We start from the raw sequence: 57671 nt of genomic DNA on the forward strand, positions 1-57671 counted from the left end.
AGCAGGAGAAAAGTGAATTGAATCTACTTGCGAATCAGTATGGCGCGGAACGGCAGACGGACTTTGTTATTTATACAACAAATAATGTTGAGAATCAGGATGTTATGCTCTTAACAGAAGATTTTTATGATGAGCAGGGGTTAGGTTACGATAAGAAATTTGGTAATGCTGTCATATTGACGATGGATATGAACAATCGTGAAGTATATTTGGCTGGGTTTTATAAGGCAAAAGAATATCTGAGCGATCAGCGGCTTGATGCTATCCGTACCCGAATTACCTCTGAATTGTCCAGTGGGGATTATAAACTCGCATTTGAGAAATATATTGAGCTCTCTTACAAATATATGGGGTATGAACCCGGTGTGAATCCGAACAATATTTTGTTTAACGGCTGGTTTCAGTTGGGAGTGTCTGTGGTTCTTGGCGGTATTGTTGTTGGTATTATGACCTATTGTTCCGGGGGACGTGTCACGGTCAATCGTGCAACTTATGAGGATTCAAGCAATTCCAGTGTAATTGATCGTCAGGATCGTTATATCCGCACAACCGTAACCAAGCGCAAGATCGAGAAGAACAATAACAATGGTGGCGGAGGAGGAGGGGGCGGAACCTCCCGAGGCGGTCACTCACACAGTGGAAGTAGAGGTTCGTTCTAGTCACTACTGAGTATACGGATTTTATAATTAGAAGGGATGGGAACGAGTATGGGATTTTTCAGAAATCAGTTTTCGAATGTGGTGGAATGGGAAGAGTTCAGAGATGACATGATATTTTGGAAATGGAGTAACCGGGAGATCAAGAAGGGGAGTAAACTTATCATCCGTTCGGGTCAGGACGCTATTTTCCTGAATAACGGTAAAGTGGAAGGCATTTTCGAGGACGAGGGCTCATTTAATATCGATTCGGAGATCATTCCGTTTCTTTCTACATTAAAAGGATTCAAATTCGGATTCAACAGTGGCATGCGGGTCGAGGTATTGTTTGTAAATACAAAAGAGTTCACCGTGCGCTGGGGCACGCAAAGTCCTGTGTTGATTCCAACACCACAACTCCCGGGCGGGATGCCGATTCGGGCCAACGGTACATTTAATTTTAAAGTAAGTGACTACGTGACCCTGATTGATAAGATTGCAGGGATCAAGCAGAGTTATCTGGTGGAGGATGTCAAAATCCGAATCACTTCCGTGCTGGATCAGCTTCTAATGAAGTGGATTAGCCGCGAAGGGAAGGATATGTTCAACCTGCAGGCCAATGCATCGGATATTGCCAAGGGGATTCAGGAAGATCTGGATATGCAGATGATGGACATCGGGATTGGGATTACCGGTTTTCAGGTGATGAGCTTCAATTATCCAAAAGAGATTCAGGATATGATTACAAAGACCGCTTCGCATGAGATGATTGGTAATCTGCAAAAGTATCAGCAGGTCAGCATGACAGACGGCATCGCATCCGGTAAAGTACAAGGCGGCGGCGCAGCTTCGGATATGGCGGGCATGATGATGGGCATGAACATGGCCAATGAAATGATGAAAAACATGAACCAGAACCAAGGCCAGAATCAGAACAACAATGCCAATTCGTCTTCGAATCAGAATGCCGACGAGAAGCCAGCGGGAAATAGCAACGGTGATTCAAATACATCTTCATCTACAGAAGGCAACAAGAAACCAAACTTCTGCCCGAACTGTGGAGCCAAAAATGAAGGAGCCAACTTCTGTCCGAATTGTGGTCAAAAGCTGGGCTAATCAAATAAATACACGTAGGGCTAGGTTCGTAGTAAGTGAAATTACTGCGAACCTAGCCCTTTTTTGTTTGGAGTCATACTTAAAGCAACATGGAGTAGAGCAGAGGAACGGGTGCAGTAATTTAATTTTTATAAAAAAGTTGACAACCGATCATAAATCATTTATCTTTAACTTAAGATATTTAATTTAAATATAAAAACAGCCAAAACGAATATCTTTAATCCATTACACAAGGAGAGATCAAGATGATGATCCCAACATTGACCAGAATAAATGAACTTTCAAGAAAAGCCAAAGAGGGCGGATTGACGGAGATGGAGAAAGAGGAACAGGTTCGTCTTCGCCAGGAATATCTGCAAACTTTTCGCGGTTCGGTCAACGACATTCTGCTGAATGCAACCATCTATGATCCAAACGGCGATGACGTGACTCCTGATAAATTGAAACAAGAACAGGCCAATCAAAATAAAAACTAGAATATAATTCGCTAGATCATATATCTTAATTTAAAGATAATACAAACCTACTATAAATCAATTAACTAACTCAAATAGCTCTAACAACTACTCAATTCAAAACATGCTTACCAAACCAAGGAGGAATTAATCATGACTATTCAAACAGCAGGAATTCACCATATTACAGCTTTCGCAGGAGATCCACAGGCCAACGTTGATTTTTATGCCGGAGTTCTGGGACTTCGTCTGGTGAAAAAAACAATCAACTTCGATGCACCTGATGTATATCATCTGTATTTTGGCGATGAACACGGAAGCCCAGGTACCATCATTACCTTCTTCCCATCCGCTGGATCACCACGGGGCAAAATTGGCGGAGGTCAGGTCGGCATCACTTCCTATGTCATTCCTCCTGGGTCGATTGGCTTCTGGCAGAATCGGCTGGAACAGTATAACATTGAGGTAACCAAAACAAGTCGCTTCAATGAAGACCTGCTTCAATTCGAAGATGGCGAAGGCCTGCGGCTTGAGCTTGTTGAACGGGAAGAGGGAGCAACCAGCACTTGGGCGCACGAAGGCATTCCAACAGATAAAGCAATCAAAGGTTTCGGTGGTGCTGTCCTGTTCAGTGTTAACCCGCAAAGAACGATGGATGCTCTTGAGAAAATTTTGGGATTTGTCAGAGTGAGTGAAAATGAAGAGTATGCTCGTTTCCGGTCCAGCGGGGATATCGGTAATGTCGTAGATGTTCCAGTGACCCGTATGGCTCTGGGTATGGGCGGCGCAGGAACCGTACACCATATTGCATGGCGCGCCAAAGACGATGAGGAGCATGCACAGTGGAGCGAAGCTGTACGTGATTATGGGTACCAACCGACTCCAGTTCGGGATCGTCAGTACTTTAACGCAATCTACTTCAGAGAAGCTGGCGGCATTCTGTTCGAAATTGCTACCGATCCTCCGGGTTTTGCCAAAGATGAACCTGCTGATTCGCTTGGACAAAAATTGATGCTGCCAGAGTGGTTTGAGAAATACCGCCCTCAAATTGAGGACAATCTGCAACCGATTGAAGTCAGAACGCTCGTACCTGCTACAGCTGCGAATTAAGAGAAAAACTGAAAAAGCGAAGCGTTCGCCTAAAAGCTTTCTGAAAGAAAGCTACATCGGAAGCATATGCTATCCCCGGATTTTCCCTTGGGAAAAGGGAACTAAAAAATCTGGGGATAACAGCGATTGGAGGGTTATTCTGTCATCGAAGTGTATGTGTGAATCATCTTTAGTTCAACTTATATAGCTGACGTTAGATTATGAGAAAAACCTAAAGGAGCAACGAAGGATGATGGAGAAAAAGGTTACCTGGCTGGAGCTGTTTTACGATCTGCTCTTTGTAGCAGCGGTCGCCAAAGCGGGTCATGTCTTATTGCATGCCGAACATGGAGTAATTACGTTTGAATATTTAATGAAGTTTGTGCTTATTTTTATCCCTGTTTGGTGGGCATGGGTTGGTCAGACCTTGTTTATTAACCGCTATGGTCAAGATATCCTGATCCATCGAATATTCCTCATCCTTCAGCTTCTGTCCGTTATGGTCATGACGGCGAGCCTTTCTACCCATTTTGACCAATACTACTTGTCCTTCTTCATAGGATATATCGGCTCGCGGGCATTTACGGCGATTCAGTATCTGACGGCCCACAAGTCAAAAGGCGAGCATCAGCAGCAAGCGGCTCGTTACTTGGGTATCTGTTTCCTTATTGGCATATTGATCTCATCAGGTTCATTGTTCTTCGATTCCTGGCTGCGCTACGTGATTTTGTATGCGGGGATTGCCGTTGACATCGTACTTCCGTTGATCGGACGCAAAAATCTGGTGAAAGTACCGGTTCAGACCCATCATTTGTTGGAACGTTTCGCGCTCTTTACACTTATCCTGCTGGGTGAATCGGTGGTAAGCATTATCGCTGTGCTGCAAGCCGATCATTGGGATATGAAATCCATCTTGTTTGCTGCCTTTACGTCCATCTTTGTCATTGCGATATGGTGGCAGTACTTCGATAACGTGGAGAAAAAGGTCAGCAAAGAGATTCAGACTGCCGGGCAAGCGATCATATACGGCCATCTGTTCATCTACATCTCCATGAGTATGATCGCTGCTTCAATTCAGCTGTTATATCAGAATCAGTTAAACTATGTGTTCATGCTAGGGTTTGTGTTTGGATCAACGCTGCTATATTTCTTGTCGACCTCACTTGTGTTCCACCGTTACAGACACGCACATCTACGACTCCGGCCACGCCATCTGGCAGTCATGGTGGGGTTACTGTTGGCATTTGTCCTTATTGATCTGGTCTACCGGGTTCCGAGTTATGTCATCATGGGCGAAGAGATGTTATTCTTCCTGGTATATGCGAAACTTACAACTTGATATAGTGATCTAAAATGAAGAAAAGTCACGGACAACAGGCGTCCGTGGCTTTTTATTATGCCGCTAATCGTGGACAAGTTTTAATAATATAAATAAAGCACAAATCTAATTTAATTTCTTCTATAGAATCTGTTAATATGAGACTAGGTACAAGTGAATCTACCAGATCATAGAATATCTTTTATATAAAATGAGTGTACGTTTTGTTATATAAATTGAACTAAACATTTATACGAAACGGAGAGGACAGAAAAAACCTGAAGAAGCGAAAGCGTTCGCCTTTATCCCCGGATTTTCCCCATATAAGGGGGATTCATAAAATCTGGGGATAACAGCGATCGGAAGGTTATTCTGTCATCGGAGTGTCCAGTGTAAATATTCTTTAGTTCAATTTATATAGTTCATTTTATATATAGCGATTCGTAGATATGGGGATGACAATCAGGAGGGAAATCATTGAGCACACATCAAATCGGAGTTCCATTGGAAGGGTTTGCAGAGTTTAGTCGTACGGTTGCCGCTGAAGGAGCCGTTTTACTCAGAAATGAAGGCCAAGTGCTTCCACTTCGTGAAAACGAAAACGTTTCAGTTTTTGGACGGATTCAAGTGAATTATTATCGTAGCGGTACAGGTTCAGGCGGTAGTGTACATGTGGCCTACACAACGAATCTATTAGATGGTCTTCGCAGCAAAAAGAATATTGCTGTTAATGAAGAGCTGGCAACTGTCTATGAGAAGTGGATTGAGGAAAATCCATTTGATGATGGTGGAAAAGTATGGGCAGCCGAGCCATGGAATCAGAAAGAAATGCCTTTGACGGATGAACTTGTTGCACAGGCTAGAAGCAAATCCAGCAAAGCCATCATCGTGATTGGACGTACAGCAGGAGAAGACCAGGATAATGCCGATGCGCCAGGAAGTTACCAACTGACAGAAGATGAGAAAGCGATGTTGAAGCAAGTCACTTCGCAGTTCGAACACACAATTGTTGTGTTGAATGTCTCAAATATCATCGACATGAGCTGGTTAAACGAAACGTATCTACATCCGATCCAAGGCGTAATTTACTCCTGGCATGGCGGTATGGAGGGTGGCAACGCGATTGCTGATGTGCTGGCGGGCGACGTTACACCAAGCGGTAAACTGACAGATACGATTGCATATTCCATCGAAGATTATCCTTCGACAAGCAACTACGGCAATGAGTTTAAGAACCTGTATCAGGAAGATATCTATGTAGGTTATCGTTATTTCGAAACGTTTCGACCTGAACGCGTTCAGTTTGAATTCGGTTACGGCCTGTCTTATACGACGTTTTTGGCCCAACACGAAGAAGCAAAATCAGTGTCCAAAGACGGCGAAACCTACATTGAAGTTCGTGTAAATGTGACCAACTCAGGTACAACATATGCAGGCAAAGAGGTTGTGCAAGTTTATTATGAAGCACCACAAGGCAAACTGGGACAACCGGTGAAGGCTTTGGTGGCTTTTGGAAAAACAGGATTGTTGCAGCCGGGCGAGTCAGAACTTCTGACGATCAGCTTCCCGATCCATGCCATGGCATCTTACGATGATGCAGGCGTTACAGGTCATGCTTCCGCATACGTTCTGGAAGAAGGCACATACCGACTGCACGTAGGAACCAGTGTGAAACAAGTGCAGCATATCAGCATCGATGGCCAGGATGGATATGTTATTGAATCCCTTCAATTGGTGGAGCAACTGCAAGAAGCGATGGCCCCAACCGAAGATTTTACACGGATGAAACCAGGTTCGCGCAAGGAAGATGGATCTTATGAACTGACTTATGCAGAAGTACCGAAACGTAAGATATCCATGGCGAACCGGATTGAGCAGAATCTCCCGCAAACGCTGGAGCAGACGGGTAATCAGGGCCACAAGCTGAGTGACGTTAAGGCTGGCAAAGTGAGTCTGGAAACCTTCATCGCTCAACTGAGTGATCAGGATCTGGCAGCGATTGTCCGTGGTGAAGGCATGAGCAGTCCGCTCGTTACTTCGGGGACGGCATCTGCATTTGGTGGTGTCAGCGACAGCTTGTTTAACTACGGTATTCCGGTAGCATGTACGGCAGATGGCCCGTCCGGTATTCGTATGGATAGTGGCGAAAAGGCAACACAGGTATCTATTGGTACGTTGCTTGCGGCGACATGGAACAAGGATCTTGTCGAAGAGTTATATGTGATGGAAGGACAGGAGTTGCTGAGAAATCAGGTGGATACCCTGCTCGGACCTGGACTGAATATCCGCCGGAGCCCGCTCAATGGCCGGAACTTTGAGTATTTCTCTGAAGATCCACTGATCTCAGGTGTATTTGCTGCAGCTTGTACGAAAGGTATTATGAAGGGTGGTTCCAATGCCACACTGAAACACTTTGCCTGCAACAACCAGGAGAAACACCGCAGTAAAGTAGATGCTGTTGTCTCCGAACGTGCACTGCGTGAAATTTATCTGAAAGGGTTCGAAATCGCTGTAAAAGAAGGCGGAGCGAACTCCATCATGACTTCCTACAACCCGATTAACGGACACTGGGCGGCATCTAACTATGACCTGAACACCACAATTCTGCGCGGCGAATGGAATTTCGAGGGAATCGTAATGACCGACTGGTGGGCGATTATGAACGATGTGACTGAAGGTGGAGAGGCTGATCGCAAATACACCAACTGGATGATTCGTGCGCAGAATGATCTCTACATGGTTGTACCGAACTACGGCGCAGAGATTAATGGCTGGGACGATAACACGATTGAATCCTTGGAAAATGGAACATTGACTCGCGGAGAGCTGCAACGCTCGGCGATTAATATCTGCAAGTTCATCATGAATGCACCGGTTTCATCCCGCAAACATGAGATTGTAGAGAATATCGCTTCTTTCCAAGCGAATGCATCCCTATCTTCTGCACAAGCTCAGGATCTGGTTGAGAACGCACAGGTGAAACCTGCGGTAGCTGAACCTGTCTACATGAAAGTGGACGAGGCCGGCCATTACCGGATTATCGTACAGATCATGTCCCCTGAGCCGGAACTGGCTCAAAGTGCATGTAACCTGCTCCTGAATGATCAGTTGGTGACCACTATCCAAACAAATGGTACGGAAGGCAAATGGATCAGACAGAAACTTGTCAAGGTAGACCTTGAAGCAGGACTATATGAATTGAAACTGGACTTCACAAAACCAGGCCTCCAGATTGACTGGATCGAATTCAAACAGGTGTAGAAGATAATCGGAAATATCAGGTGACAAGAGCGATCGAAAGGTTGTTCTGTCATTCAAAATAGAATACGTTGGCATATGACAAAGGACACTGTACTCGGGTGTCCTTTGTTGTAACACAGAATAGCTACTGTTATGATAGTGTTATGAGATTCGTAGTTCTGAACAATGGGGTCAGGGGTGTTGCGAGGAATGAGAAATTATAATTTTTTGAGTCCAATCCTGCTGGTTGTGGTGGCGCTGATTGTGAGAGGCCTGGTGACTAACCTGGGAGTTCTTTTCGGATTATCACAAGAAGTGGCGAGTAATATTGCCATGATAGCTATGATCATTGTTGCACTGATTATGTTTAATCGCATGACGAAGGCTCGGCGTAAAAAATAGAAAAGCTCGGATGACCAGAAGGTTATCCAAGACACGAAGACACCCTCCGGGTGTTTTTTTTGTATTGACGTTCTGATCCTAACGTTTTAGACTATTGCTAATAAATAATAACGTTATAAATAACAAAAATAACAAAAATCAATCAGGCAAGGTACTGATGTCCGTTGCACTCTCTATTTGCCAGCCCCATTCCGGTCACACAAAGGAGAATCCATTCATGAAGATCATTGCCGACAAACCATATATCTTTCAGGAAGGTCAGCCTTTGCAGATTTCGATCTGGAAGCTGACCGTCGCCCATAATAATGAAGAAGGACCGCAGGAGCACTGATGATGCGCTTTGTCGGTCCTTTATGTCATGGAGCAGTGTAGTGTACAAGTACGATGATGTTTATGAATGCTGGAAGGATCGGATGAGAAAGCAGGTTAAGCGTTTCTGATGTGAGCGCGTCTTAGTGATTAATATGGATGAAGGGAGCGATCCTTATGAAAAGACAGCCTATATTGGAAGTCATCGCTGTGGATGCGGCAGATGCCATAGCAGCTGAACAGGGAGGGGCAGATCGGATTGAACTTGTGTCTGCGATGTCTGAAGGAGGGCTTACTCCCAGTTATGGCATCATGGAGCATGTGGTGTCCCAAGTATCCATTCCGGTGTACGTCATGATTCGTCCTCATAGCCGCTCGTTCCGCTATAGCACAGATGACATCCACGTCATGACTCGGGATATACGCGTGGCGAGGGAACTTGGAGCTGCTGGCATCGTGATCGGCGCCCTCACCGGAAATGGTGAAGTCGACCTCATATCCTTGCAATCATGTATGGCCGAAGCTCAGGGTTTGGGCGTTACGTTTCATCGTGCAATTGATGTGAGCACAAGCCTGCCTGGGGCGCTCAAGACCCTTAACACATTGGGCAATGTGGAGCGTGTGCTTACATCGGGAGGAAAACGGACAGCGCCTGAAGCGATGCTAGAACTGAAACAACTTCAGCAATTGGGGCAAGCCTTGAACATCGCTGTCATGGCAGGGTCGGGGGTCACCATAGAGGGAATTCAAACGCTAGTGAGGCAGACGGGTATCACGGAAATCCATATGGGATCAGGCGTGAGGTACAAAGGCAGCTTTAATTATCCCATTGATCCACATTTGGTTGAAGAAGCCAAGCAGCAGTTATTGCTTGCATCACAGCCGTTCATGGACAGTAGTGCACTGAGTAGCGGTCCAAGCAAGGGTGGTCCAATGATATAGGGATGCGCTAAATAAAAGGAGTGATACGCCATGAATTATGAACTGCAACCAGCCGAATGGATTAAGTCCGCAGCACAGGTCAGCCCATCCGAACGCCAGCTGAGATGGCAGGAGATGGAGTTCTACGCGTTTATTCATTTTACGGTAAATACATTTACGGATCAGGAATGGGGCACTGGGGAGGAAGACCCGGCGATTTTCAATCCTTCTGAATTGAGCGCAGCGCAATGGGTGCAGGCGTGCAAGGCTGCGGGGATGAATGGGCTGATTTTGACGTGCAAGCATCATGATGGATTTTGTTTGTGGCCAAGTCAGTTTACAGAGCACACGGTTGCAGCCAGTCCGTGGAGGAACGGTGCGGGGGATTTGGTTCGGGAAGTCGCCGATGCCTGCCGTGAGGGTGGATTGAGGTTTGGCGTGTACCTGTCTCCTTGGGATCGTCATGAAGCCTCCTACGGAGATTCGGAGAGGTATAACGAGTTTTTCCTCCAACAGTTGCGCGAGCTGCTTACGAATTATGGCGACATCTTCTGTGTATGGTTTGATGGTGCATGTGGTGAGGGTCCAAATGGCAAAAGGCAGGTCTATGACTGGGACGCCTATTATGCGCTTATTCGTGAGCTCCAGCCCGAAGCTGTCATCTCGGTATGTGGTCCGGATGTTCGCTGGTGTGGCAATGAGGCGGGACACACACGGGAATCGGAATGGAGTGTTGTGCCAGAGCATATGCAGGATAACGAGAAGATTCAGGAGCAATCGCAACAGGTGGATGACGGCGAGTTTGCCAGAAGGATCAATACGCAGGACAGTGATTTGGGAAGCCGAAAGGTCATTCGTTCCCAAGGTGACCCACTGATCTGGTACCCTGCCGAGGTAAATACCTCAATTCGCCCAGGATGGTTCTATCATGCCAGTGAAGATGATCAGGTCAAAACACTGGAAGAACTGCTCGCCGTCTATTACGGTGCAGTAGGAGGCAACGCCACCTTTTTACTCAATCTGCCACCGGATACGCGTGGTCTCATTCACGAAACGGATGTCAAGCGACTACAGGAATTGGGAGATTCGCTGCGCACCATTTTTCAGGAAAATTTCGCCTTGCAGGCGCTGGTAAAAGCATCGGAGACGATGGATGAACAACATGCCATATCGGAAGTGCTGACGGAACACAGGGATACGTATTGGTGTCCTCACGAAGGAACGGAGCAGGCTTGGATCGAGCTTGATTTGCAGGAAGAACGATCGTTTGACCGGGTGGTGCTGATGGAACATATCCAGACAGGCCAACGGATTGAGCGATTTACACTGGAGTCACTGAGGGCAGATGGTGGTTGGGAAGAGTTCTACAAGGGGACGGTGGTGGGATATAAACGAATTTGCTGTTTCCCACTGGTCACATCGAGAAAGATGCGTTTAAGCACTCATGAATCCAGATGGTGCCCTACGTTGTCCGGGTTAGGTATATATCTGAGCGAGCGGGGAGGGTTATAACATGGCTGTGCTGACGTATAAAGGTTCACAGTTCATGTATGATGGCGAGCCCATTCGGATTTTGTCGGGTGCCATTCATTATTTCAGAGTGGTCCCCGACTATTGGGAGGATCGATTACTCAAGCTGAAAGCCTGCGGTTTCAATACGGTGGAGACGTATGTGGCGTGGAATGTTCATGAGCCGCAGCCGGGGCAGTATTGTTTTGAAGGCGTGGCTGATCTGGAACGTTTTATTCGCATTGCGGGAGATGTGGGTCTGCATGTGATTGTTCGTCCAAGTCCTTATATATGTGCCGAGTGGGAGTTTGGCGGATTACCTGCCTGGCTGCTTGCTGATGATGATATCCGTCTTCGGTGCAATGATGCAACATTTCTGGCGAATGTGGATCGTTATTATGATGTGCTTTTGCCCAAATTGAAACCTCTTCTTAGCACCCATGGCGGGCCGATCATCGCGATGCAGATTGAAAATGAGTACGGCAGTTTCGGGAACGACGCGAGTTATCTACGATATTTACGTGATGGCATGGTAGAGCGGGGTATGGATGTGTTGTTATTTACCTCGGATGGACCGACAGATCACATGCTACAGGCAGGATCTGTACCAGGGCATCTGGCTACGGTCAATTTTGGATCAGGGACGCAAGGAGCGTTCGCCAAGCTGCGTGAATATCAGGCGGACGAACCTTTGATGTGCATGGAGTATTGGAACGGTTGGTTCGATCACTGGGGAGAGTCACATCATACCCGAGAAGCCGCTGATGTGGCGGGTGTGTTTGAGGAGATGCTTCGAGCAGGAGCTTCGGTTAACTTCTATATGTTCCACGGCGGAACGAACTTTGGATTTTACAACGGGGCGAACTGTCAGCAGAAGGATCAATACGAACCCACAATTACAAGTTACGACTACGATTCACTGCTCAGTGAATCCGGGGAGCCGACAGCGAAATTTCATGCCGTACGTGATCTTATTGCTCGGTATCACAACGAAGATCTGAGTGAGCTTGTGCTGCCAGAATCGAAGGGGACCATCGCTTATGGGCGAGTGGAGTTGAACCAGCAGGCGTCATTACTGGCGCAGTTGGACCGGATATCAGACCCGGTGCAACGTACGAATCCGGAACCTATGGAGAAGCTGGGTCAGGATTATGGCTTTATTTGTTATCAAACCCGGATATCCGGGCCCAGTGAGCGACAGGAACTTGTGGTTCAGGAGGTGCGTGACCGTGCACTTGTGTTTGTTGGTGGGCAATTTCAAGGTGTGCTCGAACGGGGCAATACGGAATTATCGATTTCCTTTGAAGTGCCGCCAGAGGGCGCAGATCTATTGATCCTTGTTGAAAATATGGGGCGAATCAACTATGGCCCGTACCTGAGAGATCCGAAGGGGATTACGGAGGGGGTACGCCATGGCTTTCAATTTTTATATGATTGGACGATTCATTGTCTGTCATTAACCGATCTGTCGGGTTTACAATTCAGCGATGTGATTAGCGAAGCACAGGGGCCAGCTTTTTATCGAGGAAATTTTCAGATCATGGATGTGAGAGATACTTTTCTGAGATTGGATAGCTGGACCAAGGGAGTTGTATTTGTAAACGGATTCAATCTGGGGCGCTACTGGAATAAAGGACCGCAAAAAACGTTGTATGTACCTGCCCCCCTTCTTCGTGAAGGTGAGAATGAAATCATCGTATTCGAGCTTCATCAGACGTCTGAACTGGCCGTAACGTTCGTGGATACACCGGATTTGGGCTAGAAAAGGAAAATAGGTGAGCCAAACGATTATTGAGAATTGTCGTGTCCGCCAGAAAAAGGTATACGTTGGGTATGGACATTGACTACATGAGAGGATGAGGAAAAGTGAAAGTTGGACTCAGCACCTACAGTCTGCAACAAGCGCTGGATCGCAAAGAATTAACCGTACCAGATGCCATTCGTTGGATCGCCGATCAGGGCGGAGAACATGTGGAGATTGTTCCGATGGGATTCAGTCTGATCGATAATCCGGAGTTGATTGATGAGATCAAAGCTGTGGCAAAAGAGGTAGGAATCGATATTTCCAATTATGCTATCGGCGCTAACTTTGCTGTGCAGGAGGACGCCGAAGCGTTGGAGCAAGAGATCCAAAATGTGATGCGACATGTGGATGTGGCAGCAGCGCTGGGTTTAAAGCTGATGCGTCATGACGTGGCATTCCGCCCTGCACCAGAAGGAACCGTAGCACATTTCGAGATCGACCTGCCGGTACTGGTGAAGGCTTGTCAGCGGATAGCCGATTATGCTGCGGATTTTGGAATTACAACAAGTGTGGAGAACCATGGTTACTATGTGCAGTCGAGTGAGCGAATTCAACGTTTGTTACACGAGACGGCGCGGAGTAACTTCAAGACCACGCTGGATGTCGGCAATTTCCTCTGTGTGGATGAAGATCCGGTGAGTGCCGTAAAAAATAACATTCCGTACGCGTCGATCGTGCACGCCAAAGACTTCTACTGGAGACCTTCGTACCGGAACCCCGGTGAAGGCTGGTTTCAAACCTCGCACGGTAATTACCTGCGCGGTGCCATTGTGGGCCATGGCGATATTAACATGCCTGAAGTTATGCGTGTGTTAAAACAATCCGGGTATGACGGATATATCTCGGTTGAATTTGAAGGCATGGAGGATTGCAAAACCGCCTCACGCATTGCCATGGATAACGTCCGCCGCCTATGGGAAGAGGCATAGGGCTGAATACTTGTTTTAAATGAAATATGAATAGTTACGTACGGCTCAAACGGAAAGTTAGTTCAGTCAGAAAAAGTAGTGGAGGGGGCGAAATCGATTCTGAAGAAACGAAGCTAAAAGCTTTCTGCAAGAAAGCTACTTCGTAAGCATTAACTCGCCTTTATCACTGGATTTCCCCTTTGCAATAAGGGGATTAAAGAAATCTGGGGATAAGAGCGATCGGAAGAACGATTCGCAACCGTAACGTCTACCCCGCAGAACTTTAAATTTTATTTATGGAGGAATCAGCACTATGTCCAAATTGAAAGTCGCCGTCATCGGTGCCGGATCCATATCCGATTGCCATTTGCAAGCCTATGTCAGTAACCCGGACGTTGAAATATACGCCATCTGCGACCTGAATGCAGAACGTGCCACAGAAGTGGCGAAGCAATATAATGCACCTCATGTGTTTACTGATTACAAAGAATTGCTCGCATTGCCCGAGATCCATTCCGTCAGCATCTGTACATGGAACGACTCCCATGCGGAGATTAGCATTGCTGCTCTGGACGCAGGCAAAAACGTGTTATGTGAGAAACCACTCTGCCAAACGGTGGAGGATGCGCTCGAAGTAGAGAAGGCGGTTCATCGCAGCGGAAAGTTGCTGCAAGTTGGTTTTGTTCGCCGCTATAGCGACAATGCACAGATTCTGAAGAAGTTTATCGACGAGGGTGAGCTGGGCGAGATCTATTATGCCAAAGCCTCCAGTCTGCGTCGCCTGGGCAATCCGGGTGGCTGGTTCTCGGATATCAACCGCTCCGGCGGCGGCCCACTAATCGATATCGGGGTGCATGTGATCGACATTTGCTGGTATCTGATGGGCAGACCGAAGGTAAAGTCTGTCTCCGCTAACGTGTCCAACCGACTAGGTAACCGCTCGAACATTAACAATCTGTCGTTCTACAAAGCAGCGGACTATGATGCGAAGCAGAACACCGTTGAGGACATGGCGAACGCTCTGATTCGTTTCGAGAACGGTGCGAGCCTGCTCGTAGACGTCAGCTTCACGCTACATGCCAAAGCGGATGAGACCTCGGTCAAACTATATGGCGACAAAGGCGGTGCCGAGCTGGAGCCGGAAATTTCGATCATTGGCGAGAAATTCAATACCATTTTGAACATGACGCCACAAGTGGATTTCAAATCATTCGACTTTATGGGCTCATTCCGCAATGAAATCAACCATTTTATCGACAGCACACAAGGCCGCAAAGAAACACTTAGTCCCGTCGAGGATGGAGTCGAGGTCATGAAAATGCTCTGCGCCATATACGAATCAGCACGCCAAGGCCGCGAAATCACGCTATAAAAGGAGCATTGCAATACGGGCACGCTACTGTACTCGAAGTTATGAGCAGAGCATGGAGCAAGTGCTAACGAATCTGAGGCATCTTATTTAAGGATTTGAAGCCTCTTCAGAAATCTAAGGAACCTGAGACATGCTATATCAGAATAGACAGCCTTTTGCAGTGCTTTTGGTAAGGAATTTGGGAAATAACGTGTCTACTGTTCCTTACAATTTAAAAAGTGGACCTGAAGACCAAATAAGACGCCCTATGTTCCTTAGAAATCCATCTACCTATTCGCCAGGATCAGCCAGCTTGGATTTCAAAACGTTATAAACGCGCTGACATCCATCATCATATATCTTCCCTGAACTGAAGTTGAAGACATATCCTATAGAGACTTACCGTATCCGGTAAAACGCCCTATAGAAACAAGGGAAACCTGGGTCCATAGTGATTGAAGATGGCACCGCACTCGAAATAACAAAGTTACTCGCCCCTTAATAGTTAAACTAAGCGTTTACGCCAAAACGGAGAGTGCAGAACCAATCTGAAGAAGCAAAGCGCTCGCCTTTATCACCGGATTTCCAACAATTATAAAGTGAAATAAAAGAAATCCGGGGATAACAGCGATCGAAAGATGGTACTGCACTCGGAGTGACCAGGCGTAACATGTATGGTTTATCTTTTATCTAATCCTAAGGAGATGAAACAGGATGAGCGAAACCAAAGAAACCGTACTGGAGCAGGAAGAGCAGATTGTCGAAGCCGGCGTGCACAATTTTAGCAAAGAGGATGAATGGATCAAACCGGAAGATCCGCTGCTGAATGAGCGGTTGGAGTGGTTCAAGGACCAGAAGCTGGGGCTGATGATGCACTGGGGGCCGTATTCCCAGCTTGGTCTCGTGGAGTCTTGGGCGCTGAGCGACGAGGATGGCGATTGGTCGCGCGATGACATCGACTGGACGGATGACATGGAAGATTTCAAACGGGAATATTTCGAGCTGAACAAAACTTTCAATCCGATACGTTTCCAGCCCGAGGAATGGGCACAGATGGCGGCAGATAACGGGTTTAAATATTTCCTGTTCACCACCAAGCACCATGACGGTTTCTGCATGTGGGATACCAAGACGACGGATTACCGGATTACGGGCAAGGACACGCCTTTTCATACCCATAAGTATGCGGACATCTGTCGAGCATTATTTGACGCTTTCCGGGCCGAAGGACTGGGTATCTCAGCGTATTTCTCCAAAGCGGACTGGCATACCCCGTATTACTGGGCACCGGGCATGGAGCGTGGACGTCATATGTGGCGCGGCCCTTCGTATGATCCCCATAAGTATCCGTGGATGTGGGAGAAATTCGTGGAGTTCACACATGAGCAGATCATGGAGCTGCTGACGAATTACGGACGGATCGAATGTCTGTGGCTGGATGCCGGCTGGGTGCGCGAAGGTCGCCACGGTCAGGATATCAGGCTTGGAGAAGTCGTGGAACGGGCGCGTCAGACCACACAACCTTGGCTTCTGTCCGCAGATCGCACCGTCGGTGGACCGTATGAGAATATCGTTACCCCCGAGCAGACCATACCGGAACATCCGATGAACATTCCATGGGAGAGCTGTATTACGGTGGGGAACTCCTTTGCTTTTGGATTCGATGATCAGTATAAAACGGGAAGACAACTGGCACACATTCTACTCGAAGTTGTGTCCAAGGGTGGTAACCTGGCGCTGAATGTAGGTCCACAACCCGATGGGCGTCTGCCAAAAGGGGCAATTCGAGGCATCAAGGGCCTCGGTGAATGGTTGGGTACTCATGGAGAAGGCGTCTATGGAACCCGGATCTGCGGGCCATATTTTACGAAAGATTGGGCTTTCACCCAGAAAGAAGAGATCAACACCGTATATGCCTTCCGTATATACCGAAACGAGAATGAGACTGTACAACCACAGTTAATCATTCCTTATCTGGAAAAGGTAGAGCGGATCGAACTCATCGGTAGCGATGACGTACTTTCGTATCAGCAGACAGAAGACGGACTTCTTGTGGATCTGCCCCAATCTGCTGCAACGAGTGAAGCGCCGATCACACATACGTTCAGATTGATCACAAGCGCATAGAGGTTGTTCAAAAAGTCCCCAATTGATCACGAAGTAGTCCACGAAGTGAACTCGACATCGAATCTTGCGTTCACCTTCGGAGTCTGGTGCTCATGTAGGTTTGCCTACACTCCGCTCCTCCTCCTTCAGGTTCTCGCAACCTTCTCGGTGCTGAATCGTTAACTTTTTGAACTTGCATGTAAAGAATGCCATGTCAATTCCGGGGGAGATATAACCACCTCCGGGATTTTTTTATTCATACATAAGGGACACAATTCCCAATAGAAACGGCTCGCAATCGCTTGTCACACAAGGGTTTGTGGAATAAAGAGAAGTCGGAGAAAATTGCAAATTGATAAAAGTTTATCGGGCGATGTACTATCAAATTAAGAAAGCGCTACCTGATATGAATGTTTACATCATGTTTGTTAAACAAGGAACTAAGAGCAGAAAAAAGGATGTTTAAGGGATGTAAATGTAATATATTATTACACTTGAGGTGTAGAAGGAGTGACGCAAATGAGTCGAGCTACGGAAAGCATACCCGCCAAGATGGAACTCCAACAGAGGAAACATGTGGAGCCCAAGCGGCAGCATCCATTCATCAAAAGCCTCAAGAAACACTGGGAGCTCTACCTGCTCGTGCTGCCCCCGGTGTTGTATCTGTTGATCTTCAAGTACATCCCTATGGTGGGTGTCCAAATCGCCTTCAAGGACTTCAGTGTGGTCAAAGGAATCTGGGGAAGCCCGTGGGTCGGATTCAAACACTTTGAAGCCTTCTTCCAATCTCCAAACTTTTGGCTACTGATCAAGAATACGATAGGAATCAGCTTCTATTCCTTAATTGCGGGTTTCCCCATTCCGATCCTGCTGGCGCTGGCGCTGAATGAGATTCGAACGGGTTACTTCAAGAAGACCGTACAGATGGTTACCTACGCTCCACATTTTATCTCCACTGTTGTCATGGTATCCATTATCATTCTGATGCTCTCCCCGCATGTGGGCGTGGTAGACAAGCTGTTCACACTGCTCGGCTTCCCGATGACCAACTTCATGGGTATTCCCGAATACTTCAAATCAATATATGTCTGGTCAGGTGTGTGGCAGGGCATGGGATATTCATCAATCATATACATTGCCGCCCTTGCTGGTGTTGATCCATCTCTCTATGAAGCAGCAAAGATGGACGGCGCATCAAGACTTCGGAAAATCTGGCACATCGACCTTCCAACACTCGTTCCAGTCACCGTCATCATGCTAATTCTGAGTCTGGGAAGCATTATGGGCGTTGGCTTCGAGAAAATATACCTGATGCAGAATCCGCTCAACACAAGCGCTTCGGAGGTCATCTCCACGTATGTGTACAAGGTCGGTCTCATCGGGGCAAATTTCAGCTTCTCCTCGGCAGTAGGGTTCTTCAACTCCATTATCAACCTGATCCTGCTGGTTATCGTCAACGGCATATCCCGCAAAGTATCTCAGAACAGCTTGTGGTAAAGGAGGAGCTTATCCATGTTCAACCTCATTAATCGTAACCGGATCAAGGACCCGCTCGGTGATCGTATTTTCATGACATTCAACTATATCTTTCTGTTCGCCATACTGCTAACGGTGTTTTACCCGCTCTTGTATATCATCAGTTCTTCGTTTAGCTCTTCACGAGCCGTGACATCCGGTCAGGTGTGGCTGTTCCCGGTCGATTTTAATATCAAGGCGTACATCTCCATTTTCAAAAGCCAACAGCTTATGCTCGGTTTCTATAACACGATCATCTACACCGTAGTAGGCACGTTCATTAACGTGGCACTGACCGTCATGCTGGCGTATCCCCTATCGCGCAAATCGTTCTACGGACGAGGGGCCATTATCATTTTCATGATGATCACGATGTTCTTTGATGGCGGTCTGATTCCCACCTACCTGTTGATGAAGGACTTGCACCTGCTCGATACACGCTGGGCGATGTGGCTGCCCGGGGCGCTCGCGGTGTTCCAGGTCATCGTGGCGAGAACATTCTTCCAGTCTTCCATCCCGGAAGAGCTTGGAGAGGCCGCAGAAATGGACGGTTGCCGGGATATCCGGTATCTGGTCAGCGTGGTTCTTCCCTTATCAAAGCCTATTCTGGCAGTCATGACACTCATGTATGCCGTAGGTCACTGGAATGCGTACTTTGATGCACTGATCTACCTGCGTTCCGAGAAGTTGTTCCCTTTGCAATACGTGCTTCGCAATCTGCTCATCCTGAACGCGGCTGACCCGGCGATGCTCGCCAATACCAGCCAGCAGATGCGGGATCAGGGGTTTGAGCAGGTGTTGAAATATGCACTGATTGTCGTCGCGAGCATTCCCATTCTGATCATGTATCCATTTGTACAGAAGCATTTTGTTAAAGGGGTCATGGTTGGTTCCCTCAAAGGTTAATCCTTGTGAATTAAGCCCGGTTGCCTCTTGAAAGGAGGTGGGAGGAACACGCCGGCTTCCGGGGTCGATTTTATATGCTTGCACTACAACCCAATAATTTGCCGTTATGAAAAAAAGGAGGAGTCAGATTGAGAAAATCTTGGATTTCGATGTTGTTTCTGGTCTTTGCTTCGATGGCTTTGTTGTCCGCATGCAGTTCATCCGAGGAATCGGGTGGTAGCGACGGTAGCGGTGAGAGCGGCGGTCCTGTCACAATGACCTTCTTTGCTCCGCAAGGCAAAGCGTCCATGGAAGAGAATGAATTCACCCAATTTATCGAAGACAAGTTCGACGTTACCCTAAAATGGGATCTGGCCCCAACGGACGCCTTGCAGGATCGCAGACAATTGCTGCTGGCTAGTGGTGATTATCCCGAAGTGTTTCTTCACGGCAAGTTCACCACCTCAGACCTTCAAACCTATGGAAAACAGGGCGTGTTCCTTCCGCTACAAGATCTGATTCAGAAGTATGGTCCGAATCTGACCAAGATTATGGAAGAGAAGCCATACTTCAAAGAAGCCATCACGGCACCGGACGGCAACATCTATGCGCTGCCGATCTTCAATGAATGTTACCACTGTACGTATGCACAGAAATACTGGATCAACACGGAATGGCTCGATAATCTGGGTCTGAAAATGCCAACCACAACTGATGAACTGTATACCGTTCTGAAGGCGTTTAAGACACAAGATCCAAACGGTAACGGGAAAGCGGACGAGATTCCACTTACAGGTGCACCGAACAAGTATGTATGGAATGGCAACATTGATGCCTATCTGATGAATAGCTTTATATACAATGACAACGACAAATATCTGATCGTGAACGATGGCAAGGTAAGTTTTGCCGCCAATCAGGAAGGTTGGAAGAAAGGGCTGGAGTACATGAACAAGCTGTATGCAGATGGCCTGATTGATCCGGCTTCCTTTACACAGAACGATCAGGCGATAGGACAGCTGGGGAACAAGGAAGGCGACGAAGTGGTCGGCTCCATTACAACAGCGCTGGTCAGTTATCTCGTGAATACTTATGACAAAGACATCACCCGTCACCAACACTGGGAGATCGTTCCTCCATTGAAAGGACCAGATGGAGTGCAGACGACAGGCGCTACACAGAGCGTAGGTGAGTTTGAGTTTGCCATTACCAACAAAGCGACAGAAGCACAGCAGATTGCCGCCATCAAAATCGTAGACTACATGTTCAGTGAAGAAGGTGCGCTGTACGCGGAGTATGGACCAACTGAAGGCAAGGGCTGGAAGAAGGCAGATGCCGATGAGAAAAACATCAATGGCGAGCCGGCCAAATACAGCTACTACAACCTGCCTGAGCGTGATCCAAACGTTGTTGTGAACGAGAGCTGGTCACAGATCGGAGCCCATGACTTGTCCAACACGTTCCGTAATCTGTTTGCCGAAGGACAGAATCCTTTAGAAGCAGAGGGTTATGGTACACGTCTGGCTCAAGCTACCAATGTGTATGAACCTTATGCACCCAAAGAAGTATACCCTGCGAACGTATTTATTCGTCCAGAGGATACTGAATCAGCAGCACAACTGACTACAGCCATTAAGGATTATGTGCAGACGAATATGGCACAGTTCATTATTGGCAGCAAGAGCATTGATAAGGAATGGGATTCGTATGTCAAAGGCTTCGATGGTCTCGGACTGAGTAATTACCTTGAGATCTACCAGCGTGCCATTGAGAAAAATCAATAATTGAAGGATTCAATATAGAGGCTGTCCCGTCTGTCACCCGTGACCGGGACGGTCTTCTCCTATGACAACCCCACGTCATCCGATATAATGTACTGAATATTTATGGGAAATTAGCAATCAGCACAGGTGTTTGTCGTCATATAGCATGAACAGTAACGGTGGGGGGATCTCGGAGATGAACAACAATTGGTTTAGGCGTTTGCTGTTATCGTATCTGCCTGTTTTCTTTATTGTGACGACCATTCTCTTTTTTATTTTCTTCCAGGTATTCAATGAACAGAACCGGAGGGAAGCGCTCAAGGCCAATGAATTCCTGGCATCACAGGTAACGCAATATCTGGACAACTCCCTGCGTTCCATCGATTTCAAGGTACTGCGTGAGATTTTGACCAACCCTAACTTGAAGAATTATTTCTCGGTATCTGGCAGCGAAGATGTGTATGCCGGCATTCAGGCGGTCCAGGTGGTTGATGAATTGAAAATAGAGTATCCGCTGATTGATTCGATTTATCTCGTTCGATACGGGGATGGCACGGTCTTCAGTAACGGGAAGGCTGTTCCGATTGAAGAGTTCCCGGATGCAGACTTTATTGCAGATAGCCGGTCAAGGGATGAACAGAAGTGGGCAGGAGCACGAGCGTTCCGGGCTTTTCCATCGCAAGCGACGGAGCAGGTAATTACTATTGTGCGAAGTGTAGGAAACGGCAAAGGACTTGTGGTGACAAATGTGGACCTGAGTACCCTGAGAAAATCCATTATGCAGATGTATGATCCGGAATTTACGTTTGTGAACATCTTCAACCGTTCGGGCGGCAATCTGTGGGATAGCAGCATGCCAGGAGGGATTGCAGCTTCTACTAAAACCACGTCGGGAGAAGTCTTCTCCGAATTTACGTCGAGTTATAGTGGTTGGAAGGTGCAGACAGGTCTCAACAATGGAAAAATCGTCAAATGGACTCTGCAATTTTATAATATTTGGTTTGCCTTTGCTGTAGTGGTTGTGTTGATCGGTGTGGTATGGGTGATCTACGTGACCCGTAGAAATTACAAGCCGATTCAGCAGATTGTCACGTTGATTCAGACCGTCTCTTCGCAGAAACAATCGGGGCTCAACTATGGCAAGGAGAATGAGTTCCGATTTATCCATACAACGCTGGAACGCATGATTGATCAGACGAGGCAATATCAGGAGGAGCATGAAGAGAATCTGATTTTGCAGAAAAAAATGTTCTTTCAGGAGTTGCTGGAGGGCACACGAGACTTTACGAGCACGGAGCTGACAGCGGAGATGAGGAAGTTCAAACTGCCTGAGCTGCAGCATCGTTGGGCCGTCATGGTAGTCGAGATGGATCGGTATGATGCATTTGTGACGGAGTATCATCACCAGGACCAATCCCTCCTGAAATTCGTGTTATCCAGTATTCTGCAGGAGAGTGCACGTCATGAAGGAACGGAAGTGTGGGCTGAATGGATCTCCGATCAGCGTCTGTACGCCATTCTCTGGATTCCAGAAATGGAACAGGCCGAGGAGACCGAGCATCGGTTGCTCACTGGTTATTTGGACAGAATTGATCAGTATCTGAACTTTACTGTGACCATCGGTGTTGGTCGGGTTGCCGTCGATATTCGGGGACTGAGAGCTTCATTGAAAGAAGCTGTGCACGCGCTGGAATACAAGGCTGTACTGGGGATGAATCGTATCATTCCGTGTAGTGACGTGCCGAATTCAACCAATGATGTGTATGAGTTCCTGAAGACCATCTCACTGCTGGTTCAGGCGATGCGCTTATCGGACGATGTCTGGGAAAAGCATTTTGAAAGGCTATTTGAACAGATTAGTGAGTCTGTCCTGTCCCGTCAGGAGATTATGAATACGATCCAATTGTTATTTCAACATTACAATCGGGAATTCGCTGAACTTCCACGAGAGTATCAGGAGTCGTGGGCAGCGATATTCACTCCACTTCTTCCAAGGCTTGAGGGCTGGGAAACGTTAGACGATCTGCGTGAGCTGTGCTGGGAAGGATTCCGGGAACTGGCGCTGCAGATGCAGACGCTGCATTGTTCCCGAAAACACAGATCACATATTCTGGAGATTCGCAAATACATCGAAGAGCATTACAACAATCCTGATCTGTCACTGAACTACCTTAGTGATCTATTCGATATTAATCCGAAGTATCTGAGCAAGCTTTTCAAGGATGAGATTGGGGAGAAGTTTGTGGATCTGCTCATTAGTCATCGTATCGAAAAAGCCAAGCTGCTCATGCAGGAGACGGATAAGGCCATTCAGGAGATCAGTGAGGAAGTGGGATACACGAACTATAATTCCTTCAACCGGGCCTTCAAGAACGTGGTGGGTGTGGCACCAAGTGACTACCGCAAAGCCATGTGAGTGCACGCGCCTAACTAATTCCGAACGCATAAGGAGAATGTGCATATGGACTATAAAGATGCTTCGCTTCCCATTCAGGAACGGGTTCAGGATCTGATCGGACGGATGACAACGGCAGAGAAGATTGGACAACTCATTCAGCCGATGGGATGGAAGACGTATGATAAAGCAGCTGATGGTACAGTACAGGTGACGGAAGAGTTCAAAGCAGACATGGAACAGGGCGGTGTCGGTTCTCTGTATGGTGTGCTTCGGGCCGATCCATGGACTGAAGTGACACTTGAAACGGGGCTTACTCCACGGCAGGGAGCCGTTGCCACAAATGTCATTCAGCAGTATGCCATGGAGCATTCCCGGCTGGGCATTCCCATTTTGTTCGGAGAAGAATGTTCCCACGGGCATATGGCGATCGGGGCAACAGTTTTTCCGGTACCGTTAACGGTGGGCAGCACATGGAATATGGAGTTATACCGCAAGATGTGTGAAGCCATCGCTGTGGAGACCCGGAGCCAGGGGGGAGCGGCAACGTATTCCCCGGTGCTGGATGTCGTACGTGACCCGAGATGGGGGCGGACGGAGGAATGTTTTGCCGAAGATCCATACTTGATTGGTGAATTTGCAGTAGAAGCCATGAAGGGACTACAGGGTAACCGCCTTGATTCCAACCAGACGATTGTGGCGACACTTAAGCATTTTGCAGCTTATGGCAGTTCGGAGGGTGGGCGTAATGCAGCACCTGTGCATATGGGATTACGTGAATTGCATGAAATAGATCTGTTGCCATTCAAAAAGGCAGTGGAAGCCGGGGCTTGCTCCGTGATGACCGCATATAACGAAATTGATGGGGTACCTTGCACGTCCAGTACGTATCTGCTGAATGACCTTCTGCGTGAGCAGTGGGGTTTTGATGGGTTTGTGATTACTGATTTTGGCGCCATTCAGATGCTGGTCCATGGACATAACACCGCTGAGAACGGGGAGCAGGCCGTGGCACAGTCTCTTCAAGCAGGAGTGGATATGGAGATGTCCGGGTACATGTACCGCAAACATCTCGGTCAGGCGTTGGAGCAGGGGCTGATCGAAGAGAAGGATCTGGACTTGGCTGTGCGGCGGGTGTTGGAGACGAAATTCAGACTCGGGTTATTTGAAAAGCCTTTCGTTGATCCAGAGTTTGCAGAGCGGATTATCGGATGTGAAGACCATACTCAGCTGGCGAGGGAAGTGGCACAAGAGGGGATTGTTTTACTGAAAAATGAGGGGAATACCCTTCCGCTTGCCAAAACAGGTACGAAGATAGCTGTCATTGGTCCGAACGCGAACCATATCTATAACCAACTTGGGGACTATACCTCGCCACAACCGAGAGAGCAGATTGTCACCGTACTGGATGGCATTACGCGCAAACTTGGCGCGGATTCGGGTCAGGTACTGTACGCACCTGGTTGCCGGATTAAAGGCGATTCCAGAGAGGGATTTGCACAAGCGCTCGCCTGTGCGGAACAGGCCGATGTCATTGTGATGGTGATGGGTGGTTCCAGCGCCCGCGATTTTGGTGAAGGCACGATAGACTTGCGGACAGGTGCTTCAGTGGTAACCGATGATCCATGGAACGACATGGAGTGCGGTGAGGGCATTGACCGGGCATCCCTGAATCTCATGGGTATTCAATTGGAGCTGGTGCAGGAGGTACATAAGCTCGGGAAACCCGTTATCGTGGTGTATATTAACGGCCGCCCCATTGCTGAACCTTGGATTGATGAGCATGTCCATGCCATTGTGGAAGCGTGGTACCCCGGACAGGAAGGTGGTAACGCGATTGCGGATATTCTGTTTGGCGATGTGAATCCATCGGGGCGCCTTACGGTTTCCATTCCCAAGCATGTTGGGCAACTTCCGATCTACTATCATGCCAAACGCACTCGTGGCAAGCGGTATCTGGAGATGGATCTGGCGCCGCAGTATCCGTTTGGATATGGACTGAGCTACACCGATTTCAGTTACGAGAATGTAAGGGTTGTACCCGACGTAATTGGTCCAGAAGATGAGGCACAGGTGATGGTTGAAGTCACCAATACTGGAGCGGTATCGGGAAGCGAGGTTGTGCAGTTGTACATCACGGATGTATCGGCTTCGGTCACCCGAGCTGAAATGTCACTGAGGGGTTTTCGTAAAATCCATCTGGAGCCAGGACAGACCCAGACCGTTACATTCCCTGTGCAAAAAGAACATCTCGCACTGATCGACTCTCGTCTCCAGTCTGTCGTAGAACCGGGTGAATTCAGGCTCATGGTTGGCCGCAATTCGGCTGACTGGACCGCTTGTAGTCTGCATATCCAGAAGGTGGGGGCGAAGGTATGATTCGAATTCAGCGATTCATCGAAGATCTGAAACAGCGGCAATGGCTGAATACGATCGAGCTTCCGGCGTGGGAGATGCAGAGGGCCAGATACATTCGGCCAGGGGAATACGAGTACGAACAGGCAGAAGTAAATGAAGATGAGCAGGCAGACAAGGCCATGCAAAGCTTGAATCCGCTGAACAGCGTACATGGAACGACGTATTTTCTGAGCAAATGTGTGGAGATTCCGGACAGTTGGGGGGATCGAGCTGTTGGGCTGGTCTTCGAGGCTGGAGGAGAAGGGCTGCTGAAGGTGAATGGCATACCTTATCACGGGGTGGATCAAAATCACGGATTCGTACCCCTTCCGCGAAGTCGGGTAGGCAATACGCCGCAGTTGGAGATTGAACTCTACGATCCGATTCCAGAGCCGCATGATCCACTCAACCGACAAGCTGTTATTCAGCCGCCTATTCAGGGCATTCGGGCAGCATTGGTTCATGTGAATCAGCCATTGCAGAGCCTGATGTACAGCGTTACGGTACTCGCCGAGTCACTCCGGGCATATAACGAGAAGGAGCCCAAGCGCATGGCCCTTATTCAGGTCATTCATCAGGTGATGGATAACATGTACAATGACCCGGAACGCTGGAGTGATGCAGCCTGGATACAGAACTTCGAACATGGGTTAGTACAGTCGGTACAGCAGGAAGACCCGGAGGAATATCGGAGTGGCTTCATGCATCTGGTCGGACAATCCCACATTGATATTGCCTGGCTGTGGCCTGTACGTGAGACGGTGCGCAAGTCCAGTCGTACGTTCTCGACCATGTGTACCTTGATGGATACGTACCCGGACTTTGTATATTCCCAGAGCCAGCCGCAGTTGTATGCCTTTGTGAAGGATCATTACCCGGAGCTGTACGAGCGAGTTAAAGCCCGTATTGCCGAAGGCCGCTGGGAGCTGGTCGGTGGCATGTGGGTCGAGCCGGATCTGAATATTCCGAGTGGCGAGTCGTTAGTTCGGCAGATTCTGTATGGACAGAACTTCTATCAGGCGGAGTTTGGCAAACGCTCCAACATCGAGTGGCTACCGGATACCTTTGGTTACTGTGCTTCCTTGCCGCAGATGCTGAAGCTTGCGGATATTCCTTATTTTATGACGACCAAGCTGAATTGGAATGATACTAATGCGTTTCCGTATGACCTCTTCGACTGGGTAGGCATTGATGGTACTTCCGTACTCGCTTATCTGAATCATGGGGTGAATGAGCATACGCGGCCCAAAGATGTGGATGAACATTGGCAATCATTTAAACAAAAGGATGTGCACCCTGAGCAAATGTTGCTTTATGGACATGGCGATGGTGGTGGCGGCGTGACGAATGAGATGGTGGAGTTTGCGGAGCGATCCCATTTGATGGTGGGGCAGCCGATCAGCAAATTCAGCACAGCAGGCGCTTTTTTTGAAGACATATCAATAAATAAACCGACGTTGCCAAAGTGGCACGGGGACTTGTACCTGGAGCTGCATCGCGGAACCTATACGACCCATGCAAGGAACAAACGTAGCAACCGTAAGGCAGAGGTATTATATCGGGAAGCGGAGATCTGGGGGCAATTTGCCGGGGCTTACGCCACACACACGAAGAATGATCTGGATGAAGGCTGGAAGTTGATTATGCTCAACCAATTCCATGACATTATTCCGGGAACGTCGATTCCTGAAGTATACGTAACGTCCACCGAGGAGTACACGAAGGTATTTACACTCGGTACATCCGCACTGCGGGAAACGCTGGATACCCTTGCGGACAGGGTTACGACAGATGGAGTGGATGGTCTCCCCTACGTTATATTCAACAGCCTCGGCTGGGAACGTGGAGAGAATATCACCATTACAGGAGATGCCCGCCTCGCTGGATTGACTGCATTTGATCGCCAGGGGAACCGTCTAGCCTGTGATCTCGAACAAAAGGAAGACAAGTATACGCTACTTGTCCATGTTCCGTCGATTCCTGCTTTTGGGTATACAACGATATGGCTGCGTGAGGCAGCGGATGTTATCCTTCCAGTAAGGGAAGAAGAATCCTTCCCTTCCACATGGGACACCGAGTTCTATACCCTTGAGTTCAATGACTTGGGAGAGATCACCAGATGGTATGACAAAACGGTAGGACGCGACTGGCTGAAGCCCGGTGATCGGGCGAATGAGTGGCAGTTTTTCCACGACAAACCGACGTACTGGGATGCTTGGGATATCGATCCACGATTTGAATCCCAGCGGGCAGGTGCGGTGCAGCTGATCTCCAAAGAGGTTGTACAGCGCGGGGCTACGCGAGATGTACTGCGTTTTGTCTGGAAGCTGAATCAATCGGAGATCAGCCAGGATATTATTTTTCATCGTTACCAGCGGCGTGTTGATTTCCATACAAAAGTGAAGTGGAATGAGAGCCATAAACTGCTCAAGGTGGCCTTTCCGGTGGATCTGGTGGCAGCCAAAGCAGCCTATGAGATTCCGTTTGGAGCGCTGGAGCGTCCAACTCATAACAACACCAGTTGGGAGCAGGCGCAGTTCGAGGTCTGCGGGCATCGCTGGGCGGATATCTCGGAGGGCAATAGTGGTGTCAGTTTGCTGAATGATTGCAAGTACGGCTATGACATCAAGGATCGGACGATACGCCTGTCCCTGCTTCGTGCTCCAAAATGGCCGGATGAATATGCCGATCAAGGCAATCATGAATTCACATATTCATTTCTGCCCCACCAGGGCGATTGGCGACAAGCTGCCGTCGTTCGCCGGGCGATGGAGCTGAATCATCCGGTGGAAGTTGTAACAGCGAGTCATTCTTCGGGTCAATTGCCAGCCGAACACACTTGGGTTCAATTCCACAGTGAGCATGTCATTCTGGATGCAATTAAGCCTGCAGAAGACGGCTCGGGAACGGTGTTGCGTTTCTACGAATCAACAGGAAGTAGAGAAAAGGTGCATGTTCAGTGGGCTGAAAAGGAAATCAAAGCGTCCATCATTAATCTGTTGGAGGATGAGATCCATCCGTTGGCTAGTGTGAATGGAGCATTCGAACTGACCTTTAAACCGTATGAGATCAAGTCGGTGAAACTTGTTGATATCAGTAATGAGTCGAACCTTACATTTACATGAGAACGTAGAGTTACTCATTCAATCACGGGAGGTATGACATGAAATTAACGAACAAGATCGGTGTCATCGTGGATAGCTTTGGTGTAGGCGTACGGGAAGGGTTGAACAAAGCCAAAGATGTAGGTGCAGAAGGTGTGCAGATCTATGCCGTCAAGGGAGAGATGGACCCTGAAAATTTGTCGCCTGCGGCGCGCAAGGAGCTGAAGAGTTACATCGATTCTCTAGGTCTCGACATTTCAGCATTGGTCGGCGATCTGGGTGGACATGGGTTTCAGGTCAAGGAAGATAATCCGTGGAAAGTGGAGAAGTCGAAGCGGATCGTGGATCTCGCTTTGGATCTGGGCACCAACATCGTCACAACACATATCGGTATTGTTCCACATGATCCTTCATCGGAAGTTTATGCTACGCTGCATGCTGCTTGTGAGGAACTGGGCCAATACGCCAAGAGTGTTGGTGCGTACTTTGCCATTGAGACAGGACCGGAAACGGCTGCTGATTTGAAAGGATTCCTGGATACGTTGTCGACTAACGGAGTATCGGTGAATTTTGACCCGGCAAATATGGTGATGGTGACCGGAGATGATCCGGCGCGGGGCGTTCATCTGCTCAAGGATTACATCGTACATACCCATGTGAAGGATGGTGTGCGGCTGAAGGAAGTGGATCCACGAGATGTATACGGTGCAGTCGGTTATGCGCCTATGGATCACGATAAGATTGCCGAGATGGTCTCTTCCGGGACTTTCTTCCGTGAGGTGCCACTGGGCGAGGGTAGCGTTGATTTTGACGGATACTTTGCAGCTCTTCAGGAGATTGGGTACACCGGTTATCTGACGATTGAGCGTGAGGTAGGCGATCAGCCGGAGCGGGACATTCGCAAAGCGGTTCAATTTATCCAACAATATCGATAGGGAGCTGAGCAGATGAAAGTGGGCCTGAGCACGTATAGTTTGTTGAACGATTTGAATTCGGGTGAGATGACGGTGCTGGATGTGATCGACTGGATTGCGGCGAACGGCGGCGAGCATATGGAGATGGTTCCTTACGGTTATACCGTGGAGGATAATCACGATCTGGCGGATGCGATTCGGGAACGGGCGGCGTCTGCGGGTATTGAACTGTCCAACTACTCGATGCCAGCGAATTTCGTGCAGGAGACGGAAGAGGCGTTTGCAGAAGAGATGGCTCGGGTCAAAAGACATGTGGATGTCGTACACCGGATGGGTGTAAAACATATGCGTCATGACGTCACGGCGTTTACCCTGCCGAAAGAGAAGATGACCATTGCCTGGTTCGAGGAACATCTGCCGCTGATGGTGAAAGGAAGCCAGATCATTGCGGACTATGCTGCGCAGTTTGACATCACGACAACCATTGAGAATCACGGCTTCAGCGTGCAGGCGAGTGATCGGGTGCAGCGTGTTCTGGATGCTGTAGATCGTCCGAACTTCAAAACAACACTCGATATTGGCAACTTCATGTGCGTGGATGAGAACCCGATCATCGGTGTCATGAAAAATCTGCCGTACGCTTCTCTGGTCCACTTCAAAGATTTTTACTTCCGTCCTTATGATGAGCATCCGGGTGAGGGTGAATGGTTTACGACAGCATACGGCAACTTCCTTCGTGGTGCTATCGTTGGACAAGGGGATATTCCAATCCGTAAAATTGTAAAGCTCATCAAAGATTCCGGTTACGATGGCAACATTACAGTGGAGTTCGAAGGCATGGAGGAATGCAAATCCGCATCCAAAATCGCCATGGACAACCTGCGCCGCTTCTGGGAAGAGGCGTAACGAAGCATAACGAGAGAATGGATTCAAGGGCCACTTTTCGAAGTGGCTCTTATTGTTGATCATCAGGATTCTGGACTGCCCATCGATCCAGGATCATTTCGATGTAACGCATGGTATCCGTTGTCATACCATATACACGAGCTGAATGATCATCCGCCGGGGCGATATAATCCCAATATTTTTCTGCCAATTCTGCATTCCCTTGAAAAGCCCTTTCAGCATAATCAGAGATTCGGATGGCCAGTAATCGTGAGGCTTCGGAATCCGCTGGTTCCATCTTGCATGCATGAATATCTTTAAGAATATCAGCCCATTCCATTGATAATGAATTGTTCTGATTATTCAGAGGTAACGATTCCATTTCTTCAGGTGTAAAAACATCTTGACGGAACTTGCCCGGAGGCTGATCCAGTTCACGGATGAAACCCAACATTTCATCCAGACTGATTGTACCAGATGCTCTGATGGCATATATGGTTGAAAAAAGAAGATGCTCGACCTTGCTTAATCTCTCCTGCTGTTCCTTAACGACGGTCAGTTGTTGTTCCAACGTATTATTCCATAAAGTAAGGGTACTTTCTGGTTCAGAGCGAGCAGCATCCTGATCGAGGAATTCTCCAATCTCATTCAATTTAAAATGCATTTTCTTCAGAATGGTAATCTGCTGAAGCCGTAAAATATCCTTTTCACCGTATAAGCGATACTGATTGTTCTCATTACGGGCCGGTCGCAGTAAACCCAGCTTTTCATAATAATGCAGTGTTCGGATGGATACTCCGGTATGTTTGGATAGTTGTCCAACGGTATACAACAGGCAGAACCCTCCCTCATGATTTATGTATTTTCCACCAGTGCCATGCATTGAGCACCGCCAGAATGATCCCACCGACGAAGATTATCATCATATACAAAATAAATATTTCGGCTAACCCGTTATCTTGCGCGGTATAGTTTAACAATGGCGGTCTATCACCTGGCATAACAACGAATCTGGCTACCTCCAGGTAAGCGATATGAAATCCGATGGAGGCCCATAAAGATCCGGTCAAACTGCGCAGAAGCTGTAACGTAATACCATAGGTCAAGAGCAGGATCATATAATCCAAGGTTATCCGGTTTCCGGCATCCATACCGACGAGCTCTTGCAATAGGCTGACACTCATCGGAACCAGCAGAAAGAGTATGATTTGAGTTACATAAGCGAAAAACACAGGAAGTCGCAGTCTGAAGCGTAATCCATCATAGACCATGCCTCGCATGGATAGTTCCTCTGGCAAAGCTTCGTACAAGAAAGCAATACAACTATTAAGTGCAACAGCAAGCAAGAACTCGGCTGAGAAGTGCCACTCCGTAATCGTAATCCAGTTGTTCATACTAGCTATCGCTAACCCGATGAAGGCCAGAGAAGTGGCAAATAATGCGCCAAAGAGCAAGTGAATTATGCTTTTTCCTGTCAGAGGAAGAAGAACAGACTTCATATGGAAGTGTCTTCGAATGACGAATAGTACGGGCAAGACGATACTAATAATGACAACAGCTTGGGTGAGATGAACCATCCATTCAGCAGCACCAATAGTGCTGACAAACTCCCCTGCGAGTGTAGCAAAAAACAGACCCAATGTCATTGTCAACCAACTCATTCCAATAATGGCTATTCCACTGCTGCGTCGTTTCTTGGTTACATGTTCAGTTGACATACTCATGCTAATCCCCTCCTGAAGCCAGTATAAACCCTCGAGTTAACGTCAGGGTCAAGCAGGAAATATGCCTATCAGAATATGGTTCTGCGCAAGGATTAAGTTACGAGCAGCACAAGTGTGGTATAATGGATATATTCAGCCTGATAATAACTGGCTATGGATAGGAGATGTCACTGATCTATGCAGGTATTCGAGGACTGGAATCAGAAAGTAAAGAGGACGTTTAATGCTACGAACCCCGAGGTAGTATTGACGGTATCGGAAGCTGGAAGTTTGCTTGGTTTGACCAAAGACCAGATGAAACTGTACGTGGACAAGAACAAACTAACGAAGGTCCCGATCATGAGAAGTGTTCACCGATACCTCTTATTGAAAAGTGAAATAGATAACATCGTTCAAGCTCGATAACTTCATAGGATTGAACACAACCATTTTACCGACAGGATTCGGGAGAGTGGTCTTTTTTTTTATCGGAAAGGGGACGGAACGTGCTGAATAAAGTGTCAAATTGGTTCTATCAGCGGGTGAATTGGAAATGGGTTGTTGCTGCGGTTGTTGTATTTGCTTGTTTTATTGCATTCATTCTGCCCTGGCAGGCGGCAAAGTCGGAGGAAGCCACAGGTGGTGGGCAGTCCCCGGATTCATCGTTTCTGTACACTGCAAATGATCTTTATCAGATGGCTGAGCAGTTTGGTGAAACAGGGCGGAGCGCCTATATTCAGGCACGATTCACATTTGACCTCATATGGCCCTTGGTCTATCTGTTTCTGTTGGTTGTTCTGTTATCGATACTCTATCGCGAACTTCCGGTAAAGAGTCGTTGGCGCTGGGTGAATCTGATTCCGGTCTTAGGTTGGGTTATGGACATGCTTGAAAATATAGGTGCGTCCCTGATCATGTATCGTTATCCTGAACGTACACCTGTGCTTGCTGAACTCACTCCGATATTTACCCTGTTGAAATGGTGTCTGATCTATGCCAGTTTTGCAGCACTGGTTCCGGGTGTTCTGATCACGGTTCTCTACTACATACGCAGGCGCAAGAAGTAGTGGGAGAGGGAAGGATTAAGAATATGTTGGTAACCCTAATCGTGTAAAGGTCCGCAGTGATGAGTGCAGAAATATACGCTTGTCAAAGGACAACCTGTTCATATATACTCATGTCGCAAGTGGCGTGAATCGTATAATTACATGAGCCCAAGGAGATGAAGAACGCATGTCGATCAGCTTGAATGTGTATCTGGTAACAGACGGTAATGGACGTGAAGCGGTAGATTTTTATCAAAAGGCATTTGGAGCCGAAGTGCTCGCGCTTCAAACATTTGGCGACGGTCCGTCTGACCCGAATCACCCCATCCCGCCAGAAGCGAAAGACCGTATTATGCATGCTTCTTTGCAGATTGGCAGCTCGGTATTAATGTTGTCTGATACGTTTCCAGGCATGCCGCACACTGTAGGTAATCATATTACCGTTACAGTGAACACGGATACAGCGGAAGAAGCCAAAGCGATTTTCAACCAGTTGCAAGACGGCGGCGAAGTGAAAATGCCGATACAAGAGACGTTCTGGAGTCCAGCCTACGGCTCGGTTGTCGACAAGTTTGGCGTACAGTTTCAGATCAGTGCTACGCCGGGACAAGCTTAAGAGCGAACTCTTCACTAATATAAGCTTCAAATGGCAAAAACCTCCGCAATCTGCTTTAAGCAGTTGTGGAGGTTTTTTTGCTTTTTTTTGTAATAATGACTCGTGATTATCTTCCTTGATTAACCTTCCTTCTGAATCTTGGAAGGGTTGTTGATTTTATAAGGAACCGGATTACGTGTCAGCTTCTTCTTGATGATTTTGGCTTCAAACGTGATAACGTCTCCCACTTCCAGTTCTTTTTTCTTAACCGTAGCACTGTGGCTCGACCAGGCTTCCCCAACGTCAATGACGTCTGGCTCCGTGATGGTAACTGCTTCATAGATGATGACTTCATCGTCATTGTCAGAGAAGTGATTCGGTACGGTGGTGAATTCTTTGACAACGGCACTCATCTTCACTTTACCTTCGGGCAGATCAATCTTGACGGTCTTGGCTTTGCTCGCTGTTTTGGCTTTGGGTTTGGCTTCACTGGCTGCCCCAGACTGAGGTCCAACATACTCTTCCACCAGCCCATCCGGATCACCCTTCAGCCCAGAGGAGAATTCATCTGTGTCCGTATCGTCCGAATCATCCAGATCCACCGGCATTTCATTCGGGTTTACCAGGGCATCTGGAGTTGGCGTAACATCAGCAGAGACTGGTGCGACTTTATCCGAAGTTGAGGATTCTGTGCTTCGATCTGACCCGGCATTACTTATGCTTCTGGCGCTGTAACTGGACGCTTGCATTTCCTTCAGATACGACGGGTGAATGCAATGTTTTTGTCCATTATCCAGTTGAATTACGGCTGCCATGTGATCGACATATCCAATGATGGTGCACGGCATGTTTAATCCGTTTCCTTTATAATAGAACGTTTTGAGTTTGGTTGCTTTACCCGAAAGCAAGCCCCACTCCTGACATTTCTCAATCAGCTCATCTTCGTTATCCAGCGCAATAAAATCCTGTGGTTCAATCATAAACGCGTATGTCATATGGAATTTCCGCCCTTCCAATCCATTCTTCATGTTCATCGTTTCCAAATTACAACCAGTGTATCACAAATGAGCATTTTGCATAAATCGAAACGCTGAAATCTGTACCCAGAGATGAAGATTATCAACGCCTGCTCACAGAGGCCTATGCTATAATTTGATCAGAATATAAGGGTAGAAGTTATATAACCTTGATATATATATTTCAGGAAGGGAAGATCTGTATGGATAAAAAAGTAAATCATCAAGCCGTATGGCTGGCTATAGGTGTTGCCATGGGAGTGAGTATTGGTACAGCTACACAGCAGCTTGGACTCGGGATTGCTTTTGGCATGGCGCTTGGCATTGTGATTGGTTCGGTAGTTAGCAAACGTGCGGGGGCAGACTCGGAACATATGCTCAGCGAACATGTCCGTGAATTGCATAAACCAGATGACTGGGAAGACGTGCTTCATCGCTCGCAGGATCATCCGGTGCTTATCCTGAAACACAGCACAACTTGTCCGACCAGTGCGAGAGCGTACAGAGAGTTTATGGCGTTTGTAGGCACCAATGCATCGGATCCCAAACAACCTATGGACTACCGCATCGTCAAAGTGATTGAAAATCGCTCGTTGTCCCGCTACATTGCGGAAGAGACAGAGGTTCATCATGAGTCACCACAGGTACTTCTGCTCGATCAGGGAAAAGTCGTCCATCATACCTCCCATGGAAAAATCACAAAAAAGAGATTATTGCAGTGGGCACAGAATCCATTTGGATGAAGGCCATTGAAATTTTGGAAGGAGAACAGCGGGGGTGATTCCCTGTGTCGTTCAGTAAGGAGGGAGCAGCATGTTCGTTGGTGAAAATTTGACCAATTTGCGGATCATGCATGGGTATTCGAGAAAACAGCTCTCCGAACAATTAGGTGTGACATAACAAGCAGTCTGGCAATATGAAAATGCGTATACCTCTCCGAAGGTGCCAATTGTGAATGAGTTGAAACGCATTTTCAGTGTGAAAAGTAAGTATTTTTATACGAAAGATATGCTTACACAGCGTAATAACGCAGCCAACATTGATGTTATGAACATTGCCTATCGTTCGAAAGTGATGAATGTGATATCCAAGAGACAGACAGAAGCAAAGCATGTAGAATATCTGGACACGTTCATTAATTATATTACCGCTCAGATCAGCCTTCCCACACTGAATATTATCCAATTGCGGGAAGAGGCAATTGAGTATATGAACCATACAGATGATGATCGTACGACTCAGATCCATTATGTTGCCCATCTTGCGAGACAACGGCTGAATATGGAGCCATCCACGAATGAGAACCTGATGTTCCGGATCGAAAAAAGTGGTGTATATGTTTTTGAAAAAGCGATTGGTGAAGAAATTGATGCGTAACAGCCTTTGGACACGAAATGATCGTCCGTTTATCATACTGGGCAACATCAAACGTTCTGCGGTTCGTAGGAATTTCGATGTTGCACATGAGCTTGGTCATTTGTTGCTTCATTATCGTCTTGAGTTTGTCAATCTGGATCGGAAAGAACACAAATTGATCGAGAATGAAGCCAATCTGTTTGCGGGTGCCTTTTTATTACCTGAGGAAGAGTTCGCATTGGACATGAATGATATTACTCACAAGACGAATCCCGATCAGTACCTTGACTTGAAAAAGAAATGGAAGACTTCCCTACAAGTGTTGGGATACAGAGCAGCACATCTAGGAATGATGGAAGCTAAGGATCATCGTAATTTCTATGCGGCGATGCACCGAAGAGGATATCTGGAAAAGGAGCCTTTCGACAGGGAGATTCCACTTCAAAAGCCGATGCGAATTAAAACCATTATTGACCTGCTTTCCAATAAAGGTCTTGTGGATATCCGTTATATGATTGAGGAGGATTGGAAAGTGGAAACTTCCTTCTTTCATCATATGACAGGAATAAACACCGACTTTTTTAACAAGTACATGACGAACAAGCCACAAACTAGTATTCAAAATGTTAGGGAAATGCCTACACGTAGCTCTTGAAATGACTGGTAGGTAATAAACTGGTACGTAATGGATTGCTCCGTATAAAAATGATCATAGACCTGTTCTTTTCAGCCCCTAGCTGAGGAGAGCGGGTCTTTTTTACGTTTTTTTTACACCTGTGGAGGTATTTCTTTACCCCTTTTTTACAGCGTTTCGTATTACGATTTTACATGTAGCAAGGTACAGAGAACGGTAGAAAGAGGGAGGTAGGAAGGGCGCATGGTGAATGATGCCACGATGATTGGATTGGTTGTTCTGCTGTTTGCGGTGTTTTGGGGATTTGTGAAATTCTGCGAGAAGGCTTGAGGGTAGAGAGGGGGAAGCCAGATGATCGTCATCGGCATGATTGTGCTCGCACTGGTGATATATCTCGGTTATGTGCTGGTGAAGCCGGAGAAATTCTGATGCTGACGATGTACGTAATGCGGAACAAGGGAACGTCGAATAGGGAGGAAATGCGGATATGGGTATCGGTGTAGTGCAAGTAGCGGTGACGCTACTGATCATCCTGCTGTTGGTGAAACCGGTGGGAAAATATGTAGTGAACGTGTTCGATGGACAGCGAACGGGGCTGGATCGGGTTTTTGGTGGGCCGGAGCGACTGCTCTATCGAGTGATGGGGGTACGGGAGAATGAATCCATGGGGTGGAAAAAGTACCTCACGGCCGTTCTCCTCTCCAACGTTGTAATGTTGGTATTGATGTTTCTGGTGCTGCGACTGCAAAAGTATTTGCCACTTAACCCGGATAGAATCGGCAATATGCCAGCGGCGCAGGCATTTAATACAGCCGTTTCGTTCATGACCAACACGAACTGGCAGTCGTATACGGGCGAGAATGCCTTGTCGTATCTGTCACAGATGCTGGCCGTGACGTTCCCGATGTTTACGTCCGCAGCGACGGGATTTGCAGTAGCCATTGCATTCATTCGCGGACTGGTAGGCCGCCGGGATGAATTGGGGAACTTTTATGTCGACCTTGTACGGTCGATTACGAGAATTTTTTTACCACTGAGTTTCATCGTGGCCTTGTTCCTCGTGTTCCAGGGGGTGCCTCAGACACTCGCGGGAGCAGTGAATGCAACCACGTTGGAAGGCGCGCAGCAGACGATCTCACGTGGACTGGTCGCTTCACTGGAGTCGATCAAACACATTGGCACCAACGGCGGTGGCTGGTTTGGAACCAATGCTGCACATCCCTTCGAGAATCCAACGGCCCTGAGCAACTTGGTGCATATCGTCTGTATGATGTTGCTGCCAACAGCACTGGTATACGCCTTTGGCTTGATGGTCGATAACCGGAAGCAGGGTTGGGCATTGTTCGCGGCGATGAGTTTTCTTTTCCTTGTGATGTTGACCACCGTATTTGTCTCCGAATATCGAGGTGTACCCGCACTGGATGCAGTAGGTCTTCAAGGCAATATGGAGGGGAAAGAGGTCAGGTTCGGCATACCGGAGTCGGCTTTATTTACAGCGGTCACGACGGCGGCTACAACAGGATCGGTCAATAATATGCACGAGTCGCTTACCCCGCTTGGGGGTCTGGTCTCACTGGCCCAAATGATGCTCAATAACGTGTTTGGCGGTAAAGGGGTAGGGCTGATCAACGGACTGTTGTATGTGATTCTGGCTGTGTTTATCTGTGGATTAATGGTGGGACGAACACCAGAGTTTCTGGGCAAAAAAATCGAGGGCAAAGAGGTAAAGCTCGCATCCATTGCGTTGCTCATTCATCCTTTGATTATTCTTGCGCCAACGGCACTCGCGCTTATGCGGCCTGAAGCCATTGCGTCCATCTCGAACGGGGGCATGCATGGTCTGACGGAGGTTCTCTATGCTTTTGCCTCAGGTGCGGCCAATAATGGATCGGCTTTTGCCGGACTAAATGCCAATACAGACTTTTACAACATTGCGATTGGTATCGTTATGCTGCTGGGAAGGTACGTTTCAATGATCGCCATGCTGGCCATAGCGGGTTCACTCGCTACGAAACGGGTTGTACCGGTAACCACGGGAACATTGCGGACACACACACCTCTCTTTGCGGGCGTCTTGGTCATGATGATCGTTGTTGTCGGCGCACTTACGTTCTTCCCGTCGCTTGCTCTTGGACCGATTGCAGAGCATCTGGCGATGATTCAATGAGGTATATGACAGGGGTGCTACAAAGGGAATTGGTGTAAGGACGTAACGTATGGAGGTGGCAGTGCACGATGAATGCAGTCGAACGAAAGAAGGAGCAGACGATGCAACACATGGATACAGAAATGTTAAGAACGAAGGTCAACGAGCCGGACAACAATCGCGGTAATATTCAACGTGATCCCGGATCGAAACGGTCGTTAAGCAAGGATATGATACTTCAGGCTTCACTGGATGCGTTCAAGAAGCTAAATCCGGTGGTCATGATCAAAAATCCGGTCATGTTTATTGTCGAGGTAGGTACATTCATTACGCTCTTATTATGCATCAATCCCGATCTTTTCACCGCATCCGAGGCTGGGCGCGGGTACAACATCGCCGTGTTTTTCATTCTGCTATTCACGCTGCTGTTCGCTAACTTCGCGGAGGCACTTGCAGAAGGCAGAGGTAAAGCGCAGGCGGATACGTTACGGAAGACGAAGTCGGACACCCTGGCCAATCTGGTGCAGAAGGATGGAACAATCCGGCAAGTGTCTTCGACCCAGTTGAAAAAGGGTGATATAGTCCGCGTGGAAGTCGGTGAACTGATCCCAACGGACGGTGAAATTACAGAAGGCTTGGCCTCCATTGATGAATCGGCCATTACGGGAGAATCCGCTCCAGTTATCAAGGAGGCAGGAGGCGATTTCTCCTCCGTTACCGGAGGTACACGCGTCGTGTCCGATTACATCATCATGCGTGTTCAGACCGATCCGGGTGAGTCATTCCTTGACCGGATGATCTCTCTGGTTGAGGGTGCTCAGCGCCAGAAAACACCCAATGAAATTGCGTTGACAACCCTGCTCGCCGTATTAACCCTGATCTTTCTGATCGTCATCCTGACAATGGTTCCAATGGCGAATTACCTGGGTATTCGACTGGATCTGGCGACTCTGATTGCACTGCTCGTCTGCTTGATTCCAACCACAATTGGTGGGTTACTGTCTGCCATTGGTATTGCCGGGATGGACCGTGTTACGCAGTTCAATGTGCTCGCCATGTCAGGTAAAGCGGTGGAAGCGGCTGGGGATATCGATACGTTGATTTTGGACAAAACAGGAACGATCACATACGGAAACCGCATGGCATCTGAGTTTATTCCCGTTCAGGGCATCACTACTTCAGAGATGACGCAAGGTGCTTTACAGGCTTCTGTGCGGGATGAGACCCCGGAAGGACGTTCTGTTGTGGAATTAGCAGGCAAACAAGGTCAGAGCTGGTCTGAGACGGAGTATGCAAATGCGGAAAATGTGGAATTCACAGCAGAGACTCGGATGTCCGGTCTCAATCTGAGTAGCGGTATGAAAATCCGCAAAGGTGCGGTGGATGCGATCAAACGTTATATTGCTTCCGAAGGAGGTCGCATACCCGATGATCTGGATGAGATTGCAAATCGTATTGCGAAGGCTGGAGGCACGCCGCTTGCTGTGGCCATCGATGAGCGAATCTACGGTGTGATCTATCTGAAAGACACTGTGAAGCCAGGACTGAAAGAGAAGTTCGCTGAGATGCGTGCCATGGGCATTAAGACCATTATGTGTACAGGCGACAATCCGCTGACCGCAGCGACCATAGCGCTGGAAGCGGGCGTGGATGATTTTATTGCCGAAGCGAAGCCCGAGGACAAGATTGCGGCGATCAAAAAAGAGCAGCAGGAGGGCAAACTCGTCGCCATGACAGGCGATGGTACGAACGATGCTCCTGCTCTGGCGCAGGCCGATGTGGGCCTGGCGATGAATTCGGGCACCATGGCGGCCAAGGAAGCGGCCAACATGATTGACCTGGATTCCGACCCGACCAAGCTATTGTCGGTCGTCTCCATTGGCAAGCAGCTGCTGATTACACGCGGCGCACTCACAACCTTTTCGATATCCAATGATATCGCGAAATATTTTGCCATCATTCCAGCCATGTTTATTCTCGCCATGCCGCAGCTTCAGGCGCTGAATATTATGAATCTGGCTTCGCCGCAGTCTGCGATCCTGTCGGCGCTGATCTTCAACGCCATTATTATTCCGCTGCTTATTCCCATAGCGATGAAAGGGGTTAAGTATCGGGCGATGTCAGCCGAAAGGCTGCTTGGCCGCAATGTATTCATCTATGGCGTAGGTGGTGTGATTGTACCTTTTATCGGCATTAAGCTGATTGACATGGTTCTGTCGGGGATTCTTTAACGAGGTAACAACGTTATCAAAATTGTCCTTTTATCCTAATGAATTCAGGAAGTGATCTGTATGAACATGTTCTTGCCCGCCGTACGGTTATCCGTTGTGCTTATGTTGATATGCGGCTTAATCTACCCGCTTGTAACAACTGGTGTAGCCCAACTTCTCTTTCCTGCGCAGGCGAACGGCAGTCTGATTACGCAAGATGAGAAAATCATCGGCTCGTCCCTGCTGGCGCAGGAAATCCAATCGCCGGGGCTGTTCCAGCCCCGGGCATCAAATGCCGGTTATGACCCAACGGCTTCAGCCGGTTCAAATCGCGCCGTAGCTTCGGAGGAGTATATCAGCGAGATGAAGGAAAAGATCGCTCAGCTCCAGCAGGAAAACCCGGGATTAAAGCAGATCCCTGCTGATCTCGTGACGGGTTCAGGCTCTGGACTTGATCCGGATCTCTCTCCCGAAGCCGCTGAGGCACAGATTCCACGCATTAGCAAAGCTACCGGGCTTAGTGAACAGCAGCTTGTGCAACTTGTAAATGAGCATACGGAAGGTCGTCAGATGGGTATATTCGGGGAACCGCGTGTGAATGTAACGGCTCTGAATCTGGCGCTGACAGCAGAAATAAACTAACGAACGAACATATTAGCCTGCTCACGATATATCGGGAGGGGCTTTCTCCATTTTTTTCTTCATATTTTAAAACACGCTCTAATAAGAAAGGGGGAGAGGACAGATGGAAGACAGCTTCAAGCGCAAGTCACCAGAAGAGATGTTGAAGATGATTACGAAGCTGCAGCAGGGTACGCTCAAAATCTACATCGGCCCAGTCAGCGGATCGGGCAAAACGTATCACATGTTACGAGAAGGGAATACGATGCGCGAGCAGGGCATTGATGTGGTCATCTGCGCCGTCTCCACAATGCGCAGACCGGAAACGGTGGAACAGCTTGGCGCACTCGAACGGATTCCAAGCATTCACTGGTTGCGCCAGAGTGATGATGCAGAGATGAAGGACCTCAACCTGGATGCACTAGTGGCGCGTAATCCGGAGGTTGTGCTGGTGGATGGTTTGGCACATCGCAACAGAGAAGGCGCTCGATATGCTACCCGGCTGGAGGACATTCAGTTTTTGCTCCGTAACAACATCAGTGTCATGACAACGGTGAATGTGTATGAGCTGGAAGGGTATACGGAGCTGGCGCGGCAGCTCACTGGTATCGCAGTAGAACATACCGTTCCTGCGGATACACTGGAGCTTGCGGATGAAGTGAAGTTGATTGACGTCACGCCGGAAACCATACTGAGCCGTCTGGCAGAAGGTCATCTGAAGGGGCATGAGGGAGAAGCTGTTTTTCGTCAAGGCAATCTGGGCATTCTGCGCGAACTGGCCCTGAGATTGGTTGCGGAGGGAGTTAATGAATCCCTGCGTGAGCATCGAGAGGAGATGGGAATTACCGTCACAACAGGCATCATGGAACGGATTTTGGTGTCTACACAATATCACTGGAATGGCTCCATCTATATCCGGCGTGGACAACAGATTGCCAAACGGCTGAATGGTGATTTGTGCGCTGTGGTTTTTCGGAATATGAAGCAGCCATTAACCAAGGAGGCAACCGTATTTCGGCGCAATATGATCAAGTTGGTAGAGAAGTTTGGCGGCCATATGGAGGAGCTGTCTATATTACGCCGTCGCAACATCCCGTCTACGCTGGCACGTTACGCAATGGAACACCAGATTACCCGCATTGTGATGGGACACTCCCGGCGTACGCGCTGGCAGGAACTGTGGCAAGGGTCCGTTGTTAACTCGCTGCTGCGCAGATTACGTGGTGTCGACCTGTTTCTGGTTGCTGATCGAGCGGCCAGGGAGGGTGAACGTGTGGTTCCGGCTAAAGTTAACGATGTGGAGTCGCTGACATACCGCAGACTAAGCGAGCAGGAAATGAAGGAACAGATTGGTCAGATTCAGCGCGGCACATTTAAAATATATATCGGAGCTGCACCAGGTGTAGGCAAAACCTACATGATGCTTCGGGAAGGCAATGATTTGCTCCGCAAGGGCATCGATGTGCAGATCGGCTTGCTGGAGACACATGGGCGGGCGGAAACCGTGGAGCAGATGGGCCACCTATCTGTGATCCCTCGCGCGCAACGCGTTTATCAGGAGGCTCGTCTGGAAGAGTTGGACACGGAGGGCATTCTGCGTCTTTGTCCGGAAGTGGTGCTTGTGGATGAACTGGCGCATACAAATGTGCCCGGAAGTGTCCGGCAAAAGCGTTATGAAGATGTCCTGCTCCTGCTAAATGCAGGCATTTCGGTGATTACCACAATGAATGTACAACATCTCGAAAGTCTGAATGATGCCGTTGAACATATTACCGGTGTTCGTGTCCGCGAGACCGTACCCGATCGGATCATTCAGATGGCAGATGAGGTGCAGTTGATTGATGTGGCGCCCCAGGCCTTGCGGCAACGCATGAGGGAGGGTAAAATCTATGCAACTGCCAAGGTCGAGCAAGCCCTTGCGAATTTCTTTAAAATCGGTAATCTGATTGCCTTGCGAGAACTTGCCCTTCGTGAACTGGCGGACGATGTGGATGAACGGCTTGAAACACAGCAGGCCAAAATCGCACTTCGAGGACCTTGGCGCAGACAGGAAGCAGTCTTCGTATGTGTAAGCAGTGATCGTCATGCCGAGCGGCTGATCCGACGTGGATTCCGTATGGCTTTTCGTCTAAAAGCCATCTGGCATGTACATCATATCCACATCGGTGAGTCCATGAGTGACGAAGTGAAGTGCCATCTGGAGGCGTTGGAGCAGCTGACGATTCGGCTTGGTGGTCAATTTCATATTCATCATAGTCCAAGGCTGCGCGATGTACCTGAGATTTTGGCAAGAAAGGCATCGGAGGCGAGAGCAACCCAGTTGGTGGTAGGACAGGCAAGACGGGTGTGGTGGCTGAATGGCTACCGGGGCTCAGGTTCGGTGGTCAACCGACTGGTACACTTGTCGCGGCATCTGGATGTACTGATCGTTGCAGATTACGATTATGAACTGAGCGGGATGTGAATGGATATTGTCTGAACGAATAAAAAAAGAAACGCAGGCATCCCATAATAAACGGGTCCCGGCATATGTATGGGTGACTCTTGGGGTGACGCTGCTAACTTTGCTGCTTCATGCCATCGGCATGAGTGGTGATTTGGTTAATGTAGCGCTTGTATACCTATTTCCCGTTCTGGTGAGTGCTGTGTATTGGGGAATGGGGCCGGCCGTATATGCCGCGAGTTTTAGTGTCATTATGTTTGACTTCTTTTTTGTACCGCCATATCTGAGCTTTACGGTTGAGGATTTGAGATATCTCATCTCTTTTGTCGTGTATCTTGCGGTGGCGATCCTGACAGCGAGTCTTGCAGGTCGATTGCGACAACAACTGGAGATGGTAAAAGCACGTGAAGCCACGACTAACTCCCTGTACGCATTGAGTCGTCAGATGACAGCCATTACGGATCTGAATACGTTGCTGGTTAACATTGCAACCCAGGTTTCGCTCACCTTGGGCAAGCCAGCAGCTGTGTATCTTCCAGATGGGCAGGGGGATCTGCTGGTTACAAGCTCTTCTGCACCCGCATCAGAGGGGGAAAAGGATGGCTGGGGAGATGGAGAGTCGGAGATTTCCATTGCCAAATGGGTGTATAATCACGGACAGGTCGCCGGTAAAGGATCATCTACTTTGCGGGAATCTCCCGGACTTTACGTGCCGCTACGCACAGAGGAGCAGATTCATGGCGTGCTCGCCGTGAGCATGGACGCTGGCGAAGTTAATGTACAGCAAGAACAGCTTCGTCTGTTGGAGGCATGCGGTGGACTGGCCGCAGGTGCTATTGCCCGAGTGAAGTTGGCGGAAGAGGCCCGATTGGCACAGATCACTGCCGAATCGGAGCGTATACGCACAGCGCTGCTGGATTCTGTCTCTCATGAATTGCGTACGCCCCTAACCGCCATTATCGGCTCGGCTACGGGATTGTTGGAGAATGATACTCTTTTTACACCCGAGGATCGGAGAGAATTAACTGGCAACATTCGGGATGGAGCCTTGCGCATGAATCGTCTCGTCACGAATCTGCTGGGTATGGTTCGGCTGGAGAGCGGTATGTTGCAACTGAACCGAAAATGGTGTGACGTGGAAGATATAATCAGCGTTGTACTGACACAAGTTCGGGAATTCAGTCCGCATCGTAACATTCAAGTTGAACTTCCTGATGATCCGGTGTTCATTTATGGAGATGAAGTATTGCTGGAGCAGGTGCTGGTCAATATCGTCAGCAACGCCATCAAATATTCGCCTGATGAGAGCCAGATTGTCATGACTGTGGGGAGTGATAAAAGTCCGAGTCAATTGACGATCGTGGTGGCCGATCAAGGCATCGGTATACCGGAAGCGGAAAGAGTACGTATATTTGATAAGTTCTATCGCTCGGAGTCGACTCAGCATGTCACAGGAACGGGGCTTGGTCTGGCAATCTGCAAAGGCATTGTGGAGGTCCACGGAGGTACCATAGTAGCAGAGCCGAATCCGGGCGGGGGAACGAGAATGCGCATAGATATCCCCATGGAGGCTCACGGACCACGGTTTCCCTATTCAGAACAAGGAGAGGTTGAAGAATAACATGAACGCACCACTAGGGGCTCGCATACTGGTGATCGATGATGAGCCGCAGATTCGCAAATTGCTCAAGGTCACCCTTCAGGCACACCAATTCGAACTCCACGAGTGTGGGGATGGCGAAGAGGGCGTTATTCAGGCCAGCATTGTACATCCGGATCTGATCATCCTAGATCTCGGTTTGCCGGGCATGTCCGGTATGGAGGTCCTTCGCCGGATTCGCGAATGGTCACAGGTACCGATTATTGTGCTGACAGCGAAGGATCAGGAGGGAGACAAAATTGCCGCGTTGGATGGTGGTGCAGATGATTATGTGACCAAACCCTTTGGGATGGGTGAGTTGGTCGCCCGTATTCGGGTGGCGCTACGTCATGTAGCCAAAACGACAGATGAGCCAATACTGCACTTCGGATCACTGAAGGTTGATCTGGCCCAAAGGCAAGTGGAACTGGAGGGGGCTTTGGTGAAATTAACCCCAACGGAATATGAGATGCTGAAGGTGCTCGCTTCGAATGCGGGGAAGATCATCACCCAGCGCCAGCTTTTGCAGCAAGTATGGGGAGGGCATCATCATGAGTCTGACAGCCACTATCTTCGGGTATATGTGGGACATCTGCGTAAAAAATTAAATGAAGATCCAACCAATCCCCGATATATTCAGACGGAGCCTGGCATTGGTTATCGCTTTTTGCTTCCTGCCGAATAAGGTTCAAGGGAGAGCGGGGGGGTTCTTAACCATGATGTGATGCACGATTCAGTTCGTGAGCGCTATAGAACGAACAATACACCGTCCCCTTTAGCTGCAAAGGAAACGGTGCTTTTGTATTATGACGTGTATTTTGGCAACCAGTCGCCGTGAGCCTCAATTAACTCATCACACATCGCTACGATGTCATCGATAGATAGCTCGGCAGCCGTGTGTGGATCAAGCATGGCGGCGTGATAGATATGTTCTTTTTTGCCAGTGATTGCCGCTTCAATTGTCAGCAGTTGCGTGTTAATGTTTGTCCGGTTCAATGCCGCGAGTTGTGGAGGCAGATCACCAATGTACGTAGGGCTGATTCCTGATCCATCGACCAGACAAGGTACCTCGACACATGCCTCACGCGGCAGGTTTGTAATCAGTCCGTTGTTCATAACGTTTCCGCCAATCTTGTACGGGTTATTCGTCTCCATCGCTTCGATAATATGCGATGCGTATTCACGGCTGCGGGTATGTTCAATATTTTCGCTGGCAAACAGTTTGGTACGCATTTCTTTCCAGCCTTCAATCTGGTTCACACAGCGGCGGGGATATTCATCCAGTGGAATATTGAAGCGTTCAATCAGCTCCGGATAATTCCGCTTGATGAAGTAAGGGTGGTACTCGGCATTATGCTCAGAGGATTCCGTTACATAATAGCCAAAACGTTGCATCAGCTCAAAACGAACCATGTCGTCATGCTGTTCCTTCTGTTTTTCCTTCGCCCGACGTTTAATCTCGGGGTACAGATCCTGCCCGTCTTTGGTAACTTCGAGCAGCCACGCCATGTGGTTGATCCCTGCAATCTTAGCCACAACACCTGTCTGATCGATCCCCAGTGCATCAAACAGATGTGGTACACATACCTGCACACTATGACACAATCCTACGGTTTTGATCCCACCATGCACATTCATGACGTTGGTAAGCACGGCCATCGGGTTGGTGTAGTTCAGGAACCACGCATCTGGACATACTTCCTGCATATCTCGGGCGAAATCCAGCATGACCGGAATCGTCCGCAAGTTACGGAAAATTCCGCCAATGCCGAGTGTATCTGCAATCGTTTGACGCAGTCCATATTTCTTCGGAATCTCGAAGTCCGTAATAGTACATGGATCATATCCACCGACCTGGATGGCGTTGATGACATATTTGGCTCCGCGCAGCGCTTCTTTGCGGTCATGATATACGTTCACGACGCAACGACTTCCGAGTGAACGGGCCAGACTGGTCAACAAACGCTCTGAGTCGCTCAAACGTTCAGCATCAATATCGAATAATGCCAGCTCGAAATCTTGCAGTGCTTCAGTCATCATGACATCACCCAATACATTTTTAACAAAGACAGTGCTGCCTGCACCGAGGAACGTAATTTTATTCATTTAAGTTTAGCCTCCCTGAAAAATGTTGTACCCCAACTATAGGCCGATTCGGCACATATAACTATGGTTCAACCCCTCTCAAACATGGCATAATCCCATTTTTGTTTCCGTTTTCAACTAATAATTGTGTACTTTAGCTGTTATAATTTATTTAGACATACAGATGGTGAACCGCGGAAGGCAATAAGGAGGGGGGCGAAAAAGTGAGTCGCATTGAGATGAATGTGGTTCCCGCCGGCTGGACACAGATGGAGCTGATTTTGTTGTTTTTTGGGTGGGAGGCATGTGATCCTGCGCATTATTGGGGACCGGGTGTACGTGATTCTTACATTGTGCACTACATCCATGAAGGACGGGGCACCGTGTACATGGGGGATCAGGAATTCAAACTTACCGAGGGACAGGGGTTTGTCATTCTCCCGGATACACTTATTCATTATGAGGCAGATCCGCAGGAGCCCTGGACGTATTCGTGGTTTGGTTTTAAAGGCGTACAAGCCAAAGCATTCATGCAACGTGCCCAATTAAGCCCGGAGCGCCCGATATATGATGCCCAGGATACAAATACGATGGAACAGTTGTATACGGAGATGGTCCAAGCTTCCACGCGACCGGGAGGTGATGTGTTGAACCAGAGTCTCTTGTACCGCTTAATGGCAGAATTAATCTCTTCTTCGCCTGTGGAGGAGGAAATAGGGCAGCTCCTTTCAAACAAAGAGACGTACATCCGGCAGGCGGTGCAGTTTATGGAGAACAGGTACAGTCAGCGAACCTCCATTCTGGATATTGCCCAAGCTGTGGGGCTGGATCGCACGTATCTATCGGGATTGTTCAAAGAGCGATATGGCATGTCGCTACAGTCCTTTTTCCTGGAGTACCGTATGAATAGGGCTGCCGAACTTCTTCAGAATCCAGGGCTGTCGGTCAGTGAAGTGGCACATTCGGTTGGCTATACAGACCCATTACTGTTTTCCAAGATGTTCAAGCGAGTGACGGGTGTGTCTCCAAAGGGTTCGAGAAATCGAGATTAGATGCACCTATTGCTTCAAATTTAAAAGAAAGTTTTGATCATTAATCGTCGTCCCGCTATTCTGATACAGAAGTGTAATTGAATATGTGGAACTTGGTGCTTTGCCCATCAGGGTGGAAGCTTAATAGGGAAGTCTGGTGTAATACCTGCGCGGTCCCGTCACTGTAACAGAGGAGTCAGGTAGCGATAATCCACTGGTTTAGACCGGGAAGGAGCTGCAATGACGATGATTCTGGAGCCAGGAGACCTGCCAGGTTTAACAAACACAGTAGTACCTTACGGGAGATAGGAAGGTGTTTAGAGAGCATGATCTTTTCTGAAAATCTGTTTATTTAAGGCGTCCTCATCCAGTAACACGGAGAGGGACGCCTTTTTTGATAGAATTTATAAGTTTTCAGCGGAGCTGTGGACGGAGAACATCATGGCACATACATAAAGTTGTGGGGAAGGATGTTTGAGCACTTGAGCAGATATATCGTTAAGCGTTTATTACAACTGGTTGTCGTATTGTTCGGCATCACGTTCCTGCTAACCTACCTGTCTCCTGGAGAAAGTCTGTCAGGATAATACTAATGTGCGGGTTTTCTTTATAGTCTAAGTAAGGTTATAAAAAGAGAATGATGCAAGAAGGGTTACCCCAGAAGTCTAAAATGTACCCTATAAGATGGACACTTTAAAAAAGGTCATCTTGTAGGGTCTTTTTGTGTACAATGAATAAAAAAACGAGCGGTGGTCAAGCGAATGTCAAAAAAACACTTTACAACTCAAGAGCAAGATCAGTTAAGAAGAAATCCCTATGTGAAAAATGTCAGTGCTAAAGCTATTACGTACACGGATGCGTTCAAAGAACGATTTATTCAAGAATACAGTCAAGGTACGCTTCCCCGTGAGATTTTTCAGGAAGCAGGCTTTCCCCTTGACGTCTTGGGTGCTACCCGGATTCGAAAGGCTTCCAATCGATGGCGTATGGCTTTTCAAGAACAAGGACCTACTGGATTAACTGACGGTAGAAAACACGCCTCAGGCCGTCCGCTGACCCGTGAATTAAGTCTTGAAGAAAAATATGCCCGTTTGGAAGCGAAAATGAAATGGCTTGAAGCGGAGAATGAATTCTTAAAAAAGCTCGATCAACTCGAAAGGCAGATGAGAAAAAAGACATCCAACTAAGTACGCGGCAAAAATTCGAACTGATTCAACAGATGATGCATACATACCCTTTCCAACGCAAGGTGCATGTTCTTTGTGAAATTGCTGGAGTTTCACGTTCGGGCTATTACCAATATTGTAGCAAAGATGCTCGGTTACATCGTCAAAATCAGGAACAAGACGATCAGAAAGTAAAAGCAATCGTTCTGAAAGCCTACCATTACCGTGGAAGAAAGAAAGGTGCCCGTCAAATCAAAATGACGCTGGAGCTCCACTATGGAGTCACATACAATCTCAAGCGAATTCGTCGTGTCATGCAAAAGTACAACATCGTTTGTCCGATTCGCAAAGCGAATCCCGCACGTCGTATGGCCAAGGCCACCCAAGAGCATCGAACCTGTCCTAACACGTTAAATCGAGCTTTTAAGCAAGGGATTGCAGGTAAGGTACTATTAACAGACATCACGTATTTAACGTATGGGAAAAATAAGCGAGCCTACCTATCGACCATTAAAGATGCTGAAAGTAATGAGATTTTAGCTTATGAAGTCTCTGCTTCACTCGGTTTGGACATTGCGATGGAGACGTTGAAACAACTCAAAAAGCATCGTCATCTCACCTCGAATGCGTTGATTCATTCGGATCAAGGATTTCACTATACGAACCCAAAGTTTCAAAAGCTTGTGAAGAACATGGGGCTAGGTCAATCCATGTCGCGTCGAGGAAACTGTTGGGACAATGCTCCACAAGAATCCTTCTTTGGGCATTTTAAAGATGAAACGAATTTCAAAACATGTATGACCCTGGAAGAGGTTAAGCAAGAAGTGAAAAGCTACATGATCTATTACAATCATTATCGAGGTCAATGGAACTTAAACAAGCTGCCGCCTGCGCGATACAGACAGCAGCTTGAAGCAGCCTAACCTTTTTTAATTTGTCCTTTACAAGGGGTACATTTTAGTCCATAGATGACTTCAGGATAACCCTTTTGTTGTATAACAGGCATGTTGTGTGTAGTTGGGATGTGACACTGGAATCACTTGTGAATGCTTTATCGTATGTGGTTCAGTACACCTATGTCATTCAGTACACCATATTTCTGCGCAGGCTGCATAGTATTTTATCTGGCCCCTCAGGGCTATTTCATCATATATTTATTGATTGCTTCATTGGGTGATTATCGCTTTACAGATATTCAGTCTTATTTTGGAGAGGTACTCCGCATATAGACTCTTCGGTCCACATGCAGTTGGCTACATCTGCTTAGCCAGTCGTACTGACATGAGAGATTTAAACTAGTGTGGTACCTGGGATTGAAAATCGTTCCGGCTGGACTGATCAGCATGGTAAAAGACAATGTCGCCATCCTTCAGGGGCCAGGTTCTGCCTTGACTGTCTGTTGGCGTTTTGTTGAAACCTTCCATCTGCCATTGATTCATCAGAGGTGCGTGAATATATTGCAGATGGGGCGCCTCTGTATTTCCATTCCGCAGGCTCTCCATGTTGAAGTTAACCACAATATAACCATTCTTTAGAAAAACATTCGATTTCTCATCCATCTGATTTTGTAGTGCAAGGGGTTCGAGATCCGTCCCTTTTGGTACGGCATATACATCGGCCGGCAAGCTATACTCCCCGTACCAGCGTTGGATTGCTGCATTGGCCCGGTCCACGTTGACCCCGGAAGGAATGTCCGTTTTCGGCCCAATGAGTGTACGAATCGGAGCAGACAGGATCATCCAGTCATAACGACCTACCCATGTTTTTTGATGGGAAGTCTGATCGACCAGGCGAACCATATGTTCTGCCAACGTACGCTGGTTGCGTTCTTCCGCTGTCAGCTCATAAGTATACTGATAACGCGCTGTATCGCCTAACTCTGTGCCGGGTACATTTCGAAGCCGTGAGTTCAGCACAACAAAGCGTTTCTCCATATCCTGTGCCGATCCAATACGGATCAGACGTTCCTGGCCTCGATGGTAGTACAGATCCACTTCTTGTCGGGATGACCCGTCTTTACTCACAAAAGCAAAAGTGGGTGTAATACGAATACCATCCTGTTTGCCAAACATATTGCCCTTGGTCTTCAGACCGAACTTGAAATGGTACCCCGTCTTCACAGTCGCGTTAGCGAATCCCTGCACCGGATGGCTTCCTGGTCGAATAGGCAATACAAATGGAGCCAGATTACCTCTCGGATCACCATCAATGCTATTCATCCCTGCCCAGTAGCTAAGGCCCGTTGGGTCGGGACTACCCAATCGCTTGCGAAATACATTTTCCCAGTTGTAATCGGAGATATCAGTGACGTGAAAATCATATAACCTTCCGATCACATCTACCGGTACGGTATCTGCTGCAACATGATGTGTCAGATTGGTATTGGCATCCTGTTGCTCGGTAAAGTTTGCAGGTGCATTCTCTGCAATATTACGGAATACAATGTGATATTTGCCTTCGTCTACCCATACAGGGAGATAGAATGTGGTATCCAGTTGATTGACCGGAATATCGACCCATGTCTTGGCAGGGATAAACTGACTCCGGTCTGCGTTGTAGACATCAAACGGGAATTGTACCTGTTTGATTCGAAAATATTTGGCATAGTCCCGATTCCCATAACCGGGATAACTTGCTGCGTCCAAGTGCTGTCCCGATGTGGGAATTCGTACAATGAACGGACGTTCCAGAATGAGTGCAGCGCTGGCTGGGTCCGGTACGGTTTTCTGATTATGCGGCTGATCATCCGATACCCAGGCGTAGTTGACGACAGGGGTGTGTACCGTGACGGTGTTGATGCCGTTAATCGGTAATATTTTATTGGAGCCGCCATTCACGTTACCCGGTAGCAAATCATAATAGATTTCACCAGAGCTTGTAGTGTTTGCTTTATTCAGCAGGGAATTGCTGATCATATTACCCGGTTTGTACAGCACATCACGCCCAATCGTTGTTGGATTAGGAATATTGAATGGCGTTGGTCCATCTTTGGTTGCTTCCACATCATTCATAATGGTTGTGTTGTTGAATTTCACCAAATCATTCTTCACTTTACTTTGAGGTGTGTTGGATTCAGCCATTCCTTTTAACCGTGATGTATCATCAGGCACACTGGGAGGTTGGTTTAAACCACCTGTTAATTTGGGTGGAGTATATGAGATTGAAGTGGTTTGCCCTGGTCGAACATGGCTTTCTACGGATTCATCATTTTTAGAATCCAGTGTTGGTGGTGTGTATCCTGTTGGATTCATCGTAACGGTCTCACCGGGCAAAGCGTAATTATTCATGGTTGCTTTAGCGATCTTGTATACTTCCAGATTGTTAATTTTCCAGTAGGAGTAGTCTCTTGTGATTTGGAAAGTGTATGGCTTAGGTACTGTGTCATTCGCGGGTAAAGGTGGTCCTGGTGTACAACCATCATCATCACATATTTCTGGTCCAGGTACTGTCCATTCTCTGTCATACGAGATTGTGATATTACAGTTGTATGTAACTTTACCGCTCATTTTCGCCCAAGCTTGTTTAAATAGGTAATTATCAGCAAGGGCATTTGTGTAGATTGACTCGGAAGTAGGGATACCTTTTAATACATCGAATGTCTCATTATCTCTGTTATCTGACTTGATAACACCGTTAGAATCTGGATCAAGATCATTCATGCTCATGATGGTTCCAGCAGAAGGTGGTCCAATCGTTGGCGTGCAACCTCCACCACCGCCTCCGTTACCGTCGCCCCCGCCCGTACCTGGGTTCTCTTCAACACCAATGTTTATTGTGGTAGTTAACTGAAATCCATCTTTCTTCCACAGTACGGTGATGGTTGTAGTTCCCCTACTGACAGCATGAACTACTCCGGAGTTACTAACGGTAGCAACACCAGGATTGGAAGATTCCCATGTGGTTGTACCACCGCTGCCAGTGTTTACATTGGTCTCGGCTCCAAAATTCCCATCTCCCGTTTTCGTTTTGACCGTTGCATTCAATTGTTTGGACTGGTTCAAGCTAAGTTGCCCGCCAGAGGTGAGGTTGATTTCTTTGGTTATTTCGGCAAAGGCCCGCCAATATAAATCTGTGTTGAATTGATAGTCAGCATTCCATTTGGATGGGGAATATTCTTCCGTTTTGATAGGTGAAATAGCACCACCAATTTGAGTGGTGAATTTTGTGTTACGACCTGTAAAAGATTCAACAGAAACTAAAATGGGCAACCCAGGCTCATAGTAAGCTGTATTATCCATGTAGTGAGGTTCGTTAGATTTATCAGCTATTTCCGCAGAAGAATGTGATTCACCTACTTTATCAAAGTACTCAGTCGGAATATAAACATCTTTATTCAAATCAAGATCGACACAGATTGTTGAAGATACCGGAAGATTTTTGGTAGGGTCGTTTTCTAGCTCGATGTTATTGCAATGGCCATCAACCTTCCATTTTAGATTATCAATTTGGTAAATATATACACCTATATTAGTTTTCTTTTTCCCTTCAACAGGGATAACCTTTTTTTGTGACTTCGCAGGTGTAGAAGGCTCCATATGGAATGTGTTTAATTCAGGTTTAATTCCAGGCCCTCCACCTGCAGAGACTTGAGTTACTGATGATACAAGTACTACGAGTGATAACACGAACAACATCATTTTTTTAATAGCTTTTTTCCTCGTCAAATTTAATCCCTCTAATCTGTGGCTATTACGCTGTAAGCGGGTCCTTCTTTGGTCACAAGACTCACAGCAGAAATCAGCTCTTTATCAAAATGTAGAAGTCCTCTGCTCCAGTAGACTGGATTATTAACAGCGAATACACCTCTAGTTTTTGTGAAATCATTAATTACAGGCCCAGCATATGCTGCAAAGGCTTTTGAATTTGGAGAGTTCATGGGATTAATCGTTGCCGAATTAAGTAAACTTCCGGCTTGAAGTGTATTCATAGTAGTACTTTTCACGCTCAATTCAAGCTCTGCAAAAGAATAATAAGCTCCTCTTACGAGGGTGTATCCTTCATCTACAAAAACAGGGTAAAAAATACTTCTTTCCGCATCCTTCGCATAGGTATTAACAATAATCCAATTTTTTATCTTGAGATCGGCATATTTAGTATCTGTAATAATATTTTTATTGCGAACTTTCGAGAAGTCGTCTGTAACCTCACTGTAGTCCATGTTGGGTGAAAATTTTTTCTCTGGTGTCTTCTGATACTTAGGCGCAATAATACTCAAATTCGTCCCCGTCAAGCCCACCGCCCGCAGCTCATTCAGACCCTGAAAATCGGCAGGTTTTGTCTTGGCAACTGCTGCATATCGGGCGATCAATACTGCTACTTCCGCCCGAGTGGTGGTACGATCAACGCCAAATGTTTTATCGTTTGCCACACTCATCAGTCCTGTTCCCAGGGCAACGGCTACTGCATTTTTTTGAGCGCTTGCGAGTTTACCTGTGAAATATTCCTTTGCAGGCACAACGGTGTTGGTCACATCAGAGAGTGCTTGTTTGTACTCAGGATCAACCACGGTTAGCCCTTGCGTCAGCCAAATAGCCATTTCGCCTCGTTGAAGAGCGGCTTGTGCATCCAATTTCCCCTTATAATTAGAAGGGCTGATAAAACCTTTTGCTATAGCAGTAGAGACACCACTTTTTGCCCACTCGGGTATGTCTGTGAAATTGTTTTGTTCTTGTGTTGATGCATTAGGCTGGTCGGATAAACGTCCCAGGATACTTGCCATTTCAGCCTTGGTGACCGGTGAGCTTGGTTTAAATGTCCCTTCGGCATACCCCTTGAAATAACCTTGTTCCACGGCCGAATTAATTGCTGAAGATGCCCAGTGTGTAGAAGGAACGTCCTTGAATGTAGTTGCAGCCTGTGCGGCTTCTACAGAACTCCCAACGCCTCCAAAACCTACGATACCCCCTGTTAATAAAACTAATGCCGTTACGCCGGAAATCATCATTTTTTTCATGAATTTTACTCCTCTCAATTGTGAATTTCTCTCCTTGATATGTACTTTTCAGGCTACTAGATACTAAATTTGTAATAATAATCAATATTCTACCATGTATAACTAGGCTGTTGGTATGATTTTTCAATATATTTCCTCCTCTCCACACAACTTCTACTAATGCTCCAGACCTATATTTCCTCAAAAAACACAAAAAAAGGCCACGAATCCGCAGATTCATAGCCTTATGCTTTAAGGTCTCTAACATATGTAGTTCCATCAATAATCAATAAATCAAGAATACTCGATTTCCAAACATTTGAAAAGCCCATATTCTTCTTACTCCAAATAAAGTCAGGCTATCGGTGTTCCATTAGGTAATGGGCTATCCGGTGTGAGCAAGACAACATCGCCTTCACCAGGCACGCCGCCCAGCACAAGTACTTCAGAGACAAAACCGGCAATCCGCCGGGGTGGAAAATTAACTACAGCAACGACCTGTTTGCCAATGATCATGTCAGGCGTGTATCGCTGGGTAATCTGAGCACTGGAACGTTTAAGACCAAGTGGTCCGAAGTCGATCGTCATTTTAATAGCGGGTATGCGAGCCTTGGGGAAGGGTTCGGCTTCCACCACGGTACCAACCCGGATGTCATGCTGCATGAACTCTTCAAAAGTAGCCATAGGGGTAGATCTCCTTTCAACTATGAGGACTATTATAAATGAAAAATCAACAAAAAATCCAGATTACGCTGTATCGTAACCTGGATTTCTGTTGTGTTGCATTGCAGCAAATTAAGCGCCGTTCCAATTTTCCCCGGTGAGGTATTTCTCGGTGAGGATGGATAACATCTGAATACCTACTTCATTATGTCCGCCTTCTGGAATAATGATATCGGCATACTTTTTGGATGGCTCGATAAAAGCATCGTGCATTGGTTTTACCGTTTCGAGATATTGTTTGTACACGGATTGGATCGTGCGTCCGCGTTCTTCAATGTCCCGCAGTACTCTCCGTAAAATCCGC

Annotated in this window: 41 protein-coding genes, 1 pseudogene and 1 riboswitch (2 of these 43 only partly in view); of the genes and pseudogenes, 34 read left to right on the forward strand and 8 right to left on the reverse strand. The window is 47.6% G+C overall.

The window, feature by feature from the left end; all coding sequences use genetic code 11:
* From MKY92_RS01100 to MKY92_RS01200, 21 genes are all read left to right on the forward strand, one after another.
* On the forward strand, positions 1-659 hold the 3' portion of the coding sequence (locus tag MKY92_RS01100) for a TPM domain-containing protein (protein WP_339298801.1). 142 nt of this gene lie to the left of the window's left edge; the window shows 659 of its 801 coding nt (coding positions 143-801); its start codon lies beyond the left edge, outside the window; the stop codon is at positions 657-659.
* 48 nt (positions 660-707) lie between these two features.
* The gene (locus tag MKY92_RS01105) at positions 708-1751 is read left to right on the forward strand and encodes an SPFH domain-containing protein (protein ID WP_339298802.1); all 1044 of its coding nucleotides are present in this window, start codon (positions 708-710) and stop codon (positions 1749-1751) included.
* Between the two features lie 248 nt (positions 1752-1999).
* Entirely contained in the window at positions 2000-2227 is a 228-nt protein-coding gene (locus MKY92_RS01110; protein WP_074096683.1) for a DUF896 domain-containing protein, read from the forward strand.
* Between the two features lie 132 nt (positions 2228-2359).
* A complete protein-coding gene (locus MKY92_RS01115) occupies positions 2360-3316 on the forward strand; it encodes a ring-cleaving dioxygenase (RefSeq protein WP_339298803.1) in 957 nt (318 codons plus the stop codon).
* A 229-nt stretch (positions 3317-3545) separates the two neighbouring features.
* Positions 3546-4634, forward strand: coding sequence for a low temperature requirement protein A (locus tag MKY92_RS01120; protein WP_339298804.1), 1089 nt, complete (start codon positions 3546-3548; stop codon positions 4632-4634).
* 456 nt (positions 4635-5090) lie between these two features.
* The gene (locus MKY92_RS01125; RefSeq protein ID WP_339298805.1) at positions 5091-7874 is read left to right on the forward strand and encodes a glycoside hydrolase family 3 C-terminal domain-containing protein; all 2784 of its coding nucleotides are present in this window, start codon (positions 5091-5093) and stop codon (positions 7872-7874) included.
* 189 nt (positions 7875-8063) lie between these two features.
* On the forward strand, positions 8064-8255 hold the full coding sequence (locus MKY92_RS01130) for a hypothetical protein (protein WP_339298806.1): 192 nt from the start codon (positions 8064-8066) through the stop codon (positions 8253-8255).
* Positions 8256-8741: 486 nt separating this feature from the next.
* Positions 8742-9506, forward strand: coding sequence for a copper homeostasis protein CutC (locus tag MKY92_RS01135; RefSeq protein ID WP_339298807.1), 765 nt, complete (start codon positions 8742-8744; stop codon positions 9504-9506).
* A gap of 30 nt (positions 9507-9536) precedes the next feature.
* Entirely contained in the window at positions 9537-10997 is a 1461-nt protein-coding gene (locus tag MKY92_RS01140; RefSeq protein ID WP_339298808.1) for an alpha-L-fucosidase, read from the forward strand.
* A 1-nt stretch (position 10998) separates the two neighbouring features.
* Positions 10999-12756, forward strand: coding sequence for a beta-galactosidase family protein (locus tag MKY92_RS01145; RefSeq protein WP_339298809.1), 1758 nt, complete (start codon positions 10999-11001; stop codon positions 12754-12756).
* A 104-nt stretch (positions 12757-12860) separates the two neighbouring features.
* Positions 12861-13727, forward strand: coding sequence for a sugar phosphate isomerase/epimerase (locus tag MKY92_RS01150; RefSeq protein ID WP_339298810.1), 867 nt, complete (start codon positions 12861-12863; stop codon positions 13725-13727).
* A gap of 292 nt (positions 13728-14019) precedes the next feature.
* On the forward strand, positions 14020-15078 hold the full coding sequence (locus tag MKY92_RS01155) for a Gfo/Idh/MocA family oxidoreductase (protein WP_339298811.1): 1059 nt from the start codon (positions 14020-14022) through the stop codon (positions 15076-15078).
* Between the two features lie 693 nt (positions 15079-15771).
* Entirely contained in the window at positions 15772-17184 is a 1413-nt protein-coding gene (locus MKY92_RS01160) for an alpha-L-fucosidase (RefSeq protein ID WP_339298812.1), read from the forward strand.
* Between the two features lie 531 nt (positions 17185-17715).
* Complete coding sequence (locus tag MKY92_RS01165) at positions 17716-18660, forward strand: ABC transporter permease subunit (protein ID WP_223199956.1); 945 nt, start codon at positions 17716-17718, stop codon at positions 18658-18660.
* A 15-nt stretch (positions 18661-18675) separates the two neighbouring features.
* Positions 18676-19584, forward strand: a complete 909-nt coding sequence (locus tag MKY92_RS01170; RefSeq protein ID WP_339298813.1) for a carbohydrate ABC transporter permease — start codon at positions 18676-18678, stop codon at positions 19582-19584.
* Between the two features lie 128 nt (positions 19585-19712).
* Positions 19713-21347: an ABC transporter substrate-binding protein gene (locus MKY92_RS01175; RefSeq protein ID WP_339298814.1), complete on the forward strand. Its 1635-nt coding sequence runs from the start codon at positions 19713-19715 to the stop codon at positions 21345-21347.
* 175 nt (positions 21348-21522) lie between these two features.
* Positions 21523-23742, forward strand: a complete 2220-nt coding sequence (locus MKY92_RS01180; RefSeq protein ID WP_339298815.1) for a helix-turn-helix domain-containing protein — start codon at positions 21523-21525, stop codon at positions 23740-23742.
* 45 nt (positions 23743-23787) lie between these two features.
* Complete coding sequence (locus MKY92_RS01185) at positions 23788-26100, forward strand: glycoside hydrolase family 3 N-terminal domain-containing protein (protein ID WP_339298816.1); 2313 nt, start codon at positions 23788-23790, stop codon at positions 26098-26100.
* Complete coding sequence (locus MKY92_RS01190) at positions 26097-29243, forward strand: alpha-mannosidase (protein WP_339298817.1); 3147 nt, start codon at positions 26097-26099, stop codon at positions 29241-29243. Before MKY92_RS01185 ends, MKY92_RS01190 begins: the two co-directional genes overlap by 4 nt.
* A 38-nt stretch (positions 29244-29281) precedes the next feature.
* A complete protein-coding gene (locus tag MKY92_RS01195) occupies positions 29282-30157 on the forward strand; it encodes a sugar phosphate isomerase/epimerase family protein (RefSeq protein ID WP_339298818.1) in 876 nt (291 codons plus the stop codon).
* A 12-nt stretch (positions 30158-30169) separates the two neighbouring features.
* Entirely contained in the window at positions 30170-31042 is an 873-nt protein-coding gene (locus tag MKY92_RS01200; RefSeq protein ID WP_339298819.1) for a sugar phosphate isomerase/epimerase, read from the forward strand.
* Between the two features lie 49 nt (positions 31043-31091).
* On the opposite strand, the gene MKY92_RS01205 is transcribed toward MKY92_RS01200, so the two are convergent.
* Entirely contained in the window at positions 31092-31853 is a 762-nt protein-coding gene (locus MKY92_RS01205) for a MerR family transcriptional regulator (protein WP_339298820.1), read from the reverse strand.
* A 16-nt stretch (positions 31854-31869) separates the two neighbouring features.
* The gene (locus MKY92_RS01210) at positions 31870-32745 is read right to left on the reverse strand and encodes a CPBP family glutamic-type intramembrane protease (protein ID WP_339298821.1); all 876 of its coding nucleotides are present in this window, start codon (positions 32743-32745) and stop codon (positions 31870-31872) included.
* Between the two features lie 177 nt (positions 32746-32922).
* Between MKY92_RS01210 and MKY92_RS01215 the strand changes: the two genes are divergently transcribed.
* The 3 genes from MKY92_RS01215 (at position 32923) to MKY92_RS01225 (ending at position 34386) form a co-directional block, all read left to right on the forward strand.
* Positions 32923-33150: a hypothetical protein gene (locus MKY92_RS01215; RefSeq protein ID WP_017691180.1), complete on the forward strand. Its 228-nt coding sequence runs from the start codon at positions 32923-32925 to the stop codon at positions 33148-33150.
* Between the two features lie 80 nt (positions 33151-33230).
* Complete coding sequence (locus MKY92_RS01220) at positions 33231-33791, forward strand: hypothetical protein (RefSeq protein ID WP_339298822.1); 561 nt, start codon at positions 33231-33233, stop codon at positions 33789-33791.
* Positions 33792-33957: 166 nt separating this feature from the next.
* On the forward strand, positions 33958-34386 hold the full coding sequence (locus MKY92_RS01225) for a VOC family protein (protein WP_339298823.1): 429 nt from the start codon (positions 33958-33960) through the stop codon (positions 34384-34386).
* A gap of 119 nt (positions 34387-34505) precedes the next feature.
* Here MKY92_RS01225 and MKY92_RS01230 read toward each other — a convergent pair whose 3' ends face one another.
* The gene (locus MKY92_RS01230; RefSeq protein WP_339298824.1) at positions 34506-35360 is read right to left on the reverse strand and encodes a hypothetical protein; all 855 of its coding nucleotides are present in this window, start codon (positions 35358-35360) and stop codon (positions 34506-34508) included.
* 224 nt (positions 35361-35584) lie between these two features.
* On the opposite strand from MKY92_RS01230, the gene ytxJ reads away from it, so the two are divergent.
* The 8 genes and pseudogenes from ytxJ (at position 35585) to MKY92_RS01270 (ending at position 47115) form a co-directional block, all read left to right on the forward strand.
* Positions 35585-36124 (forward strand): bacillithiol system redox-active protein YtxJ, encoded by a 540-nt coding sequence (ytxJ, locus tag MKY92_RS01235; protein ID WP_339298825.1) that lies wholly within the window; start codon positions 35585-35587, stop codon positions 36122-36124.
* Between the two features lie 70 nt (positions 36125-36194).
* A pseudogene (locus MKY92_RS01240) lies at positions 36195-37392 on the forward strand (XRE family transcriptional regulator).
* A 472-nt stretch (positions 37393-37864) separates the two neighbouring features.
* Positions 37865-39538 carry a potassium-transporting ATPase subunit KdpA gene (gene kdpA / locus MKY92_RS01245; protein ID WP_339301634.1) on the forward strand — a complete coding sequence of 558 codons (1674 nt, stop codon included), beginning with the start codon at positions 37865-37867 and terminating at the stop codon, positions 39536-39538.
* A 209-nt stretch (positions 39539-39747) separates the two neighbouring features.
* Positions 39748-41748, forward strand: a complete 2001-nt coding sequence (kdpB, locus tag MKY92_RS01250; protein WP_339301636.1) for a potassium-transporting ATPase subunit KdpB — start codon at positions 39748-39750, stop codon at positions 41746-41748.
* 60 nt (positions 41749-41808) lie between these two features.
* Positions 41809-42369 (forward strand): potassium-transporting ATPase subunit KdpC, encoded by a 561-nt coding sequence (gene kdpC / locus MKY92_RS01255; RefSeq protein WP_339298826.1) that lies wholly within the window; start codon positions 41809-41811, stop codon positions 42367-42369.
* A 103-nt stretch (positions 42370-42472) separates the two neighbouring features.
* A complete protein-coding gene (locus MKY92_RS01260) occupies positions 42473-44812 on the forward strand; it encodes a histidine kinase (protein ID WP_339298827.1) in 2340 nt (779 codons plus the stop codon).
* A 7-nt stretch (positions 44813-44819) separates the two neighbouring features.
* Positions 44820-46412, forward strand: a complete 1593-nt coding sequence (locus MKY92_RS01265; RefSeq protein WP_339298828.1) for an ATP-binding protein — start codon at positions 44820-44822, stop codon at positions 46410-46412.
* 1 nt (position 46413) lies between these two features.
* Positions 46414-47115, forward strand: a complete 702-nt coding sequence (locus MKY92_RS01270; RefSeq protein WP_339298829.1) for a response regulator — start codon at positions 46414-46416, stop codon at positions 47113-47115.
* Positions 47116-47234: 119 nt separating this feature from the next.
* On the opposite strand, the gene MKY92_RS01275 is transcribed toward MKY92_RS01270, so the two are convergent.
* Positions 47235-48536 carry an alpha-glucosidase/alpha-galactosidase gene (locus MKY92_RS01275; protein ID WP_076320072.1) on the reverse strand — a complete coding sequence of 434 codons (1302 nt, stop codon included), beginning with the start codon at positions 48534-48536 and terminating at the stop codon, positions 47235-47237.
* A gap of 203 nt (positions 48537-48739) precedes the next feature.
* Between MKY92_RS01275 and MKY92_RS01280 the strand changes: the two genes are divergently transcribed.
* Positions 48740-49567 (forward strand): AraC family ligand binding domain-containing protein, encoded by an 828-nt coding sequence (locus MKY92_RS01280; protein WP_339298830.1) that lies wholly within the window; start codon positions 48740-48742, stop codon positions 49565-49567.
* Positions 49568-49643: 76 nt separating this feature from the next.
* A riboswitch (cobalamin riboswitch) is annotated at positions 49644-49836 on the forward strand.
* A 471-nt stretch (positions 49837-50307) separates the two neighbouring features.
* Positions 50308-51635, forward strand: a protein-coding gene (locus MKY92_RS01285) for an IS3 family transposase (RefSeq protein ID WP_260411030.1) whose coding sequence is annotated in 2 segments (ribosomal slippage) — positions 50308-50677 and positions 50677-51635 — 1329 coding nt in all. Because the reading frame shifts where the segments join, the coding sequence is not laid out codon by codon here.
* Positions 51636-52007: 372 nt separating this feature from the next.
* On the opposite strand, the gene MKY92_RS01290 is transcribed toward MKY92_RS01285, so the two are convergent.
* From MKY92_RS01290 to udk, 4 genes are all read right to left on the reverse strand, one after another.
* Complete coding sequence (locus MKY92_RS01290) at positions 52008-54950, reverse strand: DUF5704 domain-containing protein (protein WP_339298831.1); 2943 nt, start codon at positions 54948-54950, stop codon at positions 52008-52010.
* Between the two features lie 437 nt (positions 54951-55387).
* Positions 55388-56665, reverse strand: a complete 1278-nt coding sequence (locus tag MKY92_RS01295) for an S-layer homology domain-containing protein (protein ID WP_339298832.1) — start codon at positions 56663-56665, stop codon at positions 55388-55390.
* A 333-nt stretch (positions 56666-56998) separates the two neighbouring features.
* Positions 56999-57328 carry a chaperone CsaA gene (csaA, locus tag MKY92_RS01300; protein WP_062837691.1) on the reverse strand — a complete coding sequence of 110 codons (330 nt, stop codon included), beginning with the start codon at positions 57326-57328 and terminating at the stop codon, positions 56999-57001.
* A 111-nt stretch (positions 57329-57439) separates the two neighbouring features.
* Positions 57440-57671, reverse strand: partial view of a uridine kinase gene (gene udk, locus MKY92_RS01305; protein ID WP_017691162.1) — the end only. Its footprint extends 401 nt past the window's final position; 232 of the gene's 633 nt are visible here — the last part of the coding sequence; the start codon falls outside the window, past its right edge; the stop codon is at positions 57440-57442.

The sequence above is a fragment of the Paenibacillus sp. FSL R5-0623 genome (assembly GCF_037974265.1).
Lineage (GTDB): Bacteria > Bacillota > Bacilli > Paenibacillales > Paenibacillaceae > Paenibacillus.

Excerpts from the sequence above, each read along its gene's own strand:
- MKY92_RS01105 (WP_339298802.1), top strand. The coding sequence starts at position 708 with ATGGGATTTTTCAGAAATCAGTTTTCGAATGTGGTGGAATGGGAAGAG.
- MKY92_RS01110 (WP_074096683.1), top strand. The coding sequence starts at position 2,000 with ATGATCCCAACATTGACCAGAATAAATGAACTTTCAAGAAAAGCCAAA.
- MKY92_RS01115 (WP_339298803.1), top strand. The coding sequence starts at position 2,360 with ATGACTATTCAAACAGCAGGAATTCACCATATTACAGCTTTCGCAGGA.
- MKY92_RS01120 (WP_339298804.1), top strand. The coding sequence starts at position 3,546 with ATGATGGAGAAAAAGGTTACCTGGCTGGAGCTGTTTTACGATCTGCTC.
- MKY92_RS01130 (WP_339298806.1), top strand. The coding sequence starts at position 8,064 with ATGAGAAATTATAATTTTTTGAGTCCAATCCTGCTGGTTGTGGTGGCG.
- MKY92_RS01135 (WP_339298807.1), top strand. The coding sequence starts at position 8,742 with ATGAAAAGACAGCCTATATTGGAAGTCATCGCTGTGGATGCGGCAGAT.
- MKY92_RS01140 (WP_339298808.1), top strand. The coding sequence starts at position 9,537 with ATGAATTATGAACTGCAACCAGCCGAATGGATTAAGTCCGCAGCACAG.
- MKY92_RS01145 (WP_339298809.1), top strand. The coding sequence starts at position 10,999 with ATGGCTGTGCTGACGTATAAAGGTTCACAGTTCATGTATGATGGCGAG.
- MKY92_RS01155 (WP_339298811.1), top strand. The coding sequence starts at position 14,020 with ATGTCCAAATTGAAAGTCGCCGTCATCGGTGCCGGATCCATATCCGAT.
- MKY92_RS01160 (WP_339298812.1), top strand. The coding sequence starts at position 15,772 with ATGAGCGAAACCAAAGAAACCGTACTGGAGCAGGAAGAGCAGATTGTC.
- MKY92_RS01165 (WP_223199956.1), top strand. The coding sequence starts at position 17,716 with ATGGAACTCCAACAGAGGAAACATGTGGAGCCCAAGCGGCAGCATCCA.
- MKY92_RS01170 (WP_339298813.1), top strand. The coding sequence starts at position 18,676 with ATGTTCAACCTCATTAATCGTAACCGGATCAAGGACCCGCTCGGTGAT.
- MKY92_RS01180 (WP_339298815.1), top strand. The coding sequence starts at position 21,523 with ATGAACAACAATTGGTTTAGGCGTTTGCTGTTATCGTATCTGCCTGTT.
- MKY92_RS01185 (WP_339298816.1), top strand. The coding sequence starts at position 23,788 with ATGGACTATAAAGATGCTTCGCTTCCCATTCAGGAACGGGTTCAGGAT.
- MKY92_RS01190 (WP_339298817.1), top strand. The coding sequence starts at position 26,097 with ATGATTCGAATTCAGCGATTCATCGAAGATCTGAAACAGCGGCAATGG.
- MKY92_RS01195 (WP_339298818.1), top strand. The coding sequence starts at position 29,282 with ATGAAATTAACGAACAAGATCGGTGTCATCGTGGATAGCTTTGGTGTA.
- MKY92_RS01200 (WP_339298819.1), top strand. The coding sequence starts at position 30,170 with ATGAAAGTGGGCCTGAGCACGTATAGTTTGTTGAACGATTTGAATTCG.
- MKY92_RS01210 (WP_339298821.1), bottom strand. The coding sequence starts at position 32,745 with ATGAGTATGTCAACTGAACATGTAACCAAGAAACGACGCAGCAGTGGA.
- MKY92_RS01215 (WP_017691180.1), top strand. The coding sequence starts at position 32,923 with ATGCAGGTATTCGAGGACTGGAATCAGAAAGTAAAGAGGACGTTTAAT.
- MKY92_RS01225 (WP_339298823.1), top strand. The coding sequence starts at position 33,958 with ATGTCGATCAGCTTGAATGTGTATCTGGTAACAGACGGTAATGGACGT.
- MKY92_RS01230 (WP_339298824.1), bottom strand. The coding sequence starts at position 35,360 with ATGACATACGCGTTTATGATTGAACCACAGGATTTTATTGCGCTGGAT.
- ytxJ (WP_339298825.1), top strand. The coding sequence starts at position 35,585 with ATGGATAAAAAAGTAAATCATCAAGCCGTATGGCTGGCTATAGGTGTT.
- kdpB (WP_339301636.1), top strand. The coding sequence starts at position 39,748 with ATGATACTTCAGGCTTCACTGGATGCGTTCAAGAAGCTAAATCCGGTG.
- kdpC (WP_339298826.1), top strand. The coding sequence starts at position 41,809 with ATGAACATGTTCTTGCCCGCCGTACGGTTATCCGTTGTGCTTATGTTG.
- MKY92_RS01260 (WP_339298827.1), top strand. The coding sequence starts at position 42,473 with ATGGAAGACAGCTTCAAGCGCAAGTCACCAGAAGAGATGTTGAAGATG.
- MKY92_RS01270 (WP_339298829.1), top strand. The coding sequence starts at position 46,414 with ATGAACGCACCACTAGGGGCTCGCATACTGGTGATCGATGATGAGCCG.
- MKY92_RS01275 (WP_076320072.1), bottom strand. The coding sequence starts at position 48,536 with ATGAATAAAATTACGTTCCTCGGTGCAGGCAGCACTGTCTTTGTTAAA.
- MKY92_RS01290 (WP_339298831.1), bottom strand. The coding sequence starts at position 54,950 with ATGGATAATACAGCTTACTATGAGCCTGGGTTGCCCATTTTAGTTTCT.
- MKY92_RS01295 (WP_339298832.1), bottom strand. The coding sequence starts at position 56,665 with ATGAAAAAAATGATGATTTCCGGCGTAACGGCATTAGTTTTATTAACA.
- csaA (WP_062837691.1), bottom strand. The coding sequence starts at position 57,328 with ATGGCTACTTTTGAAGAGTTCATGCAGCATGACATCCGGGTTGGTACC.